The following is a 57,141-nucleotide window of genomic DNA, read 5'->3' on the forward strand; positions in this document are numbered from 1 at the left end:
CGCATTATATGCCGGAAGTGGTATCCGGCTTAGCCAAAAACAGAGACTGTCATCATGGATATCGTTTTTATCGAGCAACTCACGGTGTACACCACCATTGGCGTTTACGACTGGGAACAGGGCATTCAGCAGAAGCTGGTGCTCGATGTCGAAATGGCGTGGGACAATCGGCTGGCGGCGCGCAGCGACGATGTAAACGACTGTCTGAGCTACGCCGACGTCTCTGAGGCGATCCTCGCGCACCTGAGCGGCACGCGCTTCGCGCTGGTGGAGCGGGTAGCGGAGGAAATCGCGGACCTGCTGATGACCCGGTTCAACACGCCAGGCGTGCGTATTAAAGTCGCCAAACCGGGCGCGGTGGCGCAGGCAAACCAGGTGGGCGTGCGCATCGAGCGCGGGACTATTCCTAAATGAATACGTTGTGATTGCCATCACAATGAAACCAAACCAAATTATTGTCTGTCATAACGGGCGCCGTTGCGTTGTGAAACGCGCAGGTCGCCGAAAGCCTTAAGGTTTCCCTCAGGCAGGCGATGGCAAAATTTCAGGCGGAAGCATACTCGCGACCGCCTTTTTAATGGGTTTGAAACGGATATAAGGAAAATGTGATGGCAGATATTCATCAGCTTTGGGTGGCTGCAATCCTGGGCATCGTGGAGGGGCTGACGGAGTTTCTGCCGGTCTCCTCCACGGGGCACATGATTATTGTCGGCCACCTGCTGGGTTTCGAGGGCGACAAAGCGGAAACCTTCGAAGTGGTGATCCAGCTCGGGTCCATTCTTGCCGTTGTGGTGATGTTCTGGCGTCGTCTCTTTGGCTTAATCGGCATTCACTTCGGCCAGGTGAAGCATGAAGGGGTAGGGCGCGGCCATCTGACGCTGATCCATATCCTGCTGGGCATGATCCCGGCTGTGGTCATTGGGCTGCTGCTGCATGACCAGATCAAAACGCTGTTTAACCCGATCAACGTCATGTACGCGCTGGTGGTCGGCGGCGTATTGCTGCTGGTGGCGGAATACCTGAAGCCGAAACAGCCGAAAGCGGTGGGCATCGACGATATCACCTATCGCCAGGCCTTTATGATCGGCTGCTTCCAGTGCCTCGCGCTCTGGCCGGGCTTCTCTCGCTCCGGCGCCACCATCTCCGGCGGCATGCTGATGGGCGTCAGCCGCTATGCGGCCTCGGAGTTCTCTTTTATCCTCGCCGTGCCGATGATGATGGGCGCCACCGGCCTCGATCTCTATAAAAGCATCGGTTTCCTGACGATGAACGATCTGCCGATGTTCGCCGTCGGCTTCGTGACCGCCTTCGTCGTGGCGCTGATTGCGATCAAGGCCTTCCTTGAGCTGATCAAGCGTATCTCGTTCGTCTCGTTCGCCATCTACCGCTTTATCGTCGCGGCAGCGGTCTACGCCATCTTTATGTAACGCCTGCGCGGCCAGCAATCAGGCTGGCCGCATCTCTGCAATGCCCTGCGCCACGGCGGCGATACGACGCCGCGTCAGCTCTTCTCGCACTTCCGCCCCTTTGAAACCCGCCTCGATAACCGCTTTGGTCGGCACCGACTGCGCCAGCGTGAACGCCTGACGCAGGTAGTCGCCCTGCGGATAGGGCATGCTCTCAAGGCCCGCGCGGCCGCGCGCGTCCGCCTCGCTGGTGAGCGCGATTTGCTCAACCCGATGCGGCTTGCGCCAGGCGTCGATACGGTCGAACAATGCCACTAAGGCGTCCGCCGACTGGCGTTCGATGGTATGCACCACGTCATGGAATTCCGTGACGATCAGCGCCAGATCGCGAATGGCGTTGGGCACGCGCAGGCGCTGGCAGAGCGCCTCCACCAGCGGCACGCCCGCGGCGCCGTGGCCGTGATGGCTCGGCCACTTCTCCGGCGGCGTCAGCGCCTTACCGACGTCGTGGAACAGCGTGGCGAAACGCACATCGATTTCGTCCGACAGCGACGCCGCCATCGTCAGCGTCATCAGGGTATGCACGCCGGTATCGATCTCCGGATGCCACTTCGCCGGCGCGGGAATGCCGAACAGCCTGTCGAGCTCGGGAAACAGCACCTCAAGCGCGCCGCAGTCGCGCAGCGTCTGGAAATAGACCTGCGGATTGCGCGAGGTCAGCGCCTTCTCCGTCTCTTTCCAGACGCGTTCGGCGGTAAGATGGCTCAGCTCGCCGCTGGCCGCCATCTGGCGCATCAGCGCCTGGGTCTCGTCGGCGATGCGAAAGTTAAGGTGGGCGAAGCGCGCCGCGAAGCGCGCCACGCGCAGCACGCGCAGCGGATCCTCGTTAAAGGCGTCGGAAACGTGGCGCAGCAGGCGCGCCTGCAGATCGCGCTCGCCGTGAAAGGGATCGATCAGCTCGCCGTTTTCCCGCTGCGCGATGGCGTTGATGGTCAGATCGCGGCGTTGCAAATCCTGCTCCAGCGTCACGTCGGGCGCGGACCAGGTGACGAAGCCGGTGTAGCCGTTGCCGCTTTTCCGTTCGGTGCGCGCCAGCGCGTATTCTTCACGGCTTTGCGGGTGCAAAAAGACCGGAAAATCGCGGCCGACCTGCTGAAAGCCCTGCGCCAGCATCGCCTCCGGCGTCGCGCCGACCACCACCCAGTCCCGGTCTTTAACCGGCAGTTTTAACAGCGCATCGCGAACGGCGCCGCCTACTAAATACGTCTTCACTCAACAACTCCAGAGATAATAAAAAGGCGCGCCGGACGGCACATCCGCCGCTAAACATTCAGCGCGCTTGTTGCTCTATTGTTGCACACAATGGCCAGATTGCAGGCATGACGAAAAGGGCATCAAAGGATGCCCCAGGCGCAAGGAAAGCAAAACGCGGGAAAAAAGCTTAGTTCATCCAGCGATCTTTTTTCTTACGGCGCGGCACCATATGCGGCAGCACCAGACCCAGCAGCAGGCCCACGCCCAGCACGCCGCCGCCATACATAAACCACTGCATGATGATGGTGCGCTGCTTGTCATCCAGCTGAACGTTGGCGGCGCTGACTTTTTTCTGCGCCACGATCAGCTCGTTTTTCAGCTTCTGGTTCTCTTCTTTCAGCCCGTTGATGACGCTGTCGCTATTGGCGACCTTGTTCTGCATCTCGGCGGTGCGCTGGTTCCAGCTGTTGTCGATATTGCCCAGCTTCGCGGTCAGATCTTTGACCTGCTGCTCCAGCTGCGGCACGCGGGTGCGCAGGCTCGGTTCGGCGCTGAGCTGCGACAGCGGGATCCAGACGGTACGGCCTTCCGAATCGCGGATCTGGCCGTAGTTGGTATCGTTGTTGGTCTGCACCAGCTGCACTTCTTCGCCCGCGTTCAGCTTGCCGAGCAGGCGATACTGATCGCCCGGTCCGCTGCGAACCCAGGTGGATAATTCGTCGGAGATGTAGCGTTTTTCATCTGCATGGGCTGGTGCGAGCGTGCTGATAGCCAGCAAGGTAAGGCCTGCGATTACAATTTTTTTCATTCGATGTCGTTTTAGCTTGAGGTCTGTAAATTTACCGGCACAGTCTGGAACCGCCTCGCATAAATCTGAATGAGAACTATCCTGGTCTCATTTCCCTGCGAAAAGGGTAGCGAAAGCGCAAAGAAAGCCGAGACAGCCCGCCTTCTGTGCATTACTCTTCGCCAGATAATCCTCGTAAGTGCCAGCAGCGTATTAAATAAAAAATTATGACCATCGAAATCGAACTAAAGTTCATTGCCACGCCTGACGTCGCCAGCAAGCTGGCGCAGACTCTCGCCGCTTATCCGCACCAGCACCAGGCCGCGCGGGCGCTAAGCAACATCTATTTTGAGACAGATGACAACCAGCTGCGCCGCTGGGATATGGGCCTGCGTATTCGCGGCGTTGACGGTCACCATGAGATGACGCTGAAGAGCGCCGGGAAAACGCTCGGCGGCCTGCATCAGCGCGCGGAATATAACATCGACCTGCCCGAGGCGAAGCTCGATATCGCGCGGCTGCCCGCCGAGGTCTGGCCGCAGGGCACCGACGTCGCCGCGCTGCAGCAGCGCCTGCAGCCGCTCTTTAGCACCCATTTCCAGCGCGAAACCTGGCTGGTTCAGGTAGGCGAAAGCGAAGTGGAAGTGGCGTTCGATCGCGGCGCGGTCGCCACAGAGACGCTGAGCGAAGATCTGTTTGAAGTTGAGCTGGAGCTGAAAAGCGGCCAGCGCGGCGACATGATGGCCTTCGCCCGCGAGCTGGTCGCCATCGGCGGCCTGCGCCTGGGTAGCCTGAGCAAAGCGGCGCGCGGCTATCAGCTGGCGCAGGGCAACCCGCCGCGACCGCTGCGTCCCTTCCCGCTGCTGAAGGCCGCGCCGAAAGCGACGGTGGAAGAGGGGATGGTGACCGCGATGTCGAGCGCGCTGAGCCACTGGCAATACCATGAAGAGGTCTGGCTGCGCGGCAACGCCGAGGCGCAGCGCAGCGTCGTCGAGGCGCTGGAAGCGCTGCGTCAGGCTTTCTCTCTGTTTGGCGCGCTGGTGCCGCGCAAGGCGAGCAGCGAGCTGCGTCAGAAGCTCACGACGCTGGAAGAGATCCTCGCCGAGCCGGTGAAAGATGCGCAGGCGCTGAGCTTCTCGTCGCTCTCCGTAGAGACCCAGTTAGCGCTTACTCACTGGCTGGTGAAGTCGCAGTGGCGGCGCTGGATCGATGCAAAAAACCAGGCGAAGCTCGACGGCTCCTTCAAGCGTTTCAGCGACATCATGCTGAGCCGCATCGCAGCCGATCTTAAAGAGACCTTCAGCGACGTGCAGCAGCTGAACGAATATCGCGACAAGGCGACGCGCCTGTCGCGTCAGCTGCTGGCGGTGCATCTGCTGGCAGGCGCCTACCCGGCGGAAGCCGTTTCCGTCTGGCTGGCGCCATGGCAGCAGCTGCAGCAGTCTATCGCGCAAAACCAGGAGCACTGGCTGAGATCGCTGGCGAACCAGGCGATCCGTCAGCCAGCTTTCTGGCTGAACAGCAGCGCGCCACGATGATCTGACCCATCAGGGAGAGAAGACGTTGTTAGAGTTACCCGCTGAATTACAGGCGCAGGCGGCCAGCGCGGCCGAGCGCCTTGGCGTCGCCGCCGACGCCTTAACCGACGGGCAGCGCGCCGCGCTGGCGTTCAGTGATTTCATCGCCGAGAACCTGCAACGTCACCCGGAATGGTGGCTGGCGATCCAGCAGCAGGCGCCGCAGCCGGAGGAGTGGCAGCACTATGCGCGCTGGCTGGATGACGATCTCGCCGCGGTGGACAGCGAGGCGGCGCTGATGCGCGCGCTGCGGCTGTTTCGCCGCCGCATGCTGGTGCGGGTCGCCTGGATGCAGTGTCTGGGCGAGGCCAGCACCGAACAGAGCCTGCGGCAGCTTAGCGTGCTGGCTGAGGTGCTGATCGGCCGCGCGCGCGACTGGGTCTACCAGGCGTGCTGCCAGGATTTCGGCACGCCCTGCAACAGCGCGGGCGAGCCGCAGCCGATGCTGATCCTCGGCATGGGCAAGCTGGGCGGCGGCGAACTCAACTTCTCTTCCGATATCGATCTTATCTTCGCCTGGCCGGAAAACGGCGCGACGCGCGGCGGACGACGCGAGCTGGATAACGCGCAGTTCTTTACGCGCATGGGGCAGCGGCTGATCAAGGTGCTGGATCAGCCCACCATGGACGGCTTCGTCTACCGCGTCGATATGCGGCTGCGCCCTTTCGGCGACAGCGGCCCGCTGGTGCTGAGCTTCGCCGCGCTGGAAGATTACTATCAGGAGCAGGGCCGCGACTGGGAGCGCTATGCGATGGTCAAGGCGCGCCTGATGGGCGACGATCAGGATCGCTGGAGCCAGGAGCTGCAGCAGATGCTGCGCCCCTTTATCTATCGCCGCTATATCGACTTCAGCGTGATCCAGTCGCTGCGCAATATGAAGAGCATGATCACCCGCGAAGTGCGGCGGCGCGGGCTGACCAACAATATCAAGCTGGGCGCGGGCGGCATTCGCGAAACCGAATTTATCGTGCAGGTATTTCAGCTGATACGCGGCGGACGTGAGCGCTCGCTACAGCTGCGTTCACTGCTGCCGACGCTTGCCGCCATCGGCGAGCTGGGACTGCTGGCGCCGGAGCAGGTCGCGACGCTGCGCGAGGCTTACCTCTTCCTGCGTCGTCTGGAGAATCTGCTGCAAAGCCTTAATGACGAGCAGACCCAGACGCTGCCGGGCGATGCGCGCGACCGCGCGCGGCTCGCCTGGGCGATGAACGCCGAGAGCTGGCCCGTGCTGACGGCGCAGCTTGAGACGCATATGGCAGCGGTGCGCGCCATTTTCGACGAGCTTATCGGCGAAGATATTCCCGAAATCAGCGATCAGCCGGAGCTGCTGGAATTCAGCGGCATGTGGCAGGATTCGCTCGACGATGCCGAGCTGGCGCCCCTGGTGCCGCAGCTCGACGATGAACAGCGCCGGGCGCTGCATCGCGCGCTGGACGATTTTCGCCAGGACATCAGCCGCCGTACCATCGGGCCGCGCGGACGGCTGGCGATCGACCAGCTGATGCCGCGGCTGCTGAGCGAAGTCTGTCCGCGCGACGACGCCGCAGTCACCTTCAGCCGCCTTGTTCCGCTATTGCTGGGTGTACTGACGCGCAGCACCTATCTGGAGCTGCTTACCGAATATCACGGCGCCCTGCGGCACCTGATCCGCCTGTGCGCGGCGTCGCCGATGATCGCCAGCCAGCTGGCGCGCTATCCGCTGCTGCTGGATGAGCTGCTCGATCCCGCCACGCTCTATCAGCCGACCGCCACCGACGCCTATCGCGACGAGCTGCGCCAGTATCTGATGCGCATCCCGGTCGATGATGAAGAGCAGCAGCTGGAGGCGGTGCGCCAGTTCAAGCAGGCGCAGCTGCTGCGCATTGCGGCGGCGGATATTGCGGGTACGCTGCCGGTTATGAAAGTGAGCGATCACTTAACATGGCTGGCGGAAGCCATCATCGAATCGGTGGTGCAGCAGGCGTGGCAGATGATGGTGCAGCGCTATGGCCGGCCGCAGCATCTGAAAAACGAGCGCGAGCGCGGCTTCGCGGTGCTGGGCTACGGCAAGCTGGGCGGCTGGGAGCTGGGCTACAGCTCCGATCTCGATCTGGTGTTTCTGCATGACTGCCCGGCAGAGACGGTCACCGACGGCGAGCGCAGCATCGATGGCCGTCAGTTCTATCTGCGGCTGGCGCAGCGCATTATGCATCTCTTCAGCACGCGCACCGCCTCGGGGATCCTCTACGAGGTGGACGCAAGGCTGCGGCCTTCCGGCGCCGCAGGCATGCTGGTCAGCACCTTTGACGCCTTTGACGAGTACCAGCGCCACGAGGCCTGGACCTGGGAGCATCAGGCGCTGGTGCGCGCTCGCGTGGTATTTGGCGATGAGGCGCTCGCGGGGCGCTTTAACGCTATCCGCCGCGCCATTCTCTGCCTGCCGCGCGCGCCGGAGGCGCTGCAAAAAGAGGTGCGCGAGATGCGTGAAAAAATGCGCGCGCACCTCAGCAACCGACACAAAGGACGCTGGGAGATCAAAACCGATGAGGGCGGCATTACCGACATTGAATTCATCGCGCAATATTTTGTCTTAGCCTGGGCCGCCGGGCAGCCGGAGCTGACGCGCTGGTCCGATAACGTGCGCATTTTCGAACTGGCGGCGCGCTACGGCAAAATGCCGGAGGCGGAAGCGCAGGCGCTGACGCACGCCTACGTGACGCTGCGCGACGCGCTGCATCATCTGGCGCTGCAGGAGCTGCCCGGCCATGTCGAGCCGGACGCCTTCGCCGCCGAGCGGCAAACCGTGATGGCGAGCTGGCAGCGCTGGCTGGCGTCGCCTTTAACCCCGTAAGCGCCTGTTGATAGCGCAGATCGCATCTGTGCTATCATCCGCGCACTATTTTTACTGCAGTCTGGAGTGTCTGGAATGAAAGTTACTTTGCCCGCGTTCGACCGTGCTTCGGTGCTGGTCGTAGGCGATGTGATGTTGGATCGCTACTGGTATGGCCCAACCAGCCGTATCTCTCCTGAAGCGCCGGTGCCGGTGGTAAAAGTGGACGCTATCGAAGAGCGTCCCGGCGGCGCGGCAAACGTGGCGATGAACATTGCAGCGCTGGGCGCCGCCTCGCAGCTGATCGGCTTAACCGGCGAAGATGACGCGGCGCGCGTGCTGAGCGAAACGCTGAAAAACGTCAACGTTCGCTGTGACTTCGTGGCGGTCAAAACTCATCCCACCATTACCAAACTGCGCGTGCTGTCGCGCAACCAGCAGCTGCTGCGCCTCGATTTCGAAGAGGGGTTCGAGCAGGTCGATCCAGAGCCGATCCATCAGCGGCTGCGTCAGTCGCTGGCGGCCGCCGGCGCGCTGGTGCTCTCCGACTATGCGAAAGGGGCGCTCGCCAGCGTGCAGACCATGATTCGCCTGGCGCGTGAGGCTAACGTGCCGGTGCTGATCGATCCCAAAGGCACTGACTTCGAGCGCTATCGCGGCGCCACGCTGCTGACGCCGAACCTGTCGGAGTTCGAAGCGGTGGTCGGCAAATGTAAAAACGAAGAGGAGATCGTCAGCCGCGGCATGCAGCTGGTGGCGGATTATGAACTCTCCGCGCTGCTGGTGACGCGCTCTGAAAACGGCATGACGCTGCTGCAGCCTGGTAAAGCGCCGCTGCATCTGCCGACGCAGGCGCAGGAAGTCTTCGACGTGACCGGCGCGGGCGATACCGTGATCGGCGTGCTGGCGGCGACCCTGGCGGCAGGCGATTCCCTCGAAGATGCCTGCTTTATGGCGAACGCGGCGGCGGGCGTGGTGGTCGGCAAGCTGGGCACTTCGACCGTCAGTCCAGTCGAGCTGGAAAACGCTATTCATGCGCGTCCGGAAGAGGGCTTCGGCATCATGAACGAAGCGCAGCTCAAAATCGCGGTCGAGCAGGCGCGCAAGCGCGGCGAGAAAGTGGTGATGACCAACGGCGTGTTCGACATTCTGCACGCGGGCCACGTCTCTTACCTGGCTAATGCGCGCAAGCTGGGCGATCGCCTGATTGTGGCGGTCAACAGCGATGCTTCGACGAAGCGCCTGAAAGGCAGCAGCCGTCCGGTTAATCCGCTGGTGAATCGCATGATTGTGCTCGGCGCGCTGGAAGCGGTGGACTGGGTCGTGGCGTTTGAAGAAGATACGCCGCAGCGTCTGATCGCCAGCGTGTTGCCGGATCTGCTGGTAAAAGGCGGCGATTACAAGCCGGAAGATATCGCGGGCAGCAAAGAGGTATGGGCCAACGGCGGCGATGTGCGCGTGCTGAATTTCGAGGACGGCATCTCTACCACCAACATTATTAAAACCATTCGCGGCGAGTAGTGATGCGGGCGGGCGCATCGCGCCCGCCGTAAAGCTTACTGCGGGGTGTCGATCTTGCCTGCCGGATCGGGCGTAACGACCGCCGGAGCGGGCGCGGAAGGCTGATGGCTTTCCAGCTGCGCCAGGCGCTGCTCCAGCGCGGCCAGCTTTTCACGCGTGCGCAGCAGCACCTGCGTCTGCACATCGAACTCTTCACGATTGACCAAATCCATACGCGTCAGCTGCGCCTGCAGAACCTGGCGAATTTTCTTTTCGACATCGTCGCCAAATTCACGAATCCCTTTTGGCATCGCCTCGTGCACCTGACGCGCAAGTTGTTCAATTTTTTTCGTGTCGATCATGATGATTTCCTGGTTTCGTGTTGCTGGGAACAGCAGGGGGTGGATCCTGATAATGGATAAGTGTAATGCCTGAAACGAAAAGGTTAAACCCGAAATCGACATGGCAGGAAATGCAAAAGGTACGCGGTGATGAATAATGCGCCAGGCGGCAGACAGGGTCCGATCGCAAAGACGCAAAACCCGGCATCCTTGCCCGCTCGGCTCGCGTAAATACGCACCTCATCCTTGAGGTGCGCCCGTCGCCGGGCCAACGCGCTGCGTTGTTCAAAAACGCTCCCTGCGTTTTTGTCCCTGACGCGAGACGCTTTGCTCTTCGGACCCTGTCTGCCGCTGTTGAGCCTCATCTACAGCCTGAAATGCAAAAGCATTTGCGGTTTTGTTGATTGCCCGACCTGTTGAATGGCGCTATAGTGATTTTGCTTATTCTCAGGGCGGGGCGAAATTCCCCACCGGCGGTAAATCAGCGTTAGCTGAAAGCCCGCGAGCGCTTCCCGGCAACGGGAAGGTCAGCAGATCCGGTGTAATTCCGGGGCCGACGGTTAAAGTCCGGATGGGAGAGGGTAACGACATCTGCCGGGCTACGCCCGCTTCGCGTTATTGCCATGTCTTGATGACATCACTCCTAAGCTCGCCCTGATTCTGGTAACTCATATATTTTATAAGGTTTTATTACCATGAATCAGACGCTTCTTTCTGAATTTGGCACGCCGGAACAGCGTGTAGAACGTGCAGTCGCTGCGCTCCGTGAGGGACGTGGCGTGATGGTGCTTGACGACGAAGACCGTGAAAACGAAGGCGATATGATCTTCGCTGCGGAAACCATGACCGTCGAGCAGATGGCGCTCACCATTCGCCACGGCAGCGGCATTGTCTGCCTTTGCCTGACCGAAGAGCGCCGTCAGCAGCTTGAGCTGCCGATGATGGTGGAGACCAACACCAGCGCCTACGGTACCGGCTTTACCGTGACCATTGAGGCCGCTGAAGGGGTCACTACCGGCGTATCCGCGCAGGATCGCATCACGACCATTCGCGCGGCGATCGCCGATAACGCGAAGCCGAGCGATCTTAATCGTCCCGGCCACGTCTTCCCGCTGCGCGCGCGCGACGGCGGCGTGCTGACGCGCGGCGGCCATACCGAAGCGACCATCGATCTGGTGACGCTGGCGGGCTTTAAGCCAGCGGGCGTGCTGTGCGAACTGACCAATGACGATGGCACCATGGCGCACGCGCCGGAAGCGATCACCTTTGCCAAAGCGAACAATATGCCGGTCGTCACCATTGAAGACCTGGTGGCGTATCGCCGCGCGCATGAGACGCGTCAGGCCAGCTAAGCTGCGCTGCTGACCAACGAAAAACGGGCCGCTTAGCGGCCCGTTTTGTTTTTAGCTGGCGCTTAGCCCAGCTCGCTTACCTGCAGCAGCGCCAGGCTCGCGCCCATCACCGTCATGCCGCACAGTACGCCGTAACTCGGGTTGTTATGGGGATCGATTTCGCGCGCCAGCGGCATCAGCTCGTCCACCGACAGCGCCACCATAATGCCGGCGACGGCCGCCATCACCGCGGCGATCGCCACCGGCGACATCATCGGGCCGAACAGCGCAAACGCCAGCAGTCCGCCGAGGATCTCCGCCATGCCGGAGACGCAGGCCCAGAACAGCGCTTTGCTTCTCGAGCCGGTCGCGGCATACATCGGGCCGGCGACCGCCAGACCTTCGGGAATATTGTGGATCGCCACCGCCAGCGCGATGCCCAGCCCCAGCTCCATATCGCTGCTGGCGGTGACATAGGTGGCGACGCCTTCAGGAAAATTATGCAGGCTGATGCCCAGCGTCAGCAGGATTGCCGTGCGGCGCAGCTTCGCCGGATGGCGCTGCGCCGTCATCAGATCTTGCGGATGCTGATGCGGCAGCAGGCGATCCAGCGCGAAATAGCCGATCAGGCCCAGCATAAACATGCCGTAGCCGAGTATTGGCGAGATCCCCTCGGTACGCAGCGCGGTCGGCAGCATCTCCATCAGCGAAATCAGCAGCATAATGCCGGCGGCGAAGCCGAGCGCGAACGCCAGCATGCGGTTCGAGGGCTTTTGACCCAGCACGCCGACCAGTGCGCCGATAAACGTAGCGCCGCCAGCCAGAACGGTAAGCAGCAAAGGAACCGACATCGCATTCTCCTTAATGATAATCATTCGCATAAAATTAGCGATAACCCTACGGAAGGTCGAGTTATTTTTGGTAAAGAAGTGTCGGCCAAAAGTTGTTCAAATCCACTGATGTTCTTCATCATGCTTATGCGCGTTTCCGGCGTCGCTAAAGGGCGTATCGTTGTCTGATTGAGAATTTCCGAGGATGAATCATGCAACCTACTATGCCCGCGCTGTTTTTAGGTCACGGCAGCCCGATGAACGTGCTGGAAGAGAACCGCTACACCAGGGCCTGGCGTCAGGCAGGTGAGACGCTGCCGCGCCCGCGCGCCATTATCGCTGTATCGGCGCACTGGTACACGCGCGGTACGGCGGTGACGGCGATGGAAGATCCGCGCACCATTCACGACTTCGGCGGCTTCCCGCAGGCGCTGTTCGACACACGCTATCCGGCGCCGGGCTCGCCCGCGCTGGCGCAGGAGATCGCCGATGCGCTTGCGCCGACGCCGGTGCGCTTCGACCAGGAGTGGGGGTTCGATCACGGCTCCTGGGGCGTGCTGATCAAGATGTATCCGGACGCCGATATTCCGGTGGTGCAGCTGAGCGTCGATGCGACGCAGCCGGCCGCCTGGCATTTTGAGCAGGGCAAAAAGCTGGCGGCGCTGCGCGACAGCGGCGTGATGATCGTTGCCAGCGGCAACGTGGTGCACAACCTGCGCAAAGTGCGCTGGGACGAGACGGCGGAAGCCTGGCCATGGGCGCAGCGCTTCGATCGGTTCGTACGGGATAACCTGGACTATCAGGGCGACATCGAGGCGCATCCGCTGGTGAATTTTATGCAGCATCCGGACGCGGCGCTGTCGAACCCGACGCCGGAGCACTATCTGCCGCTGCTTTATGTGCTGGGCGCGCGTCAGGCTGGCGAGCCGGTGAGCGTGCCGGTAGAGGGCCTTGAGATGGGCGCTATTAGCATGCTGTCGGTGCAGGTAGGCTAAGCGAAGGCGGGCCGAGGCGGCCCGCTCTGTTTATTCGACAAACGCGTGCGGGTAGAAGCGCGAAAGATCCTGAGTGATCAGGTCGCGATCCTCGCGCAGGCCGATGCCGGCCGGCTGATCGTCTATCAGCCAGCTGCCGATCAGCGTGTAGCTGTCGCCGAACTTCGGCAGCGGACAGAATTGCTGCACGATCATGCCCTCTTCGCCGTAAGGCCCGTCGACGCGCGCAATCTCCTGACCGTTTTCCACGATGCGAATATTGGCGCCTTCGCGCGAGAAGAGCGGCTTCACCACATATTTATCCATGTGCGGCACGTTGTCTTCGGCGAAATAAGCGGGCAGCAGGTTAGGGTGATTGGGGAACATCTGCCACAGCATCGGCAGCAGCGCCTTGTTGGAGACGATGCTTTTCCAGGCCGGCTCCAGCCAGCGCACGCCCGCATCCGCCAGCTTGGTGGAGAAGATCTCGCGCAGCATAAACTCCCACGGATAGAGCTTGAACAGGTTGCTGATCACCTGATCCTGCACGTCGGTGAACTGGCCCTTGTCGCCGAGGCCGATCTCGTCGATATAGAGGAATTCGCTCGGTAAACCCGCTTCGGTGGCGCAGTCCTGCAGATACTGCACCGTGCCGCGATCCTCTTCGGTATCGCGGCAGCAGGCGAAGTGCAGCCACTGAAAGCCGTGCTGCTGATGCAGCGCGGCGAAACGCTCGATCAGCTTCTCCTGCAGGCTGTTGAACTGATCGCTGCCCGGCGGCAGCTGGCCGGCGTTGAGCTGATCTTCCAGCCAGATCCACTGAAAGAAGGCCGCTTCGTAAAGCGAGGTCGGCGTGTCCGCATTGTTTTCCAGCAGCTTAGCGTCGCCCTGACCGTCCCAGGCGAGATCGAGGCGCGAGTAGAGCGACGGCTGGCGCTGCTTCCAGGAGTCGCGCACGAAATCCCAGGTGTGCTTCGGAATGCGGAATTTTTCCAGCAGCTGCTCGCTGGCCACCACTTTTTCCACCACCTGCAGACACATCTGGTGCAGCTCCGCCGTGGTCGCTTCCAGCTTATCTATCTGCGCCAGCGTGAACTGGTAGTAGGCATCTTCGCACCAGTACGGCTCGCCGTGCATGGTGTGAAAACGAAAGCCATATTCCGTGGCTTTTTCGCGCCAGTCGGGACGCTCGTTGATTGCAATGCGTTGCATAACGGCTTCAGCCTCCCAGCGAACGGCTGGAGGTGCCGGTAGCGCTGCTGCGCGCCATGCTGTTCTGCTTCGCGACCGTTTCGCCGAAGCCGCCGCGCGTAATGGTCGAGGTGGTGGCCGGTTTCGGCGCCAGCGCGGTTTTCGGCACGTTCATGGTGCGGCCGGAGGTGGCGGCGCCGTAATTTTTGCCTGACGCGTCAACAAACTGGCCGTTCGCCGGGCTGTTCGGGGTGCGCGGCGAGAAGAGCGGCTGCTGCGCGAAGCCCGCGCCGCCGCCCATCAGGCGTCCCATCATGTAGCCCGCCATTAGCGGCATCCAGAAGCTGCCGCTCTGCTGCGCTTCGGCGTTCTGCGTGGTGCCGACGCCAGCCTGCGCCGGCGCCTGCTGGCACTGATTCTCGCCAAATTCCGCCACGCAGTCTTCGCGCGAGGCGTATTTCGGCGCGGTGCGCTCCGCTTCTTTCAGCGCGTTGTTGTAGGCGGTGGTGCACTGCGCGCTCTGGCCTGGATTGGCCTTGCTGCAGTCATCCGCGTTCTGATACATCGAGACCGTTTCATCGCTCTGTTCGCAGCCCGCCAGGGTAAACACCGCGGCGATGGCCAATGCGACCGGCGTTAAATGGCGTGCCTGCCAGCTTTTACGGAAAGCGGCATGGCGAATATTTTTTGTCCGTTTCATCGTTGTCGTCCTGTGCCCAAAGGTGATGCTCAGGATAGGGGATCGCTGGTGGAAAATGAAGCTGAGGGCCTGATGAGGAAAGGATCTTTACGTTGTTATACGTTTAACGGCGAGACGGGCCGCAAAGCGGCCATTATGGCCAGCGACTGAAATTCGAAACGGGTGTGATGTGGACCGAAGAGCAAAGCGTCACGCGCCAGGGAGGGCGCGTGTCGAGCTGGCAGGGATGCCGATTTTGCGACTTTGCGGTCGGTCCATGTCACGCACGTTGGCACTGTCAAGACGGGCCGCAAAGCGGCCCGTTGAGGATTAATTGCGGAACGGATTGCCGCTGCTGCGCTGGGCGGCAGGGCGCGCTGTCGGAGCCGCCGGCTCCGCCGACGGGCCGTTGTCAACGCGAGCGGTCTGCTGCGGATTCTCCGGCGCGACGCTTTCTGGCGAGGTGGAAATCTCTTTGCCGAGCTGGCTGTTCAGCTGCTGCAGATCCTGCTCGTTCAGCGTACCCAGCGCATATTTGATATTGAGCTGGTTGATCAGATAGCTGTAGCGCGCGTCAGAGAGCTGCTGCTTGGCGTTGTAGAGCGTCGTGGTCGCATCCAGCACGTCGACGATGGTGCGCGTGCCGACCTGATAGCCCGCTTCCATAGCATCCAGCGAGCTTTGCGCAGAGACCACCGCCTGCTTATAGGCGTCGATGCTGCTGACAGAGGCGTTGACGTTGTTATAAGAGGAACGCACGGTCTGCACGGCAGAGCGATGCGCGCTCTCCAGCTGCTCGCTGGCGCTGACGTAGTTGTACTGCGCCTGCTTCACCTGCGAGGTGACCGCGCCGCCGCTGTAGAGCGGCAGCGAGAAGCTCAGACCCACCTGGTTGGTGCCGGTGATGGAGTCGGTGCTGCCCGCGCTCTGGTTGGCACGGCTGCCGCCATATTTGCTGTTCGACAGGCCAGTGGACGCGGTCAAATCCAGCGTCGGCATATGGCCGGTTTCCGCATAGCGGATCTGCTCGCGCGCCAGATCCTGGTTCAGACGCGCCGACAGCAGGTTCAGGTTACGGCTCTCCGCCTGCTTCAGCAGCGCGCTGACCGCATCTGGTTTAGTGGTTTTGAAGCGATCGATATTCAGCGACGCCAGCGCAAGGTAGTCGTTGCCGGTAATCTGACGCAGCGACTCGACCATATTGTCGAGGTTGTTGCGCGCGGTCACTTCGTTCGCCAGCACGCTGTCATACTGCGCGCGGGCGTTCTGTACGTCGGTAATCGCCACCAGGCCAACGTTGAAACGCTGCGTGGTCTGATCCAGTTCGCGATAGATCGACTGTTTTTGCGCTTCGATGTATGAAAGGGTATCGATCGCCTTTAATACGTTGAAATAAGCGGTAGCGGTATTCAGGATCAAATCCTGCTGCGCGACCTGATAGGTGACGTCCTGAATGCCGGCAGTTTTTTCCTGCAGCGTCAGGCTGCGCCATTTCGACATATCGAAAATGGTCTGGGTTAATTGCAGCGATCCGCTGGTCGTGTTGGAATGAAGGCCGCTGCTGTCGCGATAACCATTGCTATAGGTGTAATCCGCGCCTAAACCTAACTGAGGCAACAAAGGACTGCGCGCTTCATTAATCTTTTCAAAGGCGGCGTCGCGGGTCGCTGCGGAGCTGCGTAAATCCGGGTTGCTAAGACGCGCTTGTTGATAGACCTGCAGCAGGTCCTCTGCCTGACTGGCAAGGCTGAAACCGGCCAGGCTCAGCCCAATAAGAAGTGGGAGCAGTTTTTTCATTTGCATTCCTTTTGTTGCAGCAAATTACAGGGGTAGCGCTGCCGGATAAGCCAAAAAATAATCGCAGATTCTAGCAGAGTGCGACTGTGAGATAAGTTGGCTGAACGTGCCTTCTCCCCCTAATTTACGTAAATAATTCAGAAAGAACCACTCGGATGGAGACCTATGGTTGGCTTTTTGCCGCTCCGTCCCAATCTGCATAAGGAGCCAGACGATGAGCGGCAAAAAAAAATCTCCAGTGACTTTTACAAAAAACGATGTAGAAATTATTGCACGCGAAACCGCCTGGAAAGGTTTTTTTTCCATTGTGCGTTACCGGTTTCGCCACCGCCGCTTTAACGGCGAAATGAGCAACGAGGTGGTGCGCGAAGTTTTCGAGCGTGGACACGCCGCGGTGCTGCTACCCTATGATCCCTTACGCGACGAAGTGGTGCTGATCGAGCAGATCCGCATTCCCGCCTTTGACGTCAGCGAAACGCCCTGGCTGCTGGAGATGGTGGCGGGCATTATCGAGCCCAACGAAAGCGCCGAAGATGTGGTGCGACGCGAGGCTGTAGAAGAAGCGGGCCTGACCGTCGGTCGGGTTAAACCCGTGTTAGACTACCTCGCCAGCCCTGGCGGCACCAGCGAACGCTTGTCGATCCTGGTGGGAGAAGTGGATGCCAGCCTGGCAAAAGGATGCCACGGCCTGGAGGAAGAGAATGAGGATATTCTTGTGCATGTGGTAAGCCGCGAACAGGCTTACCGCTGGGTGGAAGAGGGGATTATCGACAACGCGGCGTCTGTCATCGCCCTGCAATGGCTGGCGTTGCACCATGAAAAACTACGAGAAGAGTGGAAGCTAAAATGAAACAGCGCTATATCCCTGATTTCCCCGAAATGATGCGGCTTTGCGAAACCAATTTCGCCCAGCTGCGTCGTTTGCTGCCGCGCAGCGACGAGGCCGGCGCGTCGGTGATCTATCAGGTAAAAGGCGCCCGCTATCAGTTGACCATAGAAGAGTCCACGCGCTACACCACGCTGGTGGAGATCCGTCAGGTGGCGCCGACCGTCAGCTACTGGAGTCTGCCGTCCATGTCGGTGCGGCTCTATCATGACGCGCTGGTCGCCGAAGTGTGTTCAACACAGCAGATCTATCGCTTTAAAGCGCGCTATGATTATCCTAATAAAAAACTGCATCAGCGCGACGAGAAACATCAGATCAACCAGTTTCTGGCAGACTGGTTGCGTTACTGCCTGGCACAGGGCGCGATGGCGGCGCCGGTCTGCTGATCGCACAGATAATGCATTATTCGGCGTGGAGACGAAGGAAACGCTTTGGATAGCCTGCTAACACTTCCTGCGGCGAATGGGGCCGGGATCAGGATTTTGCAAATCACGGACACCCACCTTTTCGCTGGAAAAAATGAATCGCTGCTGGGCGTGAATACCTGGGCGAGTTATGACGCGGTGCTGGACGCCATTGCGGCGCAGCAGCGCGAGTACGATCTGATTATCGCCACCGGCGATCTCGCTCAGGATCACTCTGTCGAAGCCTATCAGCACTTCGCTGAGGGCATCGTGCGCCTGCCGAAACCCTGCGTCTGGCTGCCGGGCAATCACGATTTCCAGCCGGCGATGGTCGACACGCTGGCCGAAGCGAAGATCGACGCTCACAAGCACGTGCTGCTTGGCGACCACTGGCAGCTGGTGATGCTCGACAGCCAGGTGTTCGGCGTGCCGCACGGCATGCTGAGCGACTATCAGCTGGAGTGGCTCGATAAAACGCTGGCGCTCTATCCGCAGCGCCATACGCTGGTGGTGCTGCATCATCATCCGCTGGCCAGCGGCTGCACCTGGCTCGATCAGCACAGCCTGCGCAATTCCCATCAGCTCGACGCGGTGCTGCAACACTATCCTTTGGCGCGCACCCTGGTGTGCGGCCATATTCATCAGGAGCTGGATATTGACTGGCGCGGCCGTCGCGTGCTGGCGACGCCCTCGACCTGCGTGCAGTTCAAACCGCACTGCACCAGCTTCACCATCGACACCGTCGCCCCCGGCTGGCGCTGGTTTACCCTCTATCCGGACGGATCTTTCGCGACCGAAGTGGAACGGCTGCAAACCGACGCGTTTAGGCCGGACCTGGACTCGGACGGGTACTGACGCATGGCGGCGCTGCTCTATCTGCACGGTTTCAACAGCTCGCCGCGCTCCGCCAAGGCGACGCAGCTGCAGCAGTGGATGGCGGCGACGCATCCGCATATCGAGGTGATCGTGCCGCAGCTGCCCGCTTTTCCCGCCGACGCCGCCGCGCTGCTGGAAGAGAAAGTGATGGCCCTGAGCGGCCAGCCGCTCGGCTTAATCGGCTCTTCGCTGGGCGGCTATCTCGCCACCTGGCTCTCCCAGTGTTTTATGCTGCCCGCCGTGGTGGTCAATCCGGCGGTGCGTCCTTTCGAGCTGCTGGCGGATTACCTTGGGGTGAACCAGAATCCCTACACGGGCCAGCAATATGTGTTAGAGTCTCGCCACATTTACGATCTGAAAGTCATGCAGATTGACCCGCTGGAAGCGCCCGATTTGATCTGGCTACTGCAACAAACCGGCGACGAAGTGCTCGACTACCGCCAGGCGCTCGACTACTACAGCGCGTGCCGACAAACGGTAGAGCAGGGCGGCAATCATGCGTTTATCGGATTCGAGCGCTTTTTCCCGCAGATTCTGGACTTTCTGGGTCTGAATCACGAATAACTCGCGGAAATTGCACATAATTTCACGCTTCTGATTAGAAACTTATCATGAGTCAATCAAGCTATAACGCGGATGCTATTGAGGTTCTGACCGGCCTTGAGCCGGTTCGCCGTCGTCCCGGCATGTACACCGATACGACGCGTCCTAACCATCTGGGCCAGGAAGTCATTGATAACAGCGTCGATGAGGCGCTGGCGGGCCATGCCAAACGAGTCGAAGTGATTCTGCACGCCGATCAGTCGCTGGAGGTCATCGACGACGGGCGCGGCATGCCGGTCGATATTCACCCGGAAGAGGGCGTGCCTGCGGTCGAGCTTATCCTCTGTCGTCTGCATGCGGGCGGCAAGTTCTCCAGCAAAAACTATCAGTTCTCAGGCGGCCTGCACGGCGTCGGTATCTCCGTGGTCAACGCCCTGTCGAAGCGCGTCGAGGTCACGGTGCGCCGCAACGGCGAGGTCTACGACATCGCGTTCGAGAACGGCGAGAAGGTGCAGGAGCTGACCAAAACCGGCACGGTGGCGAAGCGCAACACCGGCACCAGCGTGCACTTCTGGCCTGACGAAAGCTTCTTCGACAGCCCGCGCTTCTCGGTTTCTCGCCTGACCCATCTGCTGAAGGCCAAAGCGGTGCTCTGTCCTGGCGTGGAGATCGTCTTTAAAGACAAGGTCAACAATACCGAACAGCGCTGGTGCTACGAAGATGGCCTGACCGACTACCTGTGCGAAGCGGTCAACGGCCTGCCGACGCTGCCTGAAAAACCGTTCGTCGGCAGCTTCTCCGGCGAGACGGAGGCGGTGGACTGGGCACTGCTGTGGCTGCCGGAAGGCGGCGAGCTGCTGACCGAAAGCTACGTCAACCTGATCCCGACCATGCAGGGCGGCACGCACGTCAACGGCCTGCGTCAGGGGCTGCTCGACGCGATGCGCGAGTTCTGCGAATACCGCAATATCCTGCCGCGCGGCGTGAAGCTGTCGGCGGAAGATATCTGGGATCGCTGCGCTTACGTACTGTCGGTGAAGATGCAGGATCCGCAGTTCGCCGGGCAGACCAAAGAGCGTCTGTCGTCGCGCCAGTGCGCCGCTTTCGTCTCGGCGGTGGTGAAAGACGCCTTCAGCCTGTGGCTCAATCAGAATGTGCAGGCGGCGGAGCAGCTGGCCGAGCTGGCGATCTCCAGCGCGCAGCGCCGTATGCGCGCGGCGAAAAAAGTGGTGCGCAAAAAGCTCACCAGCGGACCGGCGCTGCCGGGCAAGCTGGCGGACTGCACCGCGCAGGATCTCAATAAAACCGAGCTTTTCCTCGTGGAAGGGGATTCCGCAGGCGGATCCGCCAAGCAGGCGCGCGATCGCGAATATCAGGCGATCATGCCGCTCAAAGGCAAGATCCTCAACACCTGGGAAGTCTCTTCCGACGAAGTGCTGGCGTCGCAGGAGGTGCATGACATCTCCGTGGCGATCGGCATCGATCCCGACAGCGAAGATCTCAGCCAGCTGCGCTACGGCAAGATCTGCATCCTCGCCGATGCGGACTCGGACGGCCTGCATATCGCCACGCTGCTGTGCGCGCTGTTTGTGAAGCACTTCCGCTCGCTGGTAAAAGGCGGCCACGTCTACGTCGCGATGCCGCCGCTCTACCGTATCGATCTCGGCAAAGAGGTCTATTACGCCCTCGACGAAGATGAAAAAGAGGGCGTGCTGGAGCAGCTTAAGCGCAAAAAAGGCAAGCCCAACGTGCAGCGCTTTAAAGGGCTGGGCGAGATGAACCCGCTGCAGCTGCGCGAAACCACCCTCGACCCTAATACGCGCCGCCTGGTGCAGCTTACGGTGGACGAGAGCGACATCGAACAGACGCTGCGCGTGATGGATATGCTGCTGGCCAAAAAGCGTTCGGAAGATCGTCGCAACTGGCTGCAGGAAAAAGGCGATATGGCCGATATCGAAGTGTAATCATCGCGCTGCGGCATGGCGCGCGATTCGGGGCTGCGGCCTGAATCACGCGTCCGCCGCGCACCCGGAGTAGACGATGAAAGTCACGCTGGAAGAGCTGCGCGTGCTGGTGGCGGTGGCGGACTGCGGTTCCATCACCTCGGCGGCGGAGCTGCTCGACCAAACCAGTTCAGGCGTGAGCCGCGCCCTGAGCCGCCTCGAGGCCAAACTCAACAGCACCTTGCTGCACCGCACCACGCGGCGGCTGGCCCTGACCGAAGAGGGCCAGCTTTTCCTGACCCACGCGCGCCAGATTTTGCTCTCCGTCGAACAGGCGGAAGAGCAGATCGCCCGACGCCGGGAGACGCCCTCTGGCCGCCTGCGCATCAACGCCGCCGCGCCTTTTATGCAGCACGTCATCGTGCCGCTGATCGGCGCGTTCCGGCAGCGCTACCCGCTGATCCAGCTGGAGCTTAATACCGACGATATCGTCATCGATCTGCTGGAGCAGCAGACCGATATCGCTATTCGCATCGGCGAGCTGCGGGATTCCACCATGCGCGCCCGCATGCTCGGCAGCAGCCGGGTTCGGCTGCTGGCCAGCCCCGCCTACCTGCAGCAATATGGCGAACCGCAGAGCGTCGAGGCGCTGGCGCAGCATCAGCTGATCGGCTTCAGCCAGCTGGAGATGCATAACGTCTGGCCCGTCTGGCAGCGTGAAGGCGAGCTGCTGCGCATTCAGCCGACTATTGCCGCCTCCAGCGGCGAAATCATTCGCCAGCTCGCGCTGGCGGGCCAGGGCATTGCGCGCATATCCGACTTCGTCAGCCATCAGGATCTCGCCGCCGGCCGGCTACAAGAGGTGCTGGTGCAGCAGACGCACGACGTCAGGCTGCCCGTGCATGCCGTTTACTACCGCAACGCGGAGCTGGCGTCGCGCATTACCTGCTTTCTCGATTTCCTGCATCAGGAGATCGCCTCGCAGGCGCTGTTCTGACAAAAAAAAGCCGCGCGTCCTGAGGCGCGCGGCGCGTGACAGCCTGCGACGTCAGGCGGTCGGTTCCAGCACCAGAATCTTCACGTCCAGCACGTCGTCTTTAATCTTCTCGCGATGCGCTTCCATATGCGGCATCTGCTGATGCTGCTCCAGGTGACGCAGCGACGCCCACTGCTCCAGCATAAAAATGGAGTCGGGCGAATTCTGCTTCCACGGCACCTGCGCCTGATGATCGACCAGCGCGTCGTACTGGTGGCAGCCCTCTTCGGCCAGCACCGACGGGATAAGCGACTTGATCGCCTCCAGCACTTTATTGCGATGTCCTGGTTTAATACAAATTTCAGCCACTACCGTTAGCATCTACGTCTCCTTGTTTGCGGGTCCGCTTTCAGTTAAGCAAAGATCTCGCTGAGATGTGTCCGATAACGTGCGATATCGCGCGGCACGTCCGGCATCTTGATGACGTCGTTGCAGATAAAGGTCGGCAGCGCTTCCATTCCCAGGAACTGGTTGGCTTTATGGAAGTGCAGATAGAGACCGTCGACGCCGACGCCTTCAAAGAACTGATCGGGATCGGTAAAGGCGTCCAGCGGCGCGTTCCAGGTCAGCGACAGCATATATTTTTTGCCCTGCAGCAGGCCGCCCGAGCCATACTTTTTGCTGGCGTCGGCGCGCGAGCGGCCGTCGCTGGCGTAGAGCGAGCCGTGGCCTTCGGTAAAGACTTCGTCGATATAGCGCTTCACCGTCCAGGGCTCGCCCATCCACCAGCCGGGCATCTGGTAAATCACCACGTCGCTGTCGAGATACTTCTGCACTTCGTCCGCGATAACATAGTCGCTGTCGGCCAGGGTGACATTAACCTGGTGGCCTAAATCGCGCAGCTGGCTGGCCGCCACCTCGGTCAGGGTATGGTTCAGCTCGCCTTTGGAGTGGGCGAAGGTTTTACCGCCGTCGATAATCAGAATGTTCATTCGCTAATCTCATGTGTGTTGCAATAGAGGGCTACTCTACGCCCTTAGCCGCGGCGGAAAAATGGGATTCAGATCACAAGACTTTTGCGCTGGAAGCAATAATCCAGCGGCTTATGACACACTCCGACAACACTCATCACGGTAAACAGAAGAACAATAATGCGCATATACCTTATTAGCGCGCTGCTGCTGGCCAGCGGCGTCGCGCAGGCGGACTCCCGTCTGGATCAGATCCTCGCCAGTAAAACCCTGAAGGTCTGCACCACCGGCGACTACAAGCCCTACACCTATCTGCGCCCGGACGGCCAGTACGAGGGGCTGGATATCAGCATGGCGCAGTCGCTGGCCGCCACTCTGGATGCGAAGATCAGCTGGGTGCCGACCAGCTGGAAAACCCTGTCGCAGGATTTTAAAGAGAAGCAGTGCGATATCGCGCTGGGCGGCGTTTCGGTAACGCTGAAGCGCCAGCAGATCGCCTGGTTCGCTCAGCCGCTCGGCGTCGACGGCAAGATCCCGCTGGTGCGCTGCGCCGACAAGGCGAAATACAGCACGGTCGAGCAGCTTAACGCGCCGGCAGTGCGGGTGATCGAACCGGCGGGCGGCACCAACGAAGCCTTTGTCCACAGCCATCTGCCGCAGGCGACCCTGACCCTGTTCCACGATAACGTCACGATTTTTCAGCAGCTGGTGGACGGAAAGGCCGACGTGATGATCACCGACGCCTCCGAAGCGCTCTATCAGCAGCAGCGCTACCCCCAGCTCTGCGCCATTAATCCGCAGGCGCCGCTGCAGTACGGCGAAAAAGCCTACATGATCCCGCGCGACGATATGAGCTGGAAAGCCTATATCGATCAGTGGCTGCACCTCGCCACCGCCACCGGCGAATATGCGCGTATCGCGGCGCAGTGGATGGGCGCGGCGCGCTGATCGTCGCGGCCGGCAATCCTGGGCCGCACTGCGCTTCCCCTGTGACTAATTCTGGCGATTGAGGTACTATCCTCGCCAAATAACCGCCGGGTGTTTCGCCATTGCGGGACACGAAGTGAGGATAAAAATTCAATGAGTGAATTGACGCAGGATGGTGCAGAGCGTCTTGCCCTGCACACATTTACCGAAAACGCGTACCTGAACTACTCGATGTACGTCATCATGGACCGCGCCTTGCCCTATATCGGCGACGGTCTGAAGCCGGTACAGCGCCGTATCGTGTACGCCATGTCGGAGCTGGGCCTGAGCGCCAGCGCCAAATTCAAGAAATCCGCGCGTACCGTGGGCGACGTGCTGGGTAAATACCATCCGCACGGCGACAGCGCCTGCTACGAAGCGATGGTGCTGATGGCGCAGCCGTTCTCCTATCGCTATCCGCTGGTCGATGGCCAGGGCAACTGGGGCGCGCCTGACGATCCGAAATCCTTCGCGGCGATGCGCTACACCGAATCCCGCCTCTCCAAATATGCGGAAGTGCTGCTCGGCGAGCTGGGCCAGGGCACGGTGGACTTCGTGCCGAACTTCGACGGCACGATGCAGGAGCCGAAAATGCTGCCCGCGCGGCTGCCGAACATTCTGCTGAACGGCACCACCGGCATCGCCGTCGGCATGGCGACCGACATTCCGCCGCACAACCTGCGCGAAGTGGCGCAGGCGGCGATCGCCCTGATTGATAAGCCGAACACCAGCCTCGACGCGCTGCTGGATATCGTACAGGGCCCCGATTATCCCACCGAGGCGGAGATCATCACGCCGCGCGACGAGATCCGTAAAATTTACCAGACCGGCCGCGGCTCTGTTCGCCAGCGCGCGGTGTGGAAAAAAGAGGATGGCGAGGTGGTGATCACCGCGCTGCCGCACCAGGTTTCCGGCGCGCGCGTGCTGGAGCAGATCGCCGCGCAGATGCGCAATAAAAAACTGCCGATGGTGGAAGATCTGCGCGACGAGTCGGATCATGAAAACCCGACGCGTCTGGTGATCGTGCCGCGTTCGAACCGCGTGGATCTCGATCAGGTGATGCATCACCTGTTCGCCACCACCGATCTCGAAAAGAGCTACCGCGTTAACCTTAATATGATCGGCCTCGACAACCGCCCGTCGGTGAAAAACCTGCTGGAGATCCTGTCGGAATGGCTGGTGTTCCGCCGCGACACCGTTAAGCGTCGTCTTAACCATCGCCTTGAGCGCGTGCTGCGTCGTCTGCACATCCTTGAGGGCCTGCTGGTCGCCTTCCTCAATATCGACGAGGTGATCCATATCATCCGCAGCGAGGATGAGCCCAAGCCGGTGCTGATGTCGCGCTTCGGCATCAGCGAAACCCAGGCGGAAGCGATCCTCGAGCTGAAGCTGCGCCACCTGGCGAAGCTGGAAGAGATGAAGATCCGCGGCGAGCAGAGCGAGCTGGAAAAAGAGCGCGATCAGATTCAGGCGATCCTCGCCTCTGAGCGCAAGATGAATACCCTGCTGAAGAAAGAGCTGCAGGCGGACGCCGCTGCCTACGGCGACGATCGCCGTTCGCCGCTTCACGAGCGCGAAGAGGCCAAAGCGCTGAGCGAAAACGAACTGGTGCCGTCCGAGCCGGTCACTATCGTCCTGTCGCAGATGGGCTGGGTGCGCAGCGCCAAAGGCCACGATATCGATCCGTCAGGGCTAAGCTACAAAGCGGGCGACAGCTATCTGGCGGCGGCGCGCGGCAAGAGCAACCAGCCGGTCGCCTTTATCGACTCCACCGGACGCAGCTATACGCTCGATCCCACCTCGCTGCCGTCGGCGCGCGGACAGGGCGAGCCGCTGACCGGCAAGCTGACGCCGCCGCCGGGCGCGGTGGTCGAGCAGGTGCTGATGGAGGCGGACGAGCAGAAGCTGCTGATGGCCTCCGACGCCGGCTACGGCTTTATCTGCACCTTCGCCGATCTGGTGTCGCGCAACCGCGCCGGCAAAGCGCTGCTGACGCTGCCGGAGAACGCGCGCGTCATGACGCCGATGGCGGTGCATCATGAAGATGACATGCTGCTGGCGATTACGCAGGCGGGACGAATGCTGATGTTCCCGGTCGGCGAGCTGCCGCAGATGTCGAAAGGCAAAGGCAACAAAATTATCTCTATCCCGGCGGCAGAGGCCGCGGCGGGCAACGATAAGCTGGCGTGGCTGCTGATCCTGCCGCCAGGCAGCGCGGTCACGCTCTACGTCGGCAAGCGCAAGCTGGTGCTGCGCAGCGAAGAGCTGCAGAAGTTCCGCGCCGATCGCGGACGTCGCGGCACGCTGCTGCCGCGCGGCCTGCAGCGTATCGATAAGGTAGAGCTGGATGCCCCAGCGCGTGCCGTCAGCGAAGACGGCGAAGCCTGAGCAACGCGGCGGAGCCTTCTCTCCGCCGCGCCATAATGAGGGATATATGTTACTAGTACTGCGCACCATCTTTGTGGTGATTTACTCGATTCTGGTCTGTGTTTTCGGCTGCATCTGGTGTCTGTTTTCGCCGCGCAATCCGCGCCACGTCGCCACCTTCGGCCATCTCTTCGGCCGTCTTTCCGGCGTGTTCGGCATAAAGGTCGAGCTGCGTAAACCGCCTGAGGCGGCCCACTACGGCAACGCTATCTATATCGCCAACCACCAGAACAACTACGACATGATCACGGCGGCGAAGATTGTTCAGCCGACGACCGTCACGGTGGGCAAAAAGAGCCTGCTGTGGGTGCCGTTCTTCGGTCTGCTCTACTGGCTGACCGGCAACCTGCTGATCGACCGCGACAACCGCTCAAAGGCGCACAGCACCATCAGCCAGCTGGTCGATCAGTTTAAAAAGAAGCGCATCTCGTTCTGGATGTTCCCGGAAGGCACGCGCAGCCGCGGCCGCGGTCTGCTACCTTTTAAAACCGGCGCGTTCCATGCGGCCGTCGCGGCAGGCGTGCCCATTATTCCTATCGTGGTCTCCAACACGCACGGCAAGATCAACCTCAACCGCCTGAAAAACGGCCTGGTGATCGTCGAGATGCTGCCGCCGGTCGACACCAGCGGCTACACTACGCAGTCGGTGCGCAAGCTCGCTACCCATTGTCGTGAGCTGATGATGGAGAAACTGGAAGCGCTCAACGCCGAAGTCGAAGCGCGCGAAAAAAGCGGTAAACTCTGACCGGCCAGCTTCTCGCCGGCACCCGCACGGATGCACGCGGCGCGCTCTGCCCGCCGCGACGCAACACAGCAATAAAGCAAAAATAACAATGGCTGGCGCGCAAGCGCCACGCGTAAAGGGTTTGACGTTCTATGTCTTTCAGCAGACGACAGTTTATCCAGCTTTCTGCTGGCGCTGCGCTTAGCGCAGGTCTCTTACCTTCCGCGGCGCGCGCCGCCTCCGCGCCCGGCGGCGATACGCCGCTGCCGGTGCCGCCGCTTATCGAATCGCGTCGCGGTCAGCCACTCTTTCTGACGCTGATGCGCAGCCACTGGTCCTTTCTCGGCGACAATAACAAAGTGCCGGTATGGGGCGTAAACGGGCTCTATCTCGGTCCGACGGTGCGTGTCTACAGCGGCGACGACGTTAAGCTCATCTACAGCAACCGCCTTAACGAGCCGGTGGCGATGACCGTCAGCGGCCTGCAGGTGCCGGGCGCGCTGATGGGCGGCGCGCCGCGCATGATGTCCGCCGGCGCTGACTGGGCGCCCGTGCTGCCGATCCGCCAGAACGCCGCGACCTGCTGGTACCACGCCAGCACGCCGAACCACATGGCGCCGCATATCTACAACGGGCTGGCGGGCATGTGGCTTATCGAGGATGAGGTGAGCAAACAGCTGCCGCTGCCGCGCCACTACGGCGTCGACGACTTCCCGCTGATCATTCAGGACAAGCGCCTCGATAACTTCGGCACGCCCGCCTACGATCCGCCGCGCGACGGCGGCTTTCTCGGCGACGTGCTGCTGGTCAACGGCGTGCAGAATCCCTTTGTCGAAGTGTCGCGCGGCTGGGTGCGCCTGCGCCTGCTCAACGCCTCGAACGCGCGCCGCTACCAGCTGTCGCTGAGCGATAACCGTCCCTTTACCGTTATCGCCAGCGATCAGGGCTTTCTGCCTGCGCCGGTGGCGGTGCAGCAGCTCTCGCTGGCGCCGGGCGAGCGCCGCGAAGTGCTGATCGATATGTCGCAGGGCGACGAGGTGTCGATTACCGCCGGCACGGCGGCGGGCATTATGGACCGCCTGCGCGGCCTGTTCGAACCCTCATCGATCCTCACCAACACGCTGGTGCTGACGCTGCGTCCGACCGGTCTGCTGCCGCTGGTGACCGATAATTTGCCGATGCGCCTGCTGGCGGATCAGATCCTCGACGGCATGGCGACGCGCACGCGCGAATTCCGCATCGGCGAGGATATGCCGGGCATCAACGGCGCGCAGTGGGATCTGAACCGCATCGATACCACCGTGCAGCAGGGCACCTTCGAGCGCTGGATCCTGCGCGCCGATCGGCCGCAGGCGATGCATATTCAGGGAGCGATGTTCCTGATCAAGAGCGTCAACGGCGCGCAGCCGATGGGCGAAGATCGCGGCTGGAAAGATACCGTCTGGGTGGATGGCGAGGTCGAGCTGCTGGTGAGCTTTCCGCAAAGCTCGTCCGATCATTTCCCCTTTGTCTACTACAGCCAGACGCTGGAGCTGGCCGATCTCGGCACGGCGGGGCAGCTGCTGGTGCAGCCGACGACGTAAGGGGTCCGGCGAAAAGGGCGCGCTGCCCGCAAGGAGAGCGCGCTTAGCCAGAATTAATTGAAGGTTTCCGGGTCCGGCCCCAGACGGTTGCCGCGATCCAGCTTCGCGATTTCGCTCAGCTCGGTCTTCTCCAGGCGGAAATCGAACACCGCGAAGTTCTCCGCGATACGCTCAGGGGTCACCGATTTCGGGATCACCACCAGCCCGCTGTCGAGATGCCAGCGAATCACGATCTGCGCCGGGGTTTTGCCGTACTTCTTCGCCAGTTGGCGAATAATCTCCTGATCGAACACCCCTTCGCCGCCCTGCGCCAGCGGGCTCCAGGATTCGGTCTGGATCTGATGCATGGCATTCCACGCGTGCAGCGTGCGCTGCTGCAGCATCGGATGCAGCTCGATCTGATTGACCACAGGCGAGACGCCGGTTTCATCCAGCAGGCGCTTCAGGTGCGCTTCGTGGAAGTTACAGACGCCGATGCTTTTGGTCAGCCCCTGCTGCTGCAGCTTGATCATCTCTTTCCACGCGTCGACGTAATGATCTTTCTCCGGGCACGGCCAGTGCATCAGGTAGAGATCGACCTGCTCCAGCTGCAGTTTCTTCAGGCTGGTTTCCATCGCCTGCTGCACATTCTGCTGATCCTCGTTCCACAGCTTGGTGGTGACGAAAATCTCTTCGCGCGGCACGTCGGTATCCTGTAACGCCTGGCCGATCGCCTCTTCGTTTTTATAGGCGGCGGCGGTGTCGATCGAGCGATAGCCGACCTCCAGCGCCTTAAGCACGGCGCGATGGGCATCTTCGTTGCTCGCCTGCCATACGCCAAGCCCCAGCTGCGGCATCATATTGCCGTCGTGCAGTTTGATAATCGGTTGATCTGCCATAGGTGCTCCTTTCTGTTGCAGTGAACCTGTGAGGCTTAAGTCTAGTCAACAAACCTGCCACCGTTTCATTGTGGGCGGCAATTCCGTTTCCCGCCCTGCCTGATCCTGCGGAAGTCTTGCCTGTTTCTCCATTTCAGTGGCGAATTTCGCAGCAGCCTGGCAGACTGGTTTCTTTACCCTGCGAGAGATATGCATGGCGCACGAAGCTTTGTGTCAGCACCTGGCGAACCAGGTCGTGACCTTAATGACCCATGGACGCAACCGCCTTTGTCCGGTGGAGAACGTCAACCTGATCTACCTTAATCAATATCAGCCGCGTACGCCGATGATGTACCTGCCCGGTATCGTGATTCTGTTTCAGGGCAGCAAAACCGGCTATCTCGGCAGCACCGTTTTTACCTATGACGCCACGAAATATCTGATGCTCACCGTGCCGCTGCCGGTCGAGTGCGAAACCTGGGCGTCGCCGGAAGAGCCGGTCGCCGGCATGTTTCTGACGGTCGACACCGCCAGCCTGCAGGATCTGCTGATCGAAATCGGCGACGACGAAGATTTCCAGCCGCAGCCGCAGACTTCCGGCATTCACTCCGCCTGGCTGACCGAGCCGATGCTGTGCGCGGCGGAGCGCCTGCTGGACGTAATGGAGCATCCGCGCGACGCGCGCGTGCTTGGGCCGCAGATCGTGCGGGAGATTATCTACTACGTGCTGACCGGGCCGACGGGCGGCGCGCTGCTGTCGCTGGTGAGCCGCCAGACCCAGTTCAGCCAGATCGCCCGCGCGCTGCGCCGCATTGAAAATCACTATGCGGACAACCTCAGCGTTGACGCGCTGGCGGCGGAGGTGAACATGAGCGTCTCGGCGTTTCATCACAACTTCAAGGCGGTGACGCAAACCTCGCCGCTGCAGTACCTGAAGCGCTACCGTCTGCATCAGGCGCGGCTGCTGATGCTGCATGACGGGCTGAAGGCGAGCGCGGCGGCAGTGCGGGTGGGCTACGAAAGCCCATCGCAGTTTTCACGGGAGTTTAAGCGCTATTTCGGCGTGACGCCGGGAGAGGAGATTAGCCGCGTGCGTCAGACCGTGGCGGAACCGCAGGCCTGACGCCGCGCGATCAGGCTTGTTTCTGGCGACGTTTTTTCCAGATCACCACGATGCTGCCCGCGAGGCCGACAAACAGCAGCACCATCGGCAGCACCATCAGGATCGCCATCACCTGATCTTCATGGCGTTTGATAAAGGGCACCTGACTGATGCCGTAGCCAAACGCCACGACAATCGCCACCCACAGCAGCCCGCTCAGCCAGTTAAACAGCTGGAAACGGCCGTTCTGCAGGCCAGAAATGCCCGCCATGGTGGGCAGAATGGTGCGCACGAACGCCAGGAAGCGGCCAACCAGCAGCGCCATCAGGCCGTGACGGTTAAACAGCTGCCACGCGCGCTGATGATATTGCGCCGGGAGGTGCATCAGCCAGCTTTTCACCAGGCGCGTGTTGCCGAGCCAGCGTCCCTGAAGGTAGCTCAGCCAGCAGCCGAGGCTGGCGGCGGTGGTGAGGATCACCATAGTGGGGAAAAAATCCATCACCCCTTTGGCCACCATCGCGCCCGCCAGCAGCAGCAGGCTGTCGCCCGGCAAAAAAGAGGCGGGAAGCAGGCCGTTCTCCAGAAACAGCGTCAGAAACATCACGCCGTAAACTACCCAAACCACATTTGGATCGGCCAGCGCGGCGAAGTCCTGATGCCAGAGCGCATGAACAATCTCGTGTAAAACACTCATCTGCTATCCCATCGAGTTACAAGGAATCTATTTTAGCGGCAATCCGGCAGAGAGATTTGATCTGCGGCCGGTCGCCATGGCGTGGTTGAGGTTCTGTTTAAGTTACTACTGCGTCAGGCGTGCAAAGCCTGCCGTTAAATCGTCAATCAGGTCGTCGACATGCTCCAGGCCAATATGCAGGCGCACCAGCGTGCCGTCAAAGTCGACGCCGCCCGCCGGCCTGATCGCCGCCAGCTCTTCCGGCTGGTTCGCCAGAATCAGCGACTCGTAGCCGCCCCACGAGTAGGCCATGCTGAAATGGTGGAAGCGATCGAGGTAATGCGCCAGTTTTTCGCCGTCCAGTTTTTCATGCAGCACGAAAGAGAACAGGCCGCTGCTGCCGCTGAAGTCGCGTTTCCAGAAGGCGTGACCTTTGCTCTGCGCCAGCGCCGGATGGTTGACGCGCGCCACTTCCGGCCGCGTCGCCAGCCACTCCGCCACCTTTAACGCGCTCTCTTCATGCTGGCGCAGGCGCGTGGCAAGCGTGCGCAGGCCGCGGCTCGCCATATAGGCGCTGTCGGCGTCCACCGTCTGGCCCATCAGATAGGAGTTCTCACGCAGCTGCTCCCAGCAGCGCGCGTTGGCCACCGCGGTGCCGATCATCGCGTCGCTGTGGCCGATCAGGTACTTGGTGCCCGCCTGAATCGAGATATCGACGCCGTGCGCCAGCGCGTTGAAGAAAAAGCCCGCCGCCCAGGTGTTATCCATCATGATCACCGCGTCCGGCGCCTTTGCGCGCACCGCCGCGACGATCGCCGGGATGTCCTGCACCTCCATAGTGATAGAGGCGGGAGACTCGAGAAACACCACGCGGGTTTCCGGGCGCACCAGCGCGCCGATTTCGCTGCCGATGGTGTGGTCGTAAAAGGTGGTGGCGACGCCGAGCTTGCTGAGAATTTTGGTGCAGAAGTCCTGCGTCGGCTCATAGACCGCGCCGCACATCAGCACATGATCGCCCGCGTCAACGAACGAGAGAATGGCGTTGGCGACCGCTGCCGCGCCGCACGGATAGAGCACGCAGCCCGCGCCGCCCTCCAGCTCGGTCATCGCATCCTGCAGCGAGAAGTGGGTCAGGGTGCCGCGGCGGCCATAGAAGAGTTCACCGGCGGCGCGTCCCGCCGTGGCGCGCTTTTTATCGGCGACGCTATCGAACACCAGCGACGAGGCGCGCTGGATAACGCTGTTGACCGCGCCCTGGGTGTAACGTTTGCTGCGCCCGGCGCTGACTAAGGTGGTATCGATTTTTTTGGTCGTCATTCGTGTCTGCCCTGCGGCCTGCTACAAAGCCTTCACGTTACCACGAATTGCCGGTCAGGGTTGATCCCAAATCCTGATATTCAGAACCAGCCCGAGGGCGGACAGGCGGCGCGGCGCGCCGCCTTTTAACCGCTTACATCACCCCCATCAACCGCGGCAGCCAGAGCGAAATCGCCGGGACGTAAGTAATCAGCATCAGCACCAAAAACAGAATGCCGTAAAAAGGCAGCATCGCGCCGACCACCTGCTCGATTTTCTGTTTGCTCACCGCGCTGGCGACAAACAGCACCGTGCCGACCGGCGGGGTAATCAGCCCGATGCCGAGATTGGTCATCATGATCATGCCGAAGTGCACCGGATCGATGCCGAGCGTGGTCGCCACCGGCAGCAGCACCGGCGTGAGGATCAGGATAATCGGCGCCATATCCATCAGCGTGCCGATCACCAGCAGCAAGACGTTAATGCACATCAGGATGACGTACTTGTTGTCCGACAGGCTGGTAAAGGCGTCGGTGATAAGGGTCGGCAGCTGCATAAAGGTCATGACCGCGCCGAAGCCCGCCGCGAAGGCGATCAGCACCATCACGATAGTCACCGTTTTTATGGTGCGGAACAGCAGGATATGCAGCTGGCTCCACTTAAAGTCGCGGTAGATAAACATGGTAACGAAGAAGGCCCACAGGCAGGCGATCGCCGCCGACTCCGACGCGGTAAAGATGCCGGAGAGAATGCCGCCCAGAATGATCACGATGGTAAAGAGACCCCAGAAGGCGTCGAAAAAGATCTTTACCGCCTGGCGAAACGGAATGCGCTCGCCTTTGGGATAGCCGCGCTTGCGCGCGAAGGCGAGGCACATCACCATCAGGCAGAAACCCAGCAGCAGGCCGGGAAAGATACCGGCGACGAACAGCGAGGAGATGGTCACCACGCCGCCGGTCGCCAGCGAGTAGATCACCGAGTTATGGCTGGGCGGCGTCAGCACCGCCTGCACCGATCCGCTGGCGGTGACCGCCGCCGCGAAGTCGCGCGGATAGCCTTTCTGCTCCATCTGCGGGATCATCACCGAGCCAATCGAAGCGGTATCCGCCACCGACGAGCCGGAAATGGCGCCGAAAAAGGTCGAGGCGACAATATTCACCAGCGACAAACCGCCGCGAATAAAGCCGACAAAGATATAGGCGAAGTTCACCAGCCGCCGCGCGATGCCGCCTTCCGCCATAATCGCCCCCGCCAGGATAAAGAAGGGGATGGTAAGCAGCGAGAACTTATTGACGCCGTTCGTAATTTGAATAACCACCGCTTCCAGCGGCAGATCGATCCACCATGCGCCGATAAAGGCGCTGAGGCCCACGGCGAAGGCGACGGGAAACCCCAACAGCAGCAGCACAACCAGGCTGCCGATCAACATCAATGCGTCCATGGTCGCTCCTTAATGGGTGCCGCCTAAAACCACCACTGGCCGCTGGCTTTGATCGCCGTTCAGCAGCCGCTCGATAACAAACAACAGGGTAAACAGCGCGCCGATGGGGATCGGCAAATACATCTCGCCGTAGGTCACCGAGGGCAGCGAGGCGAGCGGCTGGATCCACATCGCTACGCACAGGCTGTAGCTCGCCTGAAAGATGATCAAACAGGTCACCACCATCAGCAGATCGCACAGGCGCAGCATCAGCCGCTGCGCGGCGGGCGACAGGCGATCGGTCACCATCGAGACGCAGATATGGGTGCCGGCGCGAAACCCGACCGGCGCGCCGATAAAGGTAAAAATAATCATGCAGACGATGGCGACCGGCTCGGGCCAGGCCAGCGCGCCGTTGAGCACATAGCGAGCGAAAATGCCGATGGGGATCACCGTCACCATAATCAACAGCGCGACGGCGGCGATGCCCATGCACAGCAGATAGAGCCCATCCATCAGACGAGAGTATCGGTTCATATGCGTTACCTGAATAACGCCGCGCGGAAGGCGCGGCGGCGGAAGGTTATTTAACGTCGGCGATTTGCGTCATCAGATCCTGATATTTGCCGCCAAACTGATCGCGCACCGGCTGCGTCGCTTTCATGAAATAGTCTCTGTCGGTCTCCTGAAAGGTCACGCCGCCCGCTTTCATCTTCTCGATCGACTGCTGGGTGTAGGTCGCCCACAGCTGGCGTTCTTCATCCTGCGCCTCTTTGCCGAGCTTTTTCAGCAGCGCCTGATCGTCCGGCGACAGACGCGCCCACGAGGTTTTTGAAAAGAGGATCATCTCCGGCTGGATAAAGTGGCCGGTCAGGGTGTAGTACTTCGCGACCGGCAGATAGTTGTGGGCGACGAAGGTCGGCGGGTTGTTTTCCGTGCCGTCCACCACGCCGGTCTGCATGGCGCTGAAGACTTCGCTGACGCCCATCGCCACCGGGTTTGCGCCCATCGCTTTCAGCGTCGCCAGCGAGATGGCGCTGTTCTGCACGCGGATTTTCATCCCTTTAAGATCGTCCGGCTTGCTGAGCGGCTTTTTGGTGATCATGTTGCGTTCGCCCGCGTCGGTCCAGCCGAGAAAGACCATGCGCGCGTTGGCGTCGGCGTCGAATTTGTCGACAATTTGCTTGCCGACCTCACCGTCCAGCACCTTGTGCATATGATCGACATCGCGAAAGATATAGGGCAGCGTCAGCACGCTGGTTTCCGGCGCGATGGTGGTGACCGGCGCCAGCGAAACGCGGATCATGTCGATGGCGCCGAGCTGCACCTGCTGCAGCGTCTGATCTTCGTCGCCCAGCACGCCGCCTGCGTAGACTTTCATCTCCAGCCGCCCGTTAGTGGCCTGCTTCAGCTTGTCGCCCATATGCTGCAGCGCCACGACGGTGGGGTAGCCAGCGGGCTGGACCTCCGCCACCTTTAATACCTTCGCCGACGCCGGAGCCGCGCTCAGGCCAAGCGCAGCAGAGACGGAAACGGCAAGCATCCATTTATTCACTCTCATTATTTTATTCTCCAGGCAGGTAGAGGAGGGCACAGGTCATAGGCGGCAGAGGAAGTGGCCCGCGTGCTGCCAGAATAAGCAAATCGTGCTGGCTGAAAATGCGGCAATGCTGATTGAATGAACAAGCTCACATTTTGAAACGATGTTTTAATAAATTTATACGGGAAATCACATTTCTGAAATAGTGCTCAAAAGTGTCATAAAAGGTCGGCAACAGGCCAGTGGGAGCGGCGTACTGTTTGTAAATAGTAATGAGAACTACTATCAATTCGCCGGTTTTTTGCTATTATTCGCGCTTATCCATTATTCCTGCATATGAAGTTGGAGACGCAGCGTGGTAGCCAGTGACTTGATGCAAACGGATCTCTCTGTTTGGGGCATGTATCAACATGCCGATATCGTGGTAAAAGTGGTAATGATCGGCCTGCTGCTGGCGTCGGTCGTGACCTGGGCGATTTTTTTCGGAAAGTTTGCCGAGCTTAGCGCGGCGAAACGTCGACTGAAAAGCGAGCAGCAGGCGCTGGGCGAAGCCCGCAGCCTGGGCGATGCCGCCCGCGCCGCCGCGCAGTTCAAGAGCCACAGCCACAGCGCGGCGTTGCTGAATGACGCGCAAAACGAGATTGCGCTTTCGGCGGGCGTCGACGATACCGACGGCATTAAAGAGCGCACCAGCTTTCGCCTTGAGCGCCGCGTCGCCGCCTTTAGCCGCCACGCCGGTCGCGGCAACGGCTTCCTCGCCACCATCGGCTCCGTCGCGCCGTTTATCGGCCTGTTCGGGACGGTCTGGGGCATCATGAATAGCTTTATCGGCATCGCGCAGACGCAGACCACTAATCTGGCGGTTGTCGCGCCCGGCATCGCCGAAGCGCTGCTGGCCACCGCTATCGGCCTGGTGGCGGCGATCCCCGCGGTGGTGATCTACAACGTTTTCGCGCGCATGATCGCGGGCTATAAAGCGTCGCTGGGCGACGTGGCCGCGCAGATCCTGCTACTGCAGAGCCGCGATATCGATCTGGGCAACATTCACGCGAAAAGCGCTGAAGCGCGCCCGACCGCTCAGAAATTACGCGTAGGTTAAGTTTATGGCGATGCGATTAAACGACGATCTGGAAACCGACGGCGAGATGCATGAAATCAACGTCACGCCGTTTATCGACGTTATGTTGGTTTTGCTGATCATCTTTATGGTGGCCGCGCCGCTAGCGACCGTGGATGTTCGCGTTAATCTGCCCGCCTCGACCAGCGCGCCGCAGCCGCGGCCGGAGAAGCCGGTTTATTTGTCGATTAAAGCGGATAAGCAGTTTTACATCGGCAATGAACAGGTGACGCCGGAGACGCTGGTGGCGGTGCTGAACAGCCAGACCGAAGGCAACAAAGAGACCACTATCTTCTTCCAGGCTGATAAGTCGGTTGATTATGAGACCCTGATGAGCGCGATGGATAAGCTGCGCGGCGCAGGTTATCTCAAGATCGGCCTGATGGGGATGGAAACCGCCGCGAAGTAAATTTGCGCGAGTGGAAAAGGGCAGCCTGAGGGCTGCCTTTTTTGTCTGTGGCGAAAGGCTGTCTATGGATTCTGAGCGGGCGCGGGTGAGCGGGCCCGATCGCAAAGTCGCTTTATGCATCTTTGCTCTTTCAGACCGTACTATACCCCTGCTTCGAATGATTTTTATACTGGGGGAAAGCCAACTTAAGTTGTCCATGCTCCACCAGTTGCTTTAGATGCTGCTGACGCAGCGCATTGGGGTTACGATTCAAAATCTCCCCTAACGCAGATACTGAAATAAAATGCCCCTCACACACTGCCAGGATAGCCGTATTCATCAATCCCTTGTTCTTTAATCGCATTTTTTGACGCGGACCTGCCGCTAGCGCGAATAGACCTTCCCGGAACGATTGAGTTAGGTTATCGATGGAGTCGATATAAGGTAAGTCGATGAAACGATTTAATATACGTCCATATTCATCCCTTACAATACCGTGATGCTCCTCTTCCAGATCGGATGCTGGGTTATCGGGCGTAATATTATTTTGTGTTAAACCTGCCTCACTATATGTGGAGCTTTGCCCGTTATATGTGGAGCTCTCGCGGTAATATGTGGAGCTGCTTAACACATTAACGACTCCCTGAGAAAAAACTTCGTCCGGTGTCATTACCGATACGCCGGGCAGCGTGTAATGTTTATTCTTTTGCTCTCCACCCGCCGCAAGAAATCCTTTACTCTCTAGCCGGGGCAACGTCAGAGTAACCTCTCGTGGATGTTTAGTCGTCAGTTGACAGGCGCGTTCATGATTCACCCAGCCTTCAATAGCTGCTGTTGCAATAATGACCTGTTCAAAGTCATCGAGCAGATCGAAACCGCTCACCAAATTGCTGGTGTAATGTATCAAGAATGTCCTGAGGAATAAGGCTGGCGGTTGAAAGCTCCAGTAAGGTCTGTGCCGGGACTGACTTTTCCCATAGCTTTGGTATTCTCCAGTTAGCCGACTTCCAGCCACTGAAAATTTTGGGCATGCCTGAACCGGCTCTCTCGCCCAGGCCAATGAGCAGAAACATTTGATGCAGAAGGCGATTGCGACAGTCGCTTGTGCCCCCTGCAACCACTTCTTCCAGGGGCAGGCGCATAAGACCAGGGTTACGAAAACCAAACATATCGGGTCGTTTAACAATCAGAACAGAAACCCGATCCGAATAATCAGCGTGTACGAGGGTATTAACTAGCGCTTCGCGTAATGCGATATGGACAGGCGTATCGCTTTTACGCTGACCTTCTTCAAGTGTAAAGGGGACTTTAAGATCGGCAACCAGTCGCTGATAAACTTTACGATAAAAATCAAAGAGATTACCTGACCAGGTGCCATCAGGAGTGATTCTGTCGATCCAGCGCAATTCCGTTTTGGCCTCTGGGCGTTCCTGATAGTCCACCATATAGTTTGGTAAGGCAGCGGTGATGGCTTCCCACTTGCCAAACATCAATATTCCTGCAAGTGTAATGCCCTGTTTTCCCGTTTCACGGTCTTTTCGCCAGCCACCAACCATCTTAAGTAACTCGAAAGGCTCGCAGGCAAGATAGGGGTGTTGTGGATTATTTGACGAAAGAAGGTTGCGGTAAATCTTCAGACTGTCGAGCTCAATATCTTCATCGAAACTATAATGTTCAGAGAGGACTTCATTGTCGCGGCTGTCATGAATCTGCTCTGCAAGCATGCGCTTAACCATTATATCATCACAGATATGATCTCCTTCATGCAGCCGCTGGTAGGTATTACCAAAAGGTGTTTTTTTTAGATGGACAGGTTTTTGTTTCCGCATAGCGGGCGAGATGTGTATAGCCAGCACATCCCTGCCGTGCAAGCTTATCAGCTGCACGTCTTTTTCGGATTGAATAACATTGGCACTGACGCGATCCCTGTCGTTCAGTTGATTAAATAAATCCGTTTTAATCTTTTGCGGGTCCGTTACGCCAACGAGCGTGAATTCGCCATTCTGTTCTTTAACACCCAGAATAACCAGCCACCTCTTCCATTAGCCATTGCAGAGTAAGTTGGCCAAAAATCTTTTGGTAACTCGCCTTTGCCATCTTTGCCACCCGCTAACTTAAATTCAACCTGCTCGGATTCAACAAGAGTCTGCAGGTCAATAATATCCTGTATTTGCAGAAACATACTTATCTCCCTGCCCAAAAAACAGACTAATTTACCATACTTTCATCACGCGCTCTTTATCGCCGCCTATACAAGGCAGCGAGACAGGTTCGAGATAAGAATTGTTACCCGTTTCAGGCTGTAAAAATCTCAGGTAAATGCAAAACTGATTTACCTCCAGCAACTCACCCGCTTGTAACATGGTGAGCCGTTTTAAGAACAGGTTGGCAGTGCAGCAACATTTAACGGTGAATCCTGCTGCATAGTTGTCGAGTTAATTGTTTGTTACCCTTGGTTTCATAATTGTAAAGTGAAATGGTGAGGTTAATCACGTTATTCGCGCCTCGCTCAGGCTAAAACGGAGAAAAAACGCAGGAAGCCACTATGAGTCACACTCCGTCTTTACAAAAGCCTCAGGGCAGCGCCCGAACTATCTTCAACGTTACCAGCGGTAACTTCCTTGAAATGTATGACTTTATGGTGTTTGGCTACTACGCCACCGCCATTGCGAAAACCTTCTTTCCCGGCGACGACCCATTCGCCTCGCTAATGTTGACCCTGATGACCTTCGGCGCCGGATTCCTGATGCGGCCGTTAGGGGCGATCGTGCTTGGCGCCTATATCGACCATCATGGCCGCCGCAAGGGGCTGCTGTTGACGTTAGGGCTGATGGCGATCGGCACGCTCACCATCGCGCTGGTGCCGGGCTACGCCACGCTGGGCGCCGCCGCGCCGATTCTCATCCTGCTTGGCCGCCTGCTGCAGGGCTTCTCCGCCGGCGTCGAGCTGGGCGGCGTCTCGGTCTATCTGGCCGAGGTGGCGCCAAAAGGGCGCAAAGGCTTTTTCGTTAGCTGGCAGTCGGGCAGTCAGCAGATTGCGGTCATCTTCGCCGCGCTGCTCGGCCTGCTGCTCAACCATCTGCTGGCGAAAGAGGCGGTGACGGAGTGGGGCTGGCGTATTCCCTTCGTTGTCGGCTGTATGATCGTGCCCTTTCTGTTCTGGGTGCGCCGCATGCTGGAAGAGACCGAAGCCTTCAGCCAGCGCAAACAGCATCCAACTATGCGGCAGATTATGCGTTCGCTGGCGAGCAGCTGGGCGCTGGTGCTGGCGGGTATGCTGATGGTGGTCACCACCACCGTGATGTTCTATATGATCACCGCCTTTACGCCGACCTTCGGCAAAACCGTGCTGATGATGAGCGATAAAGAGAGCTTTCTGGTGACGCTGTGCGTCGGCGTCTCCAACCTGATCTGGCTGCCGCTGATGGGCGCGCTGTCGGATCGTATCGGCCGCCGTCCGCTGTTGATTACCTTTACGCTGCTGATGATTGTCAGCACCTGGCCGGTGCTGCACTGGCTGGTGGGCGCGCCGACCTTCGCCCATCTGATGGAAGCGGAGCTGTGGCTCTCTTTCCTCTACGCCAGCTATAACGGCGCGATGGTGGTCTATCTGGCGGAAATCATGCCTGCCGAAGTGCGCGCCTCCGGCTTTTCGCTCGCCTACAGCCTGGCGACCGCCTTGTTCGGCGGCTTTACGCCCGCCATCTCCAGCTACCTGATCCACGCCACCGGCGATAAGGCGATGCCCGGCGTCTGGCTGACCTTCGCCGCGGTCTGCGGCCTGATCGGCACGCTGCTGATTGGCCGCATGGTCAGGCAGTACCGTGCGCGTCACAGCGGCGCGACCGCCGGCGCCTCAATTTAAAACGACAGGTCCACCACCACGCTGTCCGTGTAGTTCCCCGCGGGCGGCGTGTTTTGCGTGGTGAGGATGCGCGCGGTATAGCTGTAGCCGCGCGTCAGTCCGTCCGTGCTCACGCTGGTGGAGCTGGCGCTGCTGTAGCGCTCGGTGCCGCTCGGCCCCCAGCGGTTGCTGCTGGTTCCCTTGTAAATCTCATAGCTCAACCGGTTCGTGCCGCTCGCCATCTGACGCTGCGTGCCGCTGAGGTAGTTACCGTTGCTTAACCCTACCGTATAGGTGCTGCCTTTGCTGCACACCACGTTAATCGTCTGCGACACGGCAGAGAAGCTGCCCACCAGCGGCGCGCTGCCGAAGCTGATATTGGGCGCGGTGATGGTGGTGCAGTCGTTGGTGACAACCATGGTGACGCTGATGGGAATAACGCCGCTGCCGGTCTGCGGCGACAGGCAAACGTTGCCGACGCCGACGCTGGTGCAAATGTTATAGGTCACCGCCAGGTTGAGCGTGGTGGTATAGGTGCCGGCGGCCACCGTCTGGCCCGGCACGCTGCGCAGATAGACCGGAATGGCGAAGTTGAGGCTGCCTAACAGGCCGGCGAGATTGACCAGCACCGACTGGCTGAAGACGTAGGCGGCGGCGCCGATGGTCAGCTCGGTGGCGCAGGCGCTGTCGATGCAGAGCTGCACCGGAATATTATCGGTGCCGGTGTCGCCGCTGCGCTTGAGCGTGCCGCGCGTGCCGTTGACGTTGGTGGCGCCGGTCAGCTGAAAGGTGATCTGGTTATTGCCCAGCAGCGACAGCGAGGAGCCGGACCCGCAGTTGACGTTGGCAGTGGTCGAGGTCGCCTGCGCCGTGCTGTTGACCACAAAGGTCGTCACCGAACCGAAGCTGGCGGTAGAGGCGGGCAGGGCGCAGGCGGCGCGCGACAGCGTCGGGAAAAGCGCCAGCAGCGCCAGCAGCAGCAGGATTTTTTTCATGGCATGATCCCTGAGGTAGAGTTATCGGCACTGGGCACCGGCGCGCCTGCCGGGCGCGGCGGCAGCGCACAGGTGATGGGGCCATAGGTTTTCAGCGCCTGCGGCTGGCCGCTGGCGATGGTCAGCTCGGCGTTGCAGGTGCGGCCGTCCGGCGTGGCGACGCGCATCGGGTTGCGGGCGCGCAGGTTCTCCAGCCAGGCGATGCCGTCCCAGCCGACATACTCGGTCGCCTGACCTTCGCGCAGCACCTGGCTGGAGACCGGCAGCGGCTGGCCGTCGGCATCCTGCAGGATCACGCTGGCGGCGCGCAGCTTCTCCACCGGAAAGTGCAGCAGATAGCCGCTCTGGCGTTTCACCGCGAAGCGCTGCTCGACGCTGGGCGTCGTCATATCGGCAGGCAGATCGAGCGTATCGATATCGTACTTCGCCGGGTAGTAGCTGCTAATCGAGGGCACCAGCAGATAGCCGTTGCGATCGGTGCGCCCCATCGACTGGTTTTCATAGCGCACGTTGACGTCGGGATAGCTGGTTTTCACCACCACGAAGGCGTCGTTGATGGCGTTGGCGGCGAAGGTCTGGTTGTCCATCAGCACCAGCGAACCGGCGAGATCCGCCCACTGGGTGTTGTAGTCATCGTCGCCATAGAAGCCCGCCGAGGTGTCGATTTTGTTATTGCGCCAGCGCAGGCTTCCCTGGCGGTAGTCGCCGCTGTTGCCGCCCTGATTAGCCCAGGAGGCGTCCCAGGCGAAGCCGCCGTCGCTCGGCATCGCACGCGACAGATAGAGCCGCTGATTATTTTCTCCCTGCTGGTCGCGCTCCATGCTCACCGAGGCGCTGCCGTGCTCGCCGAACGGGATCACCAGCGAAATCGCGCCGCTCCATGCGCCCTGCTCCTGATCGCGGCTGGCGGAAACGTAGAGGCTGGAGTTGCCCCACAGGGTTTTGCTCCAGGAGAGGTTGAGCAGCCGCGTGTGCTGGCCGTCGCCGCCGCTGATATCGATATAGGCGGCGCCGAGGCTGCCGTACTGGCTCAGCGACAGGCTGGCGTTGTACTGGGCGCTGCGGCGCGCCAGGCTATAGGTGGTATTGCTGGTGTCGCTGTTGCCGGTGCGGCTGCTGAGCAGCGCGAGGTTACCGAAGTCGCGGCTGCGCAGAATATGCTGCGTGCCGATGCTGAACCAGCTGTTGTTGTACTGGTAGCCCCAGCTGTACTGCGTGCCGCCCGCGCCGCTCATCTGGCTCTGCGCAAGCGCGCCGTTCAGCACGCCGAGGCTGCCGACGCGAAACATCGCGCCCGCGCCGCCCATCGCCAGGCTGTCGCTGCCTTCGGCGTGGGTTTCCAGCGTCAGCCAGTCGGTGGCGCCGTAGCGCAGCGAGCCGCTCGCCGCCGCCGCGCCGTAATCGAAATTTTTAATGCCGTAGTTGTCGCGAAACGCCCCGGCGGAGAAGGAATAGTCGCTCAGGCCCGCTTTCAGCAGCGTGCTGGAGACGTAGAAGGGCAGCGTCGTCGTGACCTGACGCCCCACCGCGTCGGTGGTGGTGATCACTGCATCGCCCGCGCCGTTGACGAAAGGCACGTTGGTCAGCGACCAGGGACCCGGCTGCACGTTCGCCTGGCTGGATCGGTAGCCGTTGATAAAGAGATCGACGGTGGAGGGCACCGCCGCCTGGCCGGAAAAGGCGGGCAGCGGATAGGTCACCAGATCGGGCCGTACGCTAAAATCGCGGCCGACCTGTATCCCGCCGAGACGCACGCTGTTGCTCCAGCTCAGCGCGTCGGTGGTGAGATCGCCGACGCGCCAGCTGACCGCGTTGTTCTCATCCTCGTTGCTCCACCAGGTGTCGTAGCGGATATAGCCGTCATCCTGCGCGGGGGCGCGGCCCTCGATCTGCTGCTGCCAGACGCCGTTGCTGGAAAACTGGCCAGCGGAACCGAAGACGCGCAGCTCGTTCCAGGCGGAAAGTCGCGTGCCCGCGTTGGTGGTGCGCGTGGCGTAGAGGTCGTAATTGAACAGCGCGCCGGTTGTGGCGCGGCCAGGGTAGCGCGGCCCGTTTTGCGCTTCGCCGATCACCTGGCCGGGAAGCCAGGCGGGCGGCACCGTCAGCAGCAGCCGCTGCCGACGATCGTCGTAATCCGCTTTGACGTCGGGCCACTGGCTGACGTCGACCTGCTGCGGGTCGGGCAATTTCTCCTGGGGAATGCCGACGCGCCGCAAATCGCCGGCGCCCACCAGCAGGCGGCCGTCGCGCCGCTCTACCGGCACGATAGCGCCGCTTTCGCGCTGGTTGACCACCAGCTCCAGCATATAGCGCTGACGATCGCCGCCGCTCTCCTGCGACGGCGGCGGCGGCAGCGACGAGAAGGTCTCCGCCAGCGCGGCGGCGGGCGTCAGACAGGCGCAGACGCTGGCCACCGCCAGCGCGCAGGGGTGAAGTGCGCGCGGCATTTAGCGGCCGGGCGCGCTGCGCCACGCGCCGGCGTTGGTGTCTGCCGTCATCTGGCCGCTAAGGGCAGTTTTCAGCGGCCAGCGGTTTTCGCTGCGCGCCAGCACGTAGCCGAACAGGCCGTCGCCCAGCTTGCGTCCGCCGACGGTGACGTTGCTGAGGCGCGCATGGCCGCTGCCGCGATTGGCGATCAGCAGCCAGGATCGGCCGCCTTCGCTCACCTGCCGCCAGCTGAGATCCGGCTTCGCCTCGTCGCGCGTCAGCCCGTCGCCGTAGACGAACAGCGGCACCGAGTAGCGCATCTGAAAATTCAGGCCCGCCTGGTTTTCGCCCGGCGTGCGCGGCGTCGGGATCTCATCAAGCACCACGCGGTACGCCATCTCCTGTCCCGCGCCGGGCGGCGTCTGCTTAATCAGGCGCACCAGCTGTTTTTTCCCCGGCTCGATGCGCACCAGCGGCGGGCTGGCGACGATGCTCTGCTGCGTGGCGTACTGCTCTTTGCCGCCAACCTGCTGCCAGCTGAAGATGCGCACCTGCATCAGCGTGGTGACGCTGCCGCGATTTTCCAGCCACAGCTCGCTCGCTTTCTCCTCCGGGTTGATGGCGGGATCGATTGGCCAGATCATCAGCGAGTTTGCCGCCTGGGCGCTGGCCGCCAGCAGGGAAACAAAGAACAACAGGGCGCGCATCATCAACTTTCTCCTTTTAGCATGCGGCTACCAGCTCAGCGTCACGGTCAGCGTGTCGGTGTAGACGCCGGCGCGCGTCGGGCCGGGCAGCTGCAGCAGGCCGTAAATCGGCAGCGTAATGTTATTGGCATTGCTGTAGCTCAGCGCGACGGCGCTGTTCACCGGGATCGCGGTGGTGTGGCTGGCATTGGTGTAGAGGGTGTAGGGCACAGTATTGGTATTGCTGGTGTGCTTCAGGTTGCGCGTCGTGGTGTAGTTGCTGCCGCCGCTGATGCTCATGCTCAGCGTCGTGCCCGGCGTGCAGGCGAGCGTAATAGCGGCGCTCTGCACAAAACTGGCGCTGACGCTGTTGCTGGCAACGCCCGACTGCGAGCCGAAATCAAGCGTGCCGAAGACGCCGGTATTGGTACCGGAGACGACGCAGCCCGCCACGATGGAAGCTGAGACTTGAAACGTGCTGGTGGGCAGGCTCCAGGCGCTAAGACTTCCTGTCAGCAGGGGCAGCGCGCAGATCAGCCTGCGCAAAGCGCGCGGCGCAGCCACCCGGATGCTCCTGACCGCGCGATCAGTAATTCACGGCGACGTTAATGGTATCGGTATAGGTGCCTGCCGGGATCAGCGGGTTAAAGCCGCCGCCAACCACGCGACCGTAGATGGCGTAGTTGGTGCCCAGCGTCGGATCGGTGGTGCCGCTGGGCGCGATATTGGTGTTGTTGGCGATAGCGGTGGTAAAGGCCGCGTCGCTGTAGAGGGTGTAGGCGATGCCCTGCGTGTTGTTGGAGCCGAGGATCAGGTAGCGCGGCTGGCCGGAAACGGTGCCGTAAATGGTGGCGGGCGCCGCGTTGCTGCTGGTGACCTGCACGTTGAAAGTCTGGCCGGTGGTGCAGCGCACGTAAATGCCGTTGCCGGACGCGCCGACCAGCGTGGCGTTAAGGGTATCAAAGGTCGCCGCGCTGCTGCCGAAGTTCAGGGTACCGAAGTTAACGCCGGTCGTGGCGGACTGGCCGTTCACCAGGCAGCCGGTGGTCAGCGTCAGGGTGGCGTTGATGGTCCCTGTGGTGGTGGCGGCAAACGTCACAGCAGGGAGTGTCGAGGTCAGGCCCGCAGCGGCAAACAGAAAAAGCTTGAATTTCATAATTAATCCTTACCGATTATTTAGAGTCAGTGCTTTTTTGCCCGGTGATTAATTATTAAATCAAACAAAGTCCAGTGACTGCGCTCCCGGTAAAGCCGGAAATGGCGCCTCATCCTGAGGATAATCTTAGTTTTGAGCTAAGGGTTTTTTATAAATTTTACTTAATATAGAACAGCGCGCAAGCGCCGATGAAGCGATAGCGGAATTTTTCCTTAATCAATTGGCGTTTCAGGTCGATAAGCCTGTAATACCAATACCTTGTGTAAAATAAAAAAAAGCAAAGCGCGGGGTATTTTGCCCTCTACCGCCGCCTCGTTAACAGTGATATGTTCATACATTAATCAGGCCCAGTTACCCTTTTAGTTACTATGCCAGGAAAAGTCTTAATCATGTCCCGCCAGCATCGGGATAGCGCTAAACGGCCCTGAAAATAATAAACTGCACGGCTGACCACTTTTTTATCCGTCTGTTTTTTTTGGAATCTTTGTTGATTACAACACAGCGCCTGCTCACAGGCAGGCTGTGGGGAGTTGCACATGCTGTTGGTCACCTGGGATAGCGTCCTGGTCGGCGTTTCGCTGATTGTCGCTTTTATCGCCGCGTTTACCGCGCTGGATACGGCAGGGCGCGTCGCGGTGTCGCACGGCTGGATGGCGCGTTTATGGCTGCTGGCCGGCGGCATGGCGATGGGCATCGGCATCTGGGCGATGCACTTTATCGGCATGCTGGCGATGATGATGCCGATGCGCTACGACATGAGCCTGACGGCGCTGTCGCTGCTGGCGGCCTGCGTCGCCTGTATGCTGGCGTTTGCCCAGACCCAGCACGGGCGTTTTAGCCGCCGACGCTGGCTGGCGGGCAGCGCTATGCTCGGCAGCGGCATCGTGACGATGCACTATATCGGCATGTTTGCGCTGCGGGTCTCGCCCGCCCCGCACTGGCGCTTTTCGCTGGTGGCGCTCTCCGTCGCCATCGCTTACCTCGCCTCCGCCGCCGCGCTCTGGCTGGCGTTCTGTCTGCGCCAGGGCGAAAAATATCTGCTGACGATGCGCGCGCTCGGCGCGCTGGTGATGGGCGTCGCCATCGCCGGCATGCACTACACCGGCATGGCGGCGGCGCAGTTCGATCGCCACAGCATGCCGCTGGCGCAGGGCGTCAGCGGCCAGGGGCTGGCGGTGTGGGTCGCGCTCGGCACCCTCTCTATTCTCGGCTTTACGCTGCTCGCCTCAATGCTGGACGCCCAGCTGCGCGCCGCGCGTCTGGCGCAGCGCCTTAATCAGGCGAATCAGGAGCTGCATCAGCTGGCGATGCACGACAACCTCACCGCGCTGCCCAATCGCGTGATGCTGGAGCAGCAGCTGGACGTCGCGCTCAGCCAGGCGACGCGCGATACGCCGGGCTTTACCCTGATGTATATGGATCTCGACGGCTTCAAGGCGGTCAACGACACATGGGGTCACTACGTGGGCGATCGCCTGCTGATAGCGGTCGCCGATCGCCTGCGCCGCCAGCTCAGCGACGACAACATATTGCTGGCGCGCCTCGGCGGCGATGAGTTTGTGCTGCTGGCGCAGGGCAACGACAACCGGCAGGCGGCGGCGCTGGCGCAGCGGCTGGTCAATACCATAGACGCGCCGTTCGAGCTGGATCGCTACCTGCTGCGCGTCTCGCTCAGCGTCGGCGTCGCCCTCTATCCGCAGCACGGTCGCAGCAAGCAGGAGCTGATGTTCAACGCCGATTCGGCGATGTACCACATCAAGCACAGCGGGCGTAACGGCTACTGCCTGTTCGAGCCGGCGATGAGCGCCAGCGCGCAGCATCAGCTGGCGCTGGCCAACGACCTGTGGCAGGCGCTGGAGCGCCAGGAGATGCAGCTGTTCTACCAGCCGAAGTTCCGCTCCAGCAGCAGCGAACTGATCGGTTTTGAAGCGCTGCTGCGCTGGCAGCACCCGACGCGCGGCCTGCTGATGCCCGATATTTTTCTGCCGCGCGCCGAGAAGACCGGGCAGATCGTCGCGCTGGGCAACTGGGTGATCAACGAAGCCTGCCGCCAGCTCACGCAGTGGCGCAGCGACGGGCATCCGAGCTGGACGGTCTCCGTTAATCTTTCAGCGCTGCAGTTTCACCAGCGCGATCTGCTGGAGACGGTGCGCCAGGCGCTGCTGCGCCATCAGCTGCCGGGCAGCTCGCTGACGCTGGAGATCACGGAGAGCATCGCGATGCGCGATCCGCAGTTCAGCCAGCAGCGCATCAGCGAGCTGCAAAAAATCGAGGTCAGGGTGGCGATCGATAATTTCGGCATCGGCTACGCTAACCTGCTGCACCTGAAACACCTCGAGGCCAGCGAGCTGAAGATCGACCGCAGCTTTATCAACAGCCTGCGCGCCGACAGCCAGGACGCCACCGTGGTGAGCGCGATGCTGGCGCTGGCGCAGACGCTTAACCTGCATATGGTGGCGGAAGGGGTCGAAACCGAAGAGCAGCAGAGGCTGCTGACCCGGCTGGGCTTCGACGCTTTGCAGGGTTATCTGCTGGGCAAGCCGACGCCGGCCGATCGCATCGCCGACTTCGCCACCGTCTGACGATAGATTTTAACGCTCACAGGCATCGGAAGCTTTCATCGTGGCAGGCTAATTACCCTTTGCCTTTTGCCGATAACCTGAGCAGATAATTCATCCTTGTGACTTTTTCATTACAAAACCATAGCTGCGATTTTGCGCTTTAACGGGACTTCACTATGTTAGTGACCTCATACGATTCGTTTACCGTCGTCGTTTCCATTCTCGTTGCGATGCTGGCGTCTTTTACCGCGCTGGATATGGCGGGCCGCGTCGCCACCTCGACAGGAAAAGTCGCGCTGATCTGGCTGTTCGGCGGCGGCTTCGCCATGGGCGTCGGCATCTGGGCGATGCACTTTATCGGCATGCTGTCGATGACCATGGAGATGGTGATGAGCTACGACGCATCGCTCACCGGCGTCTCGATGGCGATTGCGGTTATCGCCTCGATCTTCGCGCTCTGGCTGGTCTGTCAGGGCGAGCTGCCGCTGAGAAAACTGCTGGGCGGCGCGCTGGTGCTGGGCAGCGGCGTGGTGGCGATGCACTACACCGGCATGAAGGCGCTGATGTTCTCCCCCGGCATCAGCTGGAACTGGGGCTGGATTGCGCTCTCGGTAGTGATTGCGCTGGTGGCGTCCTGCGCGGCGCTGTGGCTGGCGTTCAACCTGCGCGACGGCACCACCGGCCGCACGACGCTGCTGCGCGTCGGCGCCTCGGTGGTAATGGGGTGCGCCATCGCAGGCATGCACTACACCGGCATGGCGGCGGCCAGCTTCCCGGCGCACAGCCACGTCGGCACGATGGGGGTCAACAGCAACTGGCTGGCGATTCTGGTAACGGTCGTCACGCTGGCGATCCTCGGCATTACGCTGCTGGTGTCGATGCTCGACGCGCGCATGCAGGCGCGCACCGCCATTCTGGCGCGCTCGCTGGCGGAGGCGAACCGCGAACTGGCGCAGCTGGCGCTGCACGACAACCTGACGCGCCTGCCGAACCGCATTCTGCTGGAGGATCGTCTGGAGCAGGCGATCAATAAAGCCAATCGCGAACGCACCCAGTTTGCGCTGATGTTTATGGATCTTGACGGCTTCAAGGCGGTCAATGACGCCTTCGGTCATCACGTCGGCGACAACCTGCTGATCGCCGTCACCGAGCGCATGAGCGATCAGATGAAGGGCTACTACACCCTGGCGCGCATGGGCGGCGATGAGTTTGTGCTGCTGATTGATATTAACGATCCCAACGACGCCGCGACGGTGGCGGATACGCTGGTGAAGGCCATCGAGCGTCCGTTTGAGATCTCCCGCTACGAGCTGATGGTGTCGCTGAGCATCGGCATCGCCGTCTATCCGGGCGACGGCAACGACGAGCGCGAGCTGATGTTCAACGCCGACGCCGCCATGTACCACACCAAAAACAACGGCCGCAACGGGCACAACTTCTTCCAGCCCTCGATGAATACCCTGGCGCAGACCCAGCTGCAGCTTAACAACGACCTGTGGCACGCCCAGGAAAATCAGGAGCTGCGTCTGTTTTACCAGCCGAAATATTGCGCGCCGCGCGGCCCGATTATCGGCTTTGAAGCGCTGCTGCGCTGGCAGCATCCGACGCGCGGCCTGCTGACGCCCGATATCTTCCTGCCGCTGGCGGAGAAGACCGGCATGATCGTCAATATCGGCTGCTGGGTGATCAACGAGGCCTGCCGGCAGCTGCACGAGTGGCGTCAGCAGGGGCACACCCACTGGTCGGTCGCCGTCAACCTGTCGGCGCTGCAGTTTGAGCAGAGCAATCTGGTGGAGACGGTGACCGAGGCACTGGCGGCGCACGCCATCCCGCCTGAACTGCTGACGCTGGAAGTGACGGAAACCACCGCGATGCGCGATCCGGACGAGAGCGTGCGCATCCTGACCGAGCTGACGCGGCTGGGCGTGAAGGCGTCGATAGATGACTTCGGCACCGGCTATTCGAGCCTGCTCTATCTCAAGCGCCTGCCGGCCAGCGAACTCAAGATCGATCGGGCGTTCGTTAACGAACTGCAGCACCAGACCGAAGACGCCACTATCGTTTCCGCCATCGTCGCGCTGGCGCAGTCGCTGGATCTCAAAGTGGTGGCGGAAGGGGTAGAGACGGCGGAACAGCAGGCTTTTTTAACCGGCTTAGGCTGCAATACCCTACAGGGATATCTGCTGGGCAAGCCCGTTCCGCCGGAAAAGGTCGAGGAGCTGCCCGATTTCGCGCCGGAGCCGGGGCAGAAAAAAGGCGTGCTGCCGTCGCCTGCGCTCTGCACGGCGCTGCCGGGGTAAGCCGACCGCACAAAGTAGCAGAATTGTTGCTTTGTTATTTGTGTTTGGTTAGCAAAATCATGCTTTTATGGCGGATCTGCTGGCGGGCGCACATTGCAACAGCCATCAGGTTTGCCACAATTAGCGGAAAGCTACCCGGAGAACCTGTATGACTGCCTCTTCTTCCAGTCTGATGTTGCTGATGTCCTTCGCGGCGGGCACCTTTGCCGCCGGCTCGTCGAATAATCCGCAGCATCTGATGCTCGCCGGCCCGTCGGGCGGCGTGCCAAACAATCCTCTGCCGCTTATTATCTGGCCGCGCGTGGCGCTGGATGAGGCGCAGGAGGAGGAGCCCGACCTCGCCGGCTGGTTCGAGCAGACTTTTGCGCGCAACGGCTGGCCGCCCTCATGGCGTTACGACATTTTTCCCTATACCCACTACCATCCCAATACGCATGAGCTGCTGGGCGTGGCGCAGGGCTGGGCGGAAGTGCTGTTCGGCGGCGACACCGGCCGTATGGTGACGCTGCGCGCGGGCGACGCGGTGCTGATCCCGGCGGGCGTCGGCCATAAGCAGGTCTATGCCAGCGAGGACTTTATGGTGGTCGGCGCCTACCCGGAGGGCTTTGCGCCGGAGACCAACCGCGATGAGCCGGCCAGACTGCGCGCGGCCGAGCAGCAGGTGAAGCAGGTGCCGCTGCCCACGCGCGATCCCTTTACCGGCAAAGCGGGCGCGCTGACCGACATCTGGACGCCGATCGCCGATCATTTCTGACCTGCGCCGCGTCATAAATTTGCAAACATCTCACCTTATTTTTGGCGTCATCATCGTCGAAAATAGGGCGCGTTATGTTCTCTGTCGATCAGGTTGTCGAACGCTTCTGGCCGCAGGCTCAGCCCGCTGGCTGGCAGCGTCGGATGCTGCGCTGGGCGCTGCATGAAGAGGAGTTTCAGCGCTTCGCCGCGCGCTATCCGCATCTGAAAGGGCTGGATATGGTCGAGCAGATGCTGGAGCACCTCGACGTGCGCTGTGAGCTGAGCGAGCGCGATCTGGAGCAGATCCCGCCGCGTGGGCCGGTGGTGATCGTCGCCAACCATCCGCTGGGGGCGCTCGATGGCCTGGCGCTGCTGGCGGCGGTGGCGCAGGCGCGGCGCGATGTGAAAATCGTCGCCAACCGCATGCTGATGATGCTGGAGCCGCTCAGCACGCTGATGCTGCCGGTGGACAACATGGGCAACCGCACCAGCCGCGAACAGCTTCAGCGTATGCAGCAGCACCTTAGCAACGACGGAGTGCTGATTATTTTCCCGGCGGGCGAAGTCTCGCGCCTCGGCAGCCGCGGCGTTCGCGACGGCCGCTGGCATCACGCCTTTCTGCGGCTGGCGGCGCGCGCCCGTGCGCCGCTGGTGCCGGTTTTCGTCGAGGGACGCAACAGCGGCCTGTTCTACGCGGCGGCTAAAATCGCCCAGCCGCTGGCGCTGCTGATGCTGGTGCGCGAGATGTTCCGCCAGCGCGGCTCGCGCATCAAGCTGCATATCGGCGCGCAGATCCCCTTTGCCCACTGGCATGACGGCCATACGCCGGGCAGAGCGCTGGCGAAGCGGCTGCGTAAACACCTTTATCGCATCGGCCAGCAGCGTCCCGGCCTGTTCCAGACTGAAAAAGCGATCGCCCGCGCCGAGGATCGCGGCGAGCTGAAGCGCGCGCTGCGCGAGAGCGAGCACCTCGGCACCACCGGCGACGGCAAGCAGATCTACCTGTGGCGGCGCAACGGCGCCACCTGGGTGCCGCTGCTGCGCGAGCTGGGAAGGCTGCGGGAGATCGCCTTTCGCGCGGTGGGCGAGGGCAGCGGCCGCCGCCGCGATCTGGATAATTACGACGACGACTACTATCACCTGATCCTGTGGGACGACGCGCAGCTGGAGATCGTCGGCGCCTACCGCTTTATTCCCGGCGACGAGCAGCTCGCCAGGCGTGGGCTGGAGGGCTTTTACAGCCACAGCCTGTTCCACTACGACGAGCGCATGATGCCGATTTTGCAGCAGAGCATCGAGCTGGGGCGCAGCTTTATTCAGCCCGCCTACTGGGGCAAGCGCGGGCTCGACTATCTCTGGCTCGGCATCGGCGCGTATCTGGCGCGCTATCCGCAGACGCGCTACCTGTTCGGCCCGGTCTCTATCTCCGGCGGTATGCCGCTGGCGGCGCGCGATCTGCTGGTGGCCTTCTACCGCCTCTATTTTCCCACCGCGCTGCCGCTGGCGACGTCGCGCCAGCCTTATCCCGCTTCGCTGCCGGACGTGCTGGCGCAGTTCAGCGGCGGCGACTATCAGGCGGATCTGCGCAGGCTTAAGCAGCTGCTGAGCAACCTTGGCTGCGCCATCCCGCCGCTTTATAAGCAATATTCCGAGCTGTGCGAGCCTGGCGGCGTGCAGTTTATCGATTTCGGCAGCGATCCCGACTTCAATCACTGCATCGACGGGCTGGTGCTGGTGGATCTTACGCGGCTAAAAGCGTCGCGCTACGACCGCTATATCGCGGTGCATCAGGAAACGACGCAGAAGGCGTCAGGCTAAAGCACGCGCCGCAGGCCGGCGCCTGTAGCGCTGCCCGACGCGGTTAAGCCCAGCGTTTAGTGCCGGGCTTTGCGTGCATTTTGATTTTGTTCTGCTTATCCTTCACCGCCAAATTCCCCGCATTAACATAAGCGCATTTACAGTTGAACATTTTCTCGCCACTGCCGATAACTCACCTACTAACTTTCGTGTTCCGCTCATTTGTACTTGTCAAAGCAGGTGGTTTCAGATGTAGTCGGGTCGTCATTAAGACCATTCTTAAATTTTTGGGGCAATTACAGGCAGCGCAGCAACAGGCTAATAACAATGGATAAAAATGCTGATGTTATGTATCGGTTACTGGTACAAAGCGTGATCGACTACGCCATTTATATGCTGAAACCAGATGGCACGGTCGCTAACTGGAACGCTGGCGCGCAGCGGGCAAAAGGCTACACGCCAGATGAGATCGTAGGTAAGCATTTCTCGCTGTTTTACAGCGAAAGCGATCGTATAAACGGCTTACCGCAGCGCGGTCTGGATACCGCCGCGCGCACCGGCAGCTTTGAAACCGAAGGCTGGCGCTACCGCAAAGATGGCAGCGCCTTCTGGGCCCACGTGGTTATCGATGCCATCCGCGATCCGCACGGCGAACTGGTCGGCTTCGCCAAAATTACGCGCGACTGCACCGAGCAGCAGGCGCAGCAGCGCAAAGAGCGCGAGCAGGAAGCGCGCTTCCGCCTGCTGGTGGAAGGCGTCACCGACTACGCCATCTATATGCTGGATCACGACGGGCTGGTGGTGAACTGGAACGCCGGCGCGCAGCGCGCCAAAGGCTATGTGGCGGAAGAGATCGTCGGCCAGCACTTCTCCCGCTTCTACAGCGCCCAGGATCGTCAGGCGCATATCCCGGAAAAAAACCTGCAAACCGCGTTTCGCACCGGCCGTTTCGAAGATCAGGGCTGGCGCTACCGCAAAGACGGCAGCGTCTTCTGGGCGCACGTCATCATTGACGCGGTGCGCGACGACGGCGGCCAGCTGATCGGCTACGCCAAGATTACGCGCGACTGCACCGAACAGCAGACGATGCTGCGCGCGCAGCGCGAGCAGGAGGAGCGCTTCCGCCTGCTGGTGGAAGGCGTGACCGACTACGCCATCTATATGCTGGATCTGCAGGGCTGCGTGGTGAACTGGAACGCCGGGGCGCAGCGCGCCAAAGGCTACCTTGCCGAGGAGATCGTCGGGGAGCATTTCTCGGTATTCTACAGCGCGCAGGAGCGTTTGCTGGGCGCGCCGGACGCCAACCTGGCGATTGCGCTGGCGAACGGCCGCTTCGAAGATGAAGGCTGGCGCTACCGCAAAGACGGCAGCGCCTTCTGGGCGCACGTGGTGATTGACGCTATCCATAACGACGAAGGACGACTGATCGGCTTCGCCAAAATCACGCGCGACGTCACCGAACGCCGCGAGCAGGAGCAGAAGCTGCTGCGCGCCAAAGATCTGGCCGAAGCGCAGAGCGTGAAAATGTCGGCGCTGTCGAAATTCCTCGACAATATCATCGCCAATATTCCCTCCTGCGTGGTGGTAGAGGACGCTATTACGCGCGAAATCCTGCTGGTTAACGACCGGTCGGAAAAGCTGTTCGGCGTCTCGAAAGCGCTGCTGATCAATAGAAAACCGCACGAATGCATGTCGGCTGAACTCAGCGACTACTTCAACAGTCTGGCGGATATCGCGCTGCGCAGCGAAGGCATTCACCAGCGCGAACAGCAGCTGCTCACCGCCAGCGGCGAACGCATTCTGCATACTCGCGCCACCATCATTCGCGGACAGGACGCGCGCCAGAACTACATTATGCTGCTCGTCGAGGATGTCACCGATCAGCGCGCCGCCGACGCGCGCATTCACCATATGGCGCATCACGACAACCTCACCAGCCTGCCGAACCGTATTCTGTTCCGTCAGCGGCTGAGCGAAGCGCTGCGCGGCGACAGCCAGAGCGGCCGACAGACCGCCACGCTCTGCCTCGATCTCGACAACTTCAAAAACGTTAACGACGCGCTCGGCCACCAGATCGGCGACGAACTGCTGCGCGCGGTGGCTAAACGCCTGCGCGCCGCGCTGCGCGATCGCGACACGCTGGCGCGCATCGGCGGCGACGAGTTCGCCATCGTGCTGCCCGCTATCGGCAGCGCGGAAGAGGCGGCGCTGGTCGCCCAGCGGCTGATTGAAGCGATACGGCCGCCGGTCAATATTGAAGGCCATAACCTGAGCGTCGGCCTCAGCGTCGGCATCGTCCTGAGCGCGACCATCACCAACACGCCGGAGCAGATGCTGCGCTGCGCCGATATGGCGCTCTATGAGGCCAAGCGCAACGGACGCAACCGCTACGAGCACTTTACGCTGGAGATGGACGACGTGGCGCGCAGCCGCCGCGTGATCGAGAACGATCTGCGCGAGGCGATCGGCAGCCAGCAGCTTAAGCTCTACTACCAGCCGATTACCGACGGCGAAGCGGTGCAGTCGATTATCGGCTACGAGGCGCTGATGCGCTGGCACCATCCGGTGAAAGGGCTGATTATGCCGAACGACTTTATTCCCATCGCGGAGGAGAGCGGGCTGATCCATATGCTGGGCGCCTATGCGCTGTTCGAAGCCTGCCGCGAGGCGAACACCTGGGACGGCAAGCAGTCGGTGTCGGTCAACCTGTCGCCGCTGCAGTTTAAAAACAGCTCGCTGGTCTCGGTGGTGGAGGCCGCGCTGCGCGACTCCGGCCTGGAGCCGAGCCGGCTGGAGGTGGAGATCACCGAGTCGGTGCTGCTCGACGACTCGCTCGGCAATATCCGCACGCTGGAGAGCCTGAAGAAACTCGGGGTGCAAATCGCGCTGGACGACTTCGGCACCGGCTACTCGTCGCTGAGCTATCTGCGATCTTTTCCGTTCGACAAAATCAAAATCGACAAATCTTTTATCAGCGATATGGGCGACAGCCGCGAGGCGCTGGCGATTATCCGCGCCATAACCGGCATGAGCCGCAGCCTGGATATTCAGATCACCGCCGAAGGCGTGGAGAGCAGCGAACAGTTCGCGAAGCTGCGCGAAGAGGGCTGCACCCTGTTCCAGGGCTACTACTTCGGCCGTCCGCAGCCGTCGGAGCTGCGGCTGAAGGCGCTCTCCGACCCGACCTAATCGTAGAGGCCGTGCTGCTGCACCGGCGCGTGGCTGAGGTTGTCGCGGATGCGGCGCACCGACTCGCGCACCACCAGTTTGCCGTGCAGCAGCAGGGTGCCGGGCAGCGTCTGCGCGTTCAGGCGCATGCTCTGCACCATGCGCACCGCCTCCGCGCCCAGCTCGTCGCGCGGCACCTGCACGGAAGTAAGCGGAATGTCGTGAATGGCGGCGAGATTGAAGCCGTCCATGCTCATCACCGAAACATCCTGCGGCACGCGCAGCCCGGCCTGCTGCAGCGCCT

The 57,141-nt window shown here is 60.8% G+C and carries 51 protein-coding genes and 1 riboswitch (1 of these 52 running past the window's edge); of the genes, 26 read left to right on the forward strand and 25 right to left on the reverse strand.

The window, feature by feature from the left end:
- Positions 1–54: 54 nt before the first annotated feature.
- On the forward strand, positions 55–414 hold the full coding sequence (gene folB / locus AC6I7Z_RS02785) for a bifunctional dihydroneopterin aldolase/7,8-dihydroneopterin epimerase (RefSeq protein WP_497813060.1): 360 nt from the start codon (positions 55–57) through the stop codon (positions 412–414).
- A 194-nt stretch (positions 415–608) separates the two neighbouring features.
- Entirely contained in the window at positions 609–1,427 is an 819-nt protein-coding gene (gene bacA / locus AC6I7Z_RS02790; protein WP_033792242.1) for an undecaprenyl-diphosphate phosphatase, read from the forward strand.
- A gap of 18 nt (positions 1,428–1,445) precedes the next feature.
- Here bacA and AC6I7Z_RS02795 read toward each other — a convergent pair whose 3' ends face one another.
- Together AC6I7Z_RS02795 and AC6I7Z_RS02800 are read right to left on the reverse strand one after the other, a co-directional pair.
- A complete protein-coding gene (locus AC6I7Z_RS02795) occupies positions 1,446–2,678 on the reverse strand; it encodes a multifunctional CCA addition/repair protein (protein WP_497813061.1) in 1,233 nt (410 codons plus the stop codon).
- 169 nt (positions 2,679–2,847) lie between these two features.
- A complete protein-coding gene (locus AC6I7Z_RS02800) occupies positions 2,848–3,468 on the reverse strand; it encodes a TIGR04211 family SH3 domain-containing protein (protein ID WP_033752493.1) in 621 nt (206 codons plus the stop codon).
- A gap of 206 nt (positions 3,469–3,674) precedes the next feature.
- Between AC6I7Z_RS02800 and AC6I7Z_RS02805 the strand changes: the two genes are divergently transcribed.
- The 3 genes from AC6I7Z_RS02805 (at position 3,675) to hldE (ending at position 9,354) form a co-directional block, all read left to right on the forward strand.
- Positions 3,675–4,985, forward strand: a complete 1,311-nt coding sequence (locus AC6I7Z_RS02805; RefSeq protein ID WP_497813062.1) for a CYTH domain-containing protein — start codon at positions 3,675–3,677, stop codon at positions 4,983–4,985.
- A gap of 25 nt (positions 4,986–5,010) precedes the next feature.
- Complete coding sequence (gene glnE / locus AC6I7Z_RS02810; protein ID WP_497813063.1) at positions 5,011–7,854, forward strand: bifunctional [glutamate--ammonia ligase]-adenylyl-L-tyrosine phosphorylase/[glutamate--ammonia-ligase] adenylyltransferase; 2,844 nt, start codon at positions 5,011–5,013, stop codon at positions 7,852–7,854.
- A gap of 75 nt (positions 7,855–7,929) precedes the next feature.
- Positions 7,930–9,354, forward strand: coding sequence for a bifunctional D-glycero-beta-D-manno-heptose-7-phosphate kinase/D-glycero-beta-D-manno-heptose 1-phosphate adenylyltransferase HldE (gene hldE / locus AC6I7Z_RS02815; protein ID WP_033752489.1), 1,425 nt, complete (start codon positions 7,930–7,932; stop codon positions 9,352–9,354).
- Positions 9,355–9,389: 35 nt separating this feature from the next.
- Here hldE and ubiK read toward each other — a convergent pair whose 3' ends face one another.
- A complete protein-coding gene (gene ubiK / locus AC6I7Z_RS02820; RefSeq protein ID WP_033752486.1) occupies positions 9,390–9,695 on the reverse strand; it encodes a ubiquinone biosynthesis accessory factor UbiK in 306 nt (101 codons plus the stop codon).
- 418 nt (positions 9,696–10,113) lie between these two features.
- Positions 10,114–10,261: riboswitch (FMN riboswitch) on the forward strand.
- A gap of 108 nt (positions 10,262–10,369) precedes the next feature.
- On the opposite strand from ubiK, the gene ribB reads away from it, so the two are divergent.
- The gene (ribB, locus tag AC6I7Z_RS02825; RefSeq protein ID WP_033752483.1) at positions 10,370–11,026 is read left to right on the forward strand and encodes a 3,4-dihydroxy-2-butanone-4-phosphate synthase; all 657 of its coding nucleotides are present in this window, start codon (positions 10,370–10,372) and stop codon (positions 11,024–11,026) included.
- Positions 11,027–11,088: 62 nt separating this feature from the next.
- On the opposite strand, the gene zupT is transcribed toward ribB, so the two are convergent.
- The gene (gene zupT / locus AC6I7Z_RS02830; protein WP_497813064.1) at positions 11,089–11,856 is read right to left on the reverse strand and encodes a zinc transporter ZupT; all 768 of its coding nucleotides are present in this window, start codon (positions 11,854–11,856) and stop codon (positions 11,089–11,091) included.
- A gap of 188 nt (positions 11,857–12,044) precedes the next feature.
- On the opposite strand from zupT, the gene ygiD reads away from it, so the two are divergent.
- On the forward strand, positions 12,045–12,830 hold the full coding sequence (gene ygiD, locus AC6I7Z_RS02835; RefSeq protein WP_497815385.1) for a 4,5-DOPA-extradiol-dioxygenase: 786 nt from the start codon (positions 12,045–12,047) through the stop codon (positions 12,828–12,830).
- A 30-nt stretch (positions 12,831–12,860) separates the two neighbouring features.
- Here ygiD and AC6I7Z_RS02840 read toward each other — a convergent pair whose 3' ends face one another.
- The 4 genes from AC6I7Z_RS02840 to AC6I7Z_RS02855 form a co-directional block, all read right to left on the reverse strand.
- Entirely contained in the window at positions 12,861–14,021 is a 1,161-nt protein-coding gene (locus AC6I7Z_RS02840) for a glutathionylspermidine synthase family protein (RefSeq protein WP_316555821.1), read from the reverse strand.
- Positions 14,022–14,028: 7 nt separating this feature from the next.
- Complete coding sequence (locus AC6I7Z_RS02845) at positions 14,029–14,700, reverse strand: DUF1190 family protein (RefSeq protein ID WP_033792232.1); 672 nt, start codon at positions 14,698–14,700, stop codon at positions 14,029–14,031.
- A 309-nt stretch (positions 14,701–15,009) separates the two neighbouring features.
- Entirely contained in the window at positions 15,010–16,476 is a 1,467-nt protein-coding gene (tolC, locus tag AC6I7Z_RS02850) for an outer membrane channel protein TolC (protein WP_497813065.1), read from the reverse strand.
- 24 nt (positions 16,477–16,500) lie between these two features.
- Entirely contained in the window at positions 16,501–16,782 is a 282-nt protein-coding gene (locus tag AC6I7Z_RS02855; RefSeq protein ID WP_497815476.1) for a hypothetical protein, read from the reverse strand.
- Here AC6I7Z_RS02855 and nudF point away from each other — a divergent pair.
- The 6 genes from nudF to AC6I7Z_RS02885 all read left to right on the forward strand — a co-directional run bounded on the left by nudF (position 16,691) and on the right by AC6I7Z_RS02885 (position 22,125).
- A complete protein-coding gene (gene nudF, locus AC6I7Z_RS02860; RefSeq protein WP_497813066.1) occupies positions 16,691–17,326 on the forward strand; it encodes an ADP-ribose diphosphatase in 636 nt (211 codons plus the stop codon). The genes AC6I7Z_RS02855 and nudF overlap by 92 nt on opposite strands.
- Positions 17,323–17,748: a DUF1249 family protein gene (locus AC6I7Z_RS02865; protein ID WP_497813067.1), complete on the forward strand. Its 426-nt coding sequence runs from the start codon at positions 17,323–17,325 to the stop codon at positions 17,746–17,748. Before nudF ends, AC6I7Z_RS02865 begins: the two co-directional genes overlap by 4 nt.
- Before the next feature lie 45 nt (positions 17,749–17,793).
- On the forward strand, positions 17,794–18,621 hold the full coding sequence (gene cpdA / locus AC6I7Z_RS02870; RefSeq protein WP_497813068.1) for a 3',5'-cyclic-AMP phosphodiesterase: 828 nt from the start codon (positions 17,794–17,796) through the stop codon (positions 18,619–18,621).
- A 3-nt stretch (positions 18,622–18,624) separates the two neighbouring features.
- The gene (gene yqiA, locus AC6I7Z_RS02875) at positions 18,625–19,206 is read left to right on the forward strand and encodes an esterase YqiA (RefSeq protein ID WP_497813069.1); all 582 of its coding nucleotides are present in this window, start codon (positions 18,625–18,627) and stop codon (positions 19,204–19,206) included.
- A gap of 47 nt (positions 19,207–19,253) precedes the next feature.
- Positions 19,254–21,149 (forward strand): DNA topoisomerase IV subunit B, encoded by a 1,896-nt coding sequence (gene parE, locus AC6I7Z_RS02880; protein WP_497813070.1) that lies wholly within the window; start codon positions 19,254–19,256, stop codon positions 21,147–21,149.
- Between the two features lie 76 nt (positions 21,150–21,225).
- Complete coding sequence (locus AC6I7Z_RS02885; RefSeq protein ID WP_497813071.1) at positions 21,226–22,125, forward strand: LysR substrate-binding domain-containing protein; 900 nt, start codon at positions 21,226–21,228, stop codon at positions 22,123–22,125.
- A gap of 51 nt (positions 22,126–22,176) precedes the next feature.
- Here the strand turns inward: AC6I7Z_RS02885 and AC6I7Z_RS02890 are convergent, their stop codons facing one another.
- Positions 22,177–22,485 (reverse strand): putative quinol monooxygenase, encoded by a 309-nt coding sequence (locus tag AC6I7Z_RS02890; RefSeq protein WP_434125198.1) that lies wholly within the window; start codon positions 22,483–22,485, stop codon positions 22,177–22,179.
- Between the two features lie 32 nt (positions 22,486–22,517).
- A complete protein-coding gene (locus AC6I7Z_RS02895; protein WP_048783580.1) occupies positions 22,518–23,096 on the reverse strand; it encodes an NAD(P)H-dependent oxidoreductase in 579 nt (192 codons plus the stop codon).
- Positions 23,097–23,255: 159 nt separating this feature from the next.
- On the opposite strand from AC6I7Z_RS02895, the gene AC6I7Z_RS02900 reads away from it, so the two are divergent.
- The 4 genes from AC6I7Z_RS02900 to ftsP all read left to right on the forward strand — a co-directional run bounded on the left by AC6I7Z_RS02900 (position 23,256) and on the right by ftsP (position 28,775).
- Entirely contained in the window at positions 23,256–24,023 is a 768-nt protein-coding gene (locus AC6I7Z_RS02900) for a transporter substrate-binding domain-containing protein (RefSeq protein ID WP_497813072.1), read from the forward strand.
- A 132-nt stretch (positions 24,024–24,155) separates the two neighbouring features.
- Positions 24,156–26,429, forward strand: coding sequence for a DNA topoisomerase IV subunit A (gene parC / locus AC6I7Z_RS02905; protein ID WP_497813073.1), 2,274 nt, complete (start codon positions 24,156–24,158; stop codon positions 26,427–26,429).
- A gap of 46 nt (positions 26,430–26,475) precedes the next feature.
- Positions 26,476–27,213 carry a 1-acylglycerol-3-phosphate O-acyltransferase gene (locus AC6I7Z_RS02910; protein WP_497813074.1) on the forward strand — a complete coding sequence of 246 codons (738 nt, stop codon included), beginning with the start codon at positions 26,476–26,478 and terminating at the stop codon, positions 27,211–27,213.
- A gap of 131 nt (positions 27,214–27,344) precedes the next feature.
- The gene (gene ftsP / locus AC6I7Z_RS02915; protein WP_497813075.1) at positions 27,345–28,775 is read left to right on the forward strand and encodes a cell division protein FtsP; all 1,431 of its coding nucleotides are present in this window, start codon (positions 27,345–27,347) and stop codon (positions 28,773–28,775) included.
- Between the two features lie 53 nt (positions 28,776–28,828).
- Here ftsP and dkgA read toward each other — a convergent pair whose 3' ends face one another.
- Positions 28,829–29,653 (reverse strand): 2,5-didehydrogluconate reductase DkgA, encoded by an 825-nt coding sequence (dkgA, locus tag AC6I7Z_RS02920; RefSeq protein ID WP_048783570.1) that lies wholly within the window; start codon positions 29,651–29,653, stop codon positions 28,829–28,831.
- A gap of 193 nt (positions 29,654–29,846) precedes the next feature.
- On the opposite strand from dkgA, the gene AC6I7Z_RS02925 reads away from it, so the two are divergent.
- On the forward strand, positions 29,847–30,755 hold the full coding sequence (locus tag AC6I7Z_RS02925) for an AraC family transcriptional regulator (protein ID WP_497813076.1): 909 nt from the start codon (positions 29,847–29,849) through the stop codon (positions 30,753–30,755).
- Between the two features lie 10 nt (positions 30,756–30,765).
- Here AC6I7Z_RS02925 and AC6I7Z_RS02930 read toward each other — a convergent pair whose 3' ends face one another.
- The 5 genes from AC6I7Z_RS02930 to AC6I7Z_RS02950 form a co-directional block, all read right to left on the reverse strand.
- Positions 30,766–31,428 (reverse strand): DedA family protein, encoded by a 663-nt coding sequence (locus AC6I7Z_RS02930; RefSeq protein ID WP_033752447.1) that lies wholly within the window; start codon positions 31,426–31,428, stop codon positions 30,766–30,768.
- Between the two features lie 105 nt (positions 31,429–31,533).
- Positions 31,534–32,724, reverse strand: coding sequence for a cystathionine beta-lyase (gene metC / locus AC6I7Z_RS02935; protein WP_497813077.1), 1,191 nt, complete (start codon positions 32,722–32,724; stop codon positions 31,534–31,536).
- A gap of 133 nt (positions 32,725–32,857) precedes the next feature.
- On the reverse strand, positions 32,858–34,144 hold the full coding sequence (locus AC6I7Z_RS02940) for a TRAP transporter large permease (RefSeq protein WP_497813078.1): 1,287 nt from the start codon (positions 34,142–34,144) through the stop codon (positions 32,858–32,860).
- Positions 34,145–34,153: 9 nt separating this feature from the next.
- Positions 34,154–34,660 carry a TRAP transporter small permease gene (locus AC6I7Z_RS02945; RefSeq protein WP_497813079.1) on the reverse strand — a complete coding sequence of 169 codons (507 nt, stop codon included), beginning with the start codon at positions 34,658–34,660 and terminating at the stop codon, positions 34,154–34,156.
- Between the two features lie 46 nt (positions 34,661–34,706).
- A complete protein-coding gene (locus AC6I7Z_RS02950; RefSeq protein WP_497813080.1) occupies positions 34,707–35,684 on the reverse strand; it encodes a TRAP transporter substrate-binding protein in 978 nt (325 codons plus the stop codon).
- 352 nt (positions 35,685–36,036) lie between these two features.
- Here AC6I7Z_RS02950 and exbB point away from each other — a divergent pair, with 352 nt between their 5' ends.
- Both exbB and exbD read left to right on the forward strand, forming a co-directional pair.
- A complete protein-coding gene (gene exbB / locus AC6I7Z_RS02955) occupies positions 36,037–36,762 on the forward strand; it encodes a tol-pal system-associated acyl-CoA thioesterase (RefSeq protein ID WP_497815386.1) in 726 nt (241 codons plus the stop codon).
- 4 nt (positions 36,763–36,766) lie between these two features.
- Entirely contained in the window at positions 36,767–37,189 is a 423-nt protein-coding gene (exbD, locus tag AC6I7Z_RS02960; protein WP_033792211.1) for a TonB system transport protein ExbD, read from the forward strand.
- Positions 37,190–37,319: 130 nt separating this feature from the next.
- Here exbD and AC6I7Z_RS02965 read toward each other — a convergent pair whose 3' ends face one another.
- The 3 genes from AC6I7Z_RS02965 to AC6I7Z_RS02975 form a co-directional block, all read right to left on the reverse strand.
- Positions 37,320–38,051 carry a hypothetical protein gene (locus tag AC6I7Z_RS02965; RefSeq protein ID WP_497813081.1) on the reverse strand — a complete coding sequence of 244 codons (732 nt, stop codon included), beginning with the start codon at positions 38,049–38,051 and terminating at the stop codon, positions 37,320–37,322.
- On the reverse strand, positions 38,026–39,054 hold the full coding sequence (locus AC6I7Z_RS02970) for a DUF8451 domain-containing protein (RefSeq protein WP_497813082.1): 1,029 nt from the start codon (positions 39,052–39,054) through the stop codon (positions 38,026–38,028). Before AC6I7Z_RS02970 ends, AC6I7Z_RS02965 begins: the two co-directional genes overlap by 26 nt.
- 89 nt (positions 39,055–39,143) lie before the next feature.
- On the reverse strand, positions 39,144–39,350 hold the full coding sequence (locus AC6I7Z_RS02975) for an AlbA family DNA-binding domain-containing protein (protein ID WP_497813083.1): 207 nt from the start codon (positions 39,348–39,350) through the stop codon (positions 39,144–39,146).
- A 363-nt stretch (positions 39,351–39,713) separates the two neighbouring features.
- On the opposite strand from AC6I7Z_RS02975, the gene AC6I7Z_RS02980 reads away from it, so the two are divergent.
- Complete coding sequence (locus tag AC6I7Z_RS02980) at positions 39,714–41,033, forward strand: MFS transporter (protein ID WP_497813084.1); 1,320 nt, start codon at positions 39,714–39,716, stop codon at positions 41,031–41,033.
- On the opposite strand, the gene AC6I7Z_RS02985 is transcribed toward AC6I7Z_RS02980, so the two are convergent.
- From AC6I7Z_RS02985 to AC6I7Z_RS03005, 5 genes are read right to left on the reverse strand one after another with little or no spacing between them, the layout of a single operon-like run.
- A complete protein-coding gene (locus AC6I7Z_RS02985) occupies positions 41,030–42,007 on the reverse strand; it encodes a Csu type fimbrial protein (RefSeq protein WP_497813085.1) in 978 nt (325 codons plus the stop codon). The two genes, AC6I7Z_RS02980 and AC6I7Z_RS02985, sit on opposite strands and share 4 nt — an antisense overlap.
- Positions 42,004–44,454 carry a fimbria/pilus outer membrane usher protein gene (locus tag AC6I7Z_RS02990; protein WP_497813086.1) on the reverse strand — a complete coding sequence of 817 codons (2,451 nt, stop codon included), beginning with the start codon at positions 44,452–44,454 and terminating at the stop codon, positions 42,004–42,006. Before AC6I7Z_RS02990 ends, AC6I7Z_RS02985 begins: the two co-directional genes overlap by 4 nt.
- Entirely contained in the window at positions 44,455–45,144 is a 690-nt protein-coding gene (locus tag AC6I7Z_RS02995; protein WP_497813087.1) for a fimbrial biogenesis chaperone, read from the reverse strand. It lies immediately after the preceding gene.
- A 24-nt stretch (positions 45,145–45,168) separates the two neighbouring features.
- Positions 45,169–45,657, reverse strand: a complete 489-nt coding sequence (locus AC6I7Z_RS03000) for a Csu type fimbrial protein (protein ID WP_313587982.1) — start codon at positions 45,655–45,657, stop codon at positions 45,169–45,171.
- 49 nt (positions 45,658–45,706) lie between these two features.
- Positions 45,707–46,276 (reverse strand): spore coat protein U domain-containing protein, encoded by a 570-nt coding sequence (locus AC6I7Z_RS03005; protein ID WP_497813088.1) that lies wholly within the window; start codon positions 46,274–46,276, stop codon positions 45,707–45,709.
- A 536-nt stretch (positions 46,277–46,812) separates the two neighbouring features.
- On the opposite strand from AC6I7Z_RS03005, the gene AC6I7Z_RS03010 reads away from it, so the two are divergent.
- The 5 genes from AC6I7Z_RS03010 to AC6I7Z_RS03030 all read left to right on the forward strand — a co-directional run bounded on the left by AC6I7Z_RS03010 (position 46,813) and on the right by AC6I7Z_RS03030 (position 56,858).
- Positions 46,813–48,858 (forward strand): putative bifunctional diguanylate cyclase/phosphodiesterase, encoded by a 2,046-nt coding sequence (locus AC6I7Z_RS03010; RefSeq protein WP_497813089.1) that lies wholly within the window; start codon positions 46,813–46,815, stop codon positions 48,856–48,858.
- A gap of 155 nt (positions 48,859–49,013) precedes the next feature.
- Complete coding sequence (locus AC6I7Z_RS03015) at positions 49,014–51,137, forward strand: putative bifunctional diguanylate cyclase/phosphodiesterase (RefSeq protein ID WP_497813090.1); 2,124 nt, start codon at positions 49,014–49,016, stop codon at positions 51,135–51,137.
- Positions 51,138–51,285: 148 nt separating this feature from the next.
- The gene (locus tag AC6I7Z_RS03020) at positions 51,286–51,891 is read left to right on the forward strand and encodes a cupin domain-containing protein (RefSeq protein ID WP_497813091.1); all 606 of its coding nucleotides are present in this window, start codon (positions 51,286–51,288) and stop codon (positions 51,889–51,891) included.
- A gap of 74 nt (positions 51,892–51,965) precedes the next feature.
- Complete coding sequence (gene olsF / locus AC6I7Z_RS03025; RefSeq protein ID WP_497813092.1) at positions 51,966–53,690, forward strand: bifunctional ornithine lipid synthase OlsF; 1,725 nt, start codon at positions 51,966–51,968, stop codon at positions 53,688–53,690.
- A 306-nt stretch (positions 53,691–53,996) separates the two neighbouring features.
- Complete coding sequence (locus tag AC6I7Z_RS03030; protein ID WP_497813093.1) at positions 53,997–56,858, forward strand: EAL domain-containing protein; 2,862 nt, start codon at positions 53,997–53,999, stop codon at positions 56,856–56,858.
- Here the strand turns inward: AC6I7Z_RS03030 and AC6I7Z_RS03035 are convergent.
- Positions 56,855–57,141, reverse strand: the 3' end of a protein-coding gene (locus tag AC6I7Z_RS03035; protein WP_497813094.1) for a LacI family DNA-binding transcriptional regulator. 778 nt of this gene lie beyond the right edge of the window; 287 of the gene's 1,065 nt are visible here — the last part of the coding sequence; the start codon falls outside the window, past its right edge — the gene reads right to left on this strand; the stop codon is at positions 56,855–56,857. The two genes, AC6I7Z_RS03030 and AC6I7Z_RS03035, sit on opposite strands and share 4 nt — an antisense overlap.

This window comes from Pantoea sp. X-Soil-MYKO-1289 (assembly GCF_059730625.1).

Coding starts and splice junctions, on each gene's coding strand:
- AC6I7Z_RS02940 (WP_497813078.1), bottom strand. CDS start 34,144: ATGGACGCATTGATGTTGATCGGCAGCCTGGTTGTGCTGCTGCTGTTG.
- olsF (WP_497813092.1), top strand. CDS start 51,966: ATGTTCTCTGTCGATCAGGTTGTCGAACGCTTCTGGCCGCAGGCTCAG.
- AC6I7Z_RS03020 (WP_497813091.1), top strand. CDS start 51,286: ATGACTGCCTCTTCTTCCAGTCTGATGTTGCTGATGTCCTTCGCGGCG.
- bacA (WP_033792242.1), top strand. CDS start 609: ATGGCAGATATTCATCAGCTTTGGGTGGCTGCAATCCTGGGCATCGTG.
- parC (WP_497813073.1), top strand. CDS start 24,156: ATGAGTGAATTGACGCAGGATGGTGCAGAGCGTCTTGCCCTGCACACA.
- AC6I7Z_RS03015 (WP_497813090.1), top strand. CDS start 49,014: ATGTTAGTGACCTCATACGATTCGTTTACCGTCGTCGTTTCCATTCTC.
- AC6I7Z_RS02900 (WP_497813072.1), top strand. CDS start 23,256: ATGCGCATATACCTTATTAGCGCGCTGCTGCTGGCCAGCGGCGTCGCG.
- AC6I7Z_RS02995 (WP_497813087.1), bottom strand. CDS start 45,144: ATGATGCGCGCCCTGTTGTTCTTTGTTTCCCTGCTGGCGGCCAGCGCC.
- nudF (WP_497813066.1), top strand. CDS start 16,691: ATGAGCGGCAAAAAAAAATCTCCAGTGACTTTTACAAAAAACGATGTA.
- AC6I7Z_RS02950 (WP_497813080.1), bottom strand. CDS start 35,684: ATGAGAGTGAATAAATGGATGCTTGCCGTTTCCGTCTCTGCTGCGCTT.
- AC6I7Z_RS03005 (WP_497813088.1), bottom strand. CDS start 46,276: ATGAAATTCAAGCTTTTTCTGTTTGCCGCTGCGGGCCTGACCTCGACA.
- ubiK (WP_033752486.1), bottom strand. CDS start 9,695: ATGATCGACACGAAAAAAATTGAACAACTTGCGCGTCAGGTGCACGAG.
- AC6I7Z_RS02910 (WP_497813074.1), top strand. CDS start 26,476: ATGTTACTAGTACTGCGCACCATCTTTGTGGTGATTTACTCGATTCTG.
- AC6I7Z_RS02990 (WP_497813086.1), bottom strand. CDS start 44,454: ATGCCGCGCGCACTTCACCCCTGCGCGCTGGCGGTGGCCAGCGTCTGC.
- AC6I7Z_RS02890 (WP_434125198.1), bottom strand. CDS start 22,485: ATGCTAACGGTAGTGGCTGAAATTTGTATTAAACCAGGACATCGCAAT.
- AC6I7Z_RS02840 (WP_316555821.1), bottom strand. CDS start 14,021: ATGCAACGCATTGCAATCAACGAGCGTCCCGACTGGCGCGAAAAAGCC.
- dkgA (WP_048783570.1), bottom strand. CDS start 29,653: ATGGCAGATCAACCGATTATCAAACTGCACGACGGCAATATGATGCCG.
- yqiA (WP_497813069.1), top strand. CDS start 18,625: ATGGCGGCGCTGCTCTATCTGCACGGTTTCAACAGCTCGCCGCGCTCC.
- AC6I7Z_RS02925 (WP_497813076.1), top strand. CDS start 29,847: ATGGCGCACGAAGCTTTGTGTCAGCACCTGGCGAACCAGGTCGTGACC.
- AC6I7Z_RS02855 (WP_497815476.1), bottom strand. CDS start 16,782: ATGGAAAAAAAACCTTTCCAGGCGGTTTCGCGTGCAATAATTTCTACA.
- metC (WP_497813077.1), bottom strand. CDS start 32,724: ATGACGACCAAAAAAATCGATACCACCTTAGTCAGCGCCGGGCGCAGC.
- tolC (WP_497813065.1), bottom strand. CDS start 16,476: ATGAAAAAACTGCTCCCACTTCTTATTGGGCTGAGCCTGGCCGGTTTC.
- AC6I7Z_RS02985 (WP_497813085.1), bottom strand. CDS start 42,007: ATGAAAAAAATCCTGCTGCTGCTGGCGCTGCTGGCGCTTTTCCCGACG.
- AC6I7Z_RS02800 (WP_033752493.1), bottom strand. CDS start 3,468: ATGAAAAAAATTGTAATCGCAGGCCTTACCTTGCTGGCTATCAGCACG.
- AC6I7Z_RS03030 (WP_497813093.1), top strand. CDS start 53,997: ATGGATAAAAATGCTGATGTTATGTATCGGTTACTGGTACAAAGCGTG.
- AC6I7Z_RS02845 (WP_033792232.1), bottom strand. CDS start 14,700: ATGAAACGGACAAAAAATATTCGCCATGCCGCTTTCCGTAAAAGCTGG.
- exbB (WP_497815386.1), top strand. CDS start 36,037: ATGCAAACGGATCTCTCTGTTTGGGGCATGTATCAACATGCCGATATC.
- AC6I7Z_RS02895 (WP_048783580.1), bottom strand. CDS start 23,096: ATGAACATTCTGATTATCGACGGCGGTAAAACCTTCGCCCACTCCAAA.
- hldE (WP_033752489.1), top strand. CDS start 7,930: ATGAAAGTTACTTTGCCCGCGTTCGACCGTGCTTCGGTGCTGGTCGTA.
- AC6I7Z_RS03010 (WP_497813089.1), top strand. CDS start 46,813: ATGCTGTTGGTCACCTGGGATAGCGTCCTGGTCGGCGTTTCGCTGATT.
- AC6I7Z_RS02930 (WP_033752447.1), bottom strand. CDS start 31,428: ATGAGTGTTTTACACGAGATTGTTCATGCGCTCTGGCATCAGGACTTC.
- exbD (WP_033792211.1), top strand. CDS start 36,767: ATGGCGATGCGATTAAACGACGATCTGGAAACCGACGGCGAGATGCAT.
- parE (WP_497813070.1), top strand. CDS start 19,254: ATGAGTCAATCAAGCTATAACGCGGATGCTATTGAGGTTCTGACCGGC.
- folB (WP_497813060.1), top strand. CDS start 55: ATGGATATCGTTTTTATCGAGCAACTCACGGTGTACACCACCATTGGC.
- AC6I7Z_RS02865 (WP_497813067.1), top strand. CDS start 17,323: ATGAAACAGCGCTATATCCCTGATTTCCCCGAAATGATGCGGCTTTGC.
- zupT (WP_497813064.1), bottom strand. CDS start 11,856: ATGTCGGTTCCTTTGCTGCTTACCGTTCTGGCTGGCGGCGCTACGTTT.
- AC6I7Z_RS02945 (WP_497813079.1), bottom strand. CDS start 34,660: ATGAACCGATACTCTCGTCTGATGGATGGGCTCTATCTGCTGTGCATG.
- AC6I7Z_RS02980 (WP_497813084.1), top strand. CDS start 39,714: ATGAGTCACACTCCGTCTTTACAAAAGCCTCAGGGCAGCGCCCGAACT.
- AC6I7Z_RS02975 (WP_497813083.1), bottom strand. CDS start 39,350: ATGTTTCTGCAAATACAGGATATTATTGACCTGCAGACTCTTGTTGAA.
- AC6I7Z_RS02885 (WP_497813071.1), top strand. CDS start 21,226: ATGAAAGTCACGCTGGAAGAGCTGCGCGTGCTGGTGGCGGTGGCGGAC.
- ribB (WP_033752483.1), top strand. CDS start 10,370: ATGAATCAGACGCTTCTTTCTGAATTTGGCACGCCGGAACAGCGTGTA.
- ftsP (WP_497813075.1), top strand. CDS start 27,345: ATGTCTTTCAGCAGACGACAGTTTATCCAGCTTTCTGCTGGCGCTGCG.
- AC6I7Z_RS02805 (WP_497813062.1), top strand. CDS start 3,675: ATGACCATCGAAATCGAACTAAAGTTCATTGCCACGCCTGACGTCGCC.